The sequence below is a fragment of the Anaerococcus lactolyticus S7-1-13 genome (assembly GCF_000758765.1).
Taxonomy (GTDB): Bacteria; Bacillota; Clostridia; order Tissierellales; family Peptoniphilaceae; genus Anaerococcus; species Anaerococcus lactolyticus.
Map to the genome: position 1 here is coordinate 1 of NZ_JRMW01000032.1, position 55,979 is coordinate 55,979.

Annotated in this window: 62 protein-coding genes and 1 tRNA gene; 15 read left to right on the forward strand and 48 right to left on the reverse strand. The window is 34.3% G+C overall.

Features of this window, described 5'->3' with window-relative positions; genetic code table 11:
* Window positions 1-95 (reverse strand): GTP-binding protein (locus HMPREF1630_RS04270; protein WP_037327426.1); only part of this gene is annotated, 95 nt, incomplete at its 3' end.
* A gap of 127 nt (window positions 96-222) precedes the next feature.
* Here HMPREF1630_RS04270 and HMPREF1630_RS04275 point away from each other — a divergent pair.
* Window positions 223-298: transfer RNA gene (locus HMPREF1630_RS04275), tRNA-Thr, on the forward strand.
* A 71-nt stretch (window positions 299-369) separates the two neighbouring features.
* Here the strand turns inward: HMPREF1630_RS04275 and HMPREF1630_RS09710 are convergent.
* From HMPREF1630_RS09710 to glmM, 12 genes are all read right to left on the reverse strand, one after another.
* Window positions 370-627, reverse strand: coding sequence for a putative sulfate exporter family transporter (locus HMPREF1630_RS09710; RefSeq protein WP_407919090.1), 258 nt, complete (start codon window positions 625-627; stop codon window positions 370-372).
* Between the two features lie 5 nt (window positions 628-632).
* Window positions 633-1,001: a putative sulfate exporter family transporter gene (locus HMPREF1630_RS09715; protein ID WP_081931870.1), complete on the reverse strand. Its 369-nt coding sequence runs from the start codon at window positions 999-1,001 to the stop codon at window positions 633-635.
* 47 nt (window positions 1,002-1,048) lie between these two features.
* Complete coding sequence (locus tag HMPREF1630_RS04285) at window positions 1,049-1,492, reverse strand: Fur family transcriptional regulator (protein ID WP_037327430.1); 444 nt, start codon at window positions 1,490-1,492, stop codon at window positions 1,049-1,051.
* Between the two features lie 240 nt (window positions 1,493-1,732).
* Window positions 1,733-2,116, reverse strand: a complete 384-nt coding sequence (gene rplL, locus HMPREF1630_RS04290; protein WP_004828833.1) for a 50S ribosomal protein L7/L12 — start codon at window positions 2,114-2,116, stop codon at window positions 1,733-1,735.
* Between the two features lie 33 nt (window positions 2,117-2,149).
* Window positions 2,150-2,698, reverse strand: a complete 549-nt coding sequence (rplJ, locus tag HMPREF1630_RS04295) for a 50S ribosomal protein L10 (protein ID WP_004828832.1) — start codon at window positions 2,696-2,698, stop codon at window positions 2,150-2,152.
* 197 nt (window positions 2,699-2,895) lie between these two features.
* Window positions 2,896-3,609 (reverse strand): 50S ribosomal protein L1, encoded by a 714-nt coding sequence (rplA, locus tag HMPREF1630_RS04300; RefSeq protein ID WP_004828831.1) that lies wholly within the window; start codon window positions 3,607-3,609, stop codon window positions 2,896-2,898.
* A 36-nt stretch (window positions 3,610-3,645) separates the two neighbouring features.
* Window positions 3,646-4,074, reverse strand: a complete 429-nt coding sequence (gene rplK / locus HMPREF1630_RS04305) for a 50S ribosomal protein L11 (protein ID WP_004828830.1) — start codon at window positions 4,072-4,074, stop codon at window positions 3,646-3,648.
* A gap of 58 nt (window positions 4,075-4,132) precedes the next feature.
* Complete coding sequence (nusG, locus tag HMPREF1630_RS04310) at window positions 4,133-4,711, reverse strand: transcription termination/antitermination protein NusG (protein ID WP_004828829.1); 579 nt, start codon at window positions 4,709-4,711, stop codon at window positions 4,133-4,135.
* Between the two features lie 7 nt (window positions 4,712-4,718).
* Window positions 4,719-4,901, reverse strand: a complete 183-nt coding sequence (secE, locus tag HMPREF1630_RS04315) for a preprotein translocase subunit SecE (protein WP_004828828.1) — start codon at window positions 4,899-4,901, stop codon at window positions 4,719-4,721.
* 8 nt (window positions 4,902-4,909) lie between these two features.
* Window positions 4,910-5,059: a 50S ribosomal protein L33 gene (gene rpmG / locus HMPREF1630_RS04320; protein WP_004828827.1), complete on the reverse strand. Its 150-nt coding sequence runs from the start codon at window positions 5,057-5,059 to the stop codon at window positions 4,910-4,912.
* Window positions 5,060-5,145: 86 nt separating this feature from the next.
* Window positions 5,146-5,463 carry a hypothetical protein gene (locus HMPREF1630_RS04325; RefSeq protein ID WP_004828826.1) on the reverse strand — a complete coding sequence of 106 codons (318 nt, stop codon included), beginning with the start codon at window positions 5,461-5,463 and terminating at the stop codon, window positions 5,146-5,148.
* A complete protein-coding gene (glmM, locus tag HMPREF1630_RS04330; protein WP_037327434.1) occupies window positions 5,456-6,805 on the reverse strand; it encodes a phosphoglucosamine mutase in 1,350 nt (449 codons plus the stop codon). Before glmM ends, HMPREF1630_RS04325 begins: the two co-directional genes overlap by 8 nt.
* A gap of 118 nt (window positions 6,806-6,923) precedes the next feature.
* Between glmM and HMPREF1630_RS04335 the strand changes: the two genes are divergently transcribed.
* The 3 genes from HMPREF1630_RS04335 to HMPREF1630_RS04345 are packed head-to-tail and all read left to right on the forward strand — an operon-like array spanning window position 6,924 to window position 8,640.
* Complete coding sequence (locus HMPREF1630_RS04335; RefSeq protein ID WP_037327435.1) at window positions 6,924-7,634, forward strand: tRNA1(Val) (adenine(37)-N6)-methyltransferase; 711 nt, start codon at window positions 6,924-6,926, stop codon at window positions 7,632-7,634.
* The gene (rsmI, locus tag HMPREF1630_RS04340; protein WP_037327437.1) at window positions 7,634-8,452 is read left to right on the forward strand and encodes a 16S rRNA (cytidine(1402)-2'-O)-methyltransferase; all 819 of its coding nucleotides are present in this window, start codon (window positions 7,634-7,636) and stop codon (window positions 8,450-8,452) included. Before HMPREF1630_RS04335 ends, rsmI begins: the two co-directional genes overlap by 1 nt.
* A gap of 8 nt (window positions 8,453-8,460) precedes the next feature.
* The gene (locus tag HMPREF1630_RS04345) at window positions 8,461-8,640 is read left to right on the forward strand and encodes a hypothetical protein (protein ID WP_004828822.1); all 180 of its coding nucleotides are present in this window, start codon (window positions 8,461-8,463) and stop codon (window positions 8,638-8,640) included.
* Window positions 8,641-8,730: 90 nt separating this feature from the next.
* Here the strand turns inward: HMPREF1630_RS04345 and rpsU are convergent, their stop codons facing one another.
* The 10 genes from rpsU to HMPREF1630_RS09230 form a co-directional block, all read right to left on the reverse strand.
* A complete protein-coding gene (rpsU, locus tag HMPREF1630_RS04350; protein ID WP_004828821.1) occupies window positions 8,731-8,913 on the reverse strand; it encodes a 30S ribosomal protein S21 in 183 nt (60 codons plus the stop codon).
* Window positions 8,914-8,954: 41 nt separating this feature from the next.
* Window positions 8,955-9,296, reverse strand: coding sequence for a histidine triad nucleotide-binding protein (locus HMPREF1630_RS04355; protein WP_004828820.1), 342 nt, complete (start codon window positions 9,294-9,296; stop codon window positions 8,955-8,957).
* 57 nt (window positions 9,297-9,353) lie between these two features.
* Window positions 9,354-10,652, reverse strand: a complete 1,299-nt coding sequence (gene mtaB, locus HMPREF1630_RS04360; protein ID WP_037327438.1) for a tRNA (N(6)-L-threonylcarbamoyladenosine(37)-C(2))-methylthiotransferase MtaB — start codon at window positions 10,650-10,652, stop codon at window positions 9,354-9,356.
* Window positions 10,649-11,770 (reverse strand): molecular chaperone DnaJ, encoded by a 1,122-nt coding sequence (gene dnaJ, locus HMPREF1630_RS04365; protein WP_037327440.1) that lies wholly within the window; start codon window positions 11,768-11,770, stop codon window positions 10,649-10,651. Before dnaJ ends, mtaB begins: the two co-directional genes overlap by 4 nt.
* Window positions 11,771-11,866: 96 nt before the next feature.
* Entirely contained in the window at window positions 11,867-13,681 is a 1,815-nt protein-coding gene (dnaK, locus tag HMPREF1630_RS04370) for a molecular chaperone DnaK (RefSeq protein ID WP_037327441.1), read from the reverse strand.
* 11 nt (window positions 13,682-13,692) lie between these two features.
* Window positions 13,693-14,244 carry a nucleotide exchange factor GrpE gene (gene grpE, locus HMPREF1630_RS04375; protein ID WP_037327501.1) on the reverse strand — a complete coding sequence of 184 codons (552 nt, stop codon included), beginning with the start codon at window positions 14,242-14,244 and terminating at the stop codon, window positions 13,693-13,695.
* 16 nt (window positions 14,245-14,260) lie between these two features.
* Window positions 14,261-15,274, reverse strand: coding sequence for a heat-inducible transcriptional repressor HrcA (gene hrcA, locus HMPREF1630_RS04380; protein WP_037327444.1), 1,014 nt, complete (start codon window positions 15,272-15,274; stop codon window positions 14,261-14,263).
* A gap of 155 nt (window positions 15,275-15,429) precedes the next feature.
* Complete coding sequence (locus HMPREF1630_RS04385; protein WP_037327446.1) at window positions 15,430-16,383, reverse strand: 3-hydroxyacyl-CoA dehydrogenase; 954 nt, start codon at window positions 16,381-16,383, stop codon at window positions 15,430-15,432.
* Between the two features lie 60 nt (window positions 16,384-16,443).
* Window positions 16,444-17,565 (reverse strand): radical SAM family heme chaperone HemW, encoded by a 1,122-nt coding sequence (gene hemW / locus HMPREF1630_RS04390; RefSeq protein WP_037327447.1) that lies wholly within the window; start codon window positions 17,563-17,565, stop codon window positions 16,444-16,446.
* Entirely contained in the window at window positions 17,558-18,418 is an 861-nt protein-coding gene (locus HMPREF1630_RS09230; protein WP_052039367.1) for a GNAT family N-acetyltransferase, read from the reverse strand. The genes hemW and HMPREF1630_RS09230 overlap by 8 nt, the downstream gene beginning before the upstream one ends.
* A 105-nt stretch (window positions 18,419-18,523) precedes the next feature.
* Here HMPREF1630_RS09230 and HMPREF1630_RS04400 point away from each other — a divergent pair, with 105 nt between their 5' ends.
* A complete protein-coding gene (locus HMPREF1630_RS04400; protein ID WP_004828811.1) occupies window positions 18,524-19,006 on the forward strand; it encodes an RNA polymerase sigma factor in 483 nt (160 codons plus the stop codon).
* Window positions 18,999-19,844, forward strand: a complete 846-nt coding sequence (locus HMPREF1630_RS04405) for a zf-HC2 domain-containing protein (RefSeq protein ID WP_037327450.1) — start codon at window positions 18,999-19,001, stop codon at window positions 19,842-19,844. Before HMPREF1630_RS04400 ends, HMPREF1630_RS04405 begins: the two co-directional genes overlap by 8 nt.
* Before the next feature lie 15 nt (window positions 19,845-19,859).
* Here the strand turns inward: HMPREF1630_RS04405 and lepA are convergent, their stop codons facing one another.
* Together lepA and lepB are read right to left on the reverse strand one after the other, a co-directional pair.
* A complete protein-coding gene (gene lepA, locus HMPREF1630_RS04410; RefSeq protein ID WP_004828809.1) occupies window positions 19,860-21,671 on the reverse strand; it encodes a translation elongation factor 4 in 1,812 nt (603 codons plus the stop codon).
* 15 nt (window positions 21,672-21,686) lie between these two features.
* On the reverse strand, window positions 21,687-22,259 hold the full coding sequence (gene lepB / locus HMPREF1630_RS04415) for a signal peptidase I (protein WP_004828808.1): 573 nt from the start codon (window positions 22,257-22,259) through the stop codon (window positions 21,687-21,689).
* Window positions 22,260-22,405: 146 nt separating this feature from the next.
* On the opposite strand from lepB, the gene rpsT reads away from it, so the two are divergent.
* Complete coding sequence (gene rpsT, locus HMPREF1630_RS04420; protein ID WP_004828807.1) at window positions 22,406-22,663, forward strand: 30S ribosomal protein S20; 258 nt, start codon at window positions 22,406-22,408, stop codon at window positions 22,661-22,663.
* A gap of 330 nt (window positions 22,664-22,993) precedes the next feature.
* On the opposite strand, the gene holA is transcribed toward rpsT, so the two are convergent.
* Window positions 22,994-24,010, reverse strand: a complete 1,017-nt coding sequence (gene holA / locus HMPREF1630_RS04425) for a DNA polymerase III subunit delta (protein ID WP_052039368.1) — start codon at window positions 24,008-24,010, stop codon at window positions 22,994-22,996.
* Entirely contained in the window at window positions 24,007-26,196 is a 2,190-nt protein-coding gene (locus tag HMPREF1630_RS04430) for a DNA internalization-related competence protein ComEC/Rec2 (RefSeq protein ID WP_037327454.1), read from the reverse strand. Before HMPREF1630_RS04430 ends, holA begins: the two co-directional genes overlap by 4 nt.
* Before the next feature lie 52 nt (window positions 26,197-26,248).
* Here HMPREF1630_RS04430 and HMPREF1630_RS04435 point away from each other — a divergent pair, with 52 nt between their 5' ends.
* From HMPREF1630_RS04435 to HMPREF1630_RS04445, 3 genes are all read left to right on the forward strand, one after another.
* Entirely contained in the window at window positions 26,249-26,863 is a 615-nt protein-coding gene (locus HMPREF1630_RS04435; protein WP_037327456.1) for a hypothetical protein, read from the forward strand.
* A gap of 158 nt (window positions 26,864-27,021) precedes the next feature.
* Window positions 27,022-28,761, forward strand: a complete 1,740-nt coding sequence (locus HMPREF1630_RS04440) for an ABC transporter ATP-binding protein (protein ID WP_004828802.1) — start codon at window positions 27,022-27,024, stop codon at window positions 28,759-28,761.
* Entirely contained in the window at window positions 28,758-30,518 is a 1,761-nt protein-coding gene (locus HMPREF1630_RS04445) for an ABC transporter ATP-binding protein (RefSeq protein WP_037327459.1), read from the forward strand. Before HMPREF1630_RS04440 ends, HMPREF1630_RS04445 begins: the two co-directional genes overlap by 4 nt.
* A gap of 49 nt (window positions 30,519-30,567) precedes the next feature.
* On the opposite strand, the gene HMPREF1630_RS04450 is transcribed toward HMPREF1630_RS04445, so the two are convergent.
* On the reverse strand, window positions 30,568-30,915 hold the full coding sequence (locus HMPREF1630_RS04450; RefSeq protein WP_037327461.1) for a hypothetical protein: 348 nt from the start codon (window positions 30,913-30,915) through the stop codon (window positions 30,568-30,570).
* Between the two features lie 9 nt (window positions 30,916-30,924).
* Entirely contained in the window at window positions 30,925-31,329 is a 405-nt protein-coding gene (locus HMPREF1630_RS04455) for a helix-turn-helix domain-containing protein (protein WP_037327463.1), read from the reverse strand.
* Between the two features lie 169 nt (window positions 31,330-31,498).
* Between HMPREF1630_RS04455 and HMPREF1630_RS04460 the strand changes: the two genes are divergently transcribed.
* From HMPREF1630_RS04460 to HMPREF1630_RS04475, 4 genes are all read left to right on the forward strand, one after another.
* On the forward strand, window positions 31,499-31,819 hold the full coding sequence (locus tag HMPREF1630_RS04460) for a DUF4491 family protein (protein ID WP_050755271.1): 321 nt from the start codon (window positions 31,499-31,501) through the stop codon (window positions 31,817-31,819).
* Between the two features lie 49 nt (window positions 31,820-31,868).
* Window positions 31,869-32,417: a TetR/AcrR family transcriptional regulator gene (locus HMPREF1630_RS04465; protein ID WP_037327464.1), complete on the forward strand. Its 549-nt coding sequence runs from the start codon at window positions 31,869-31,871 to the stop codon at window positions 32,415-32,417.
* A 62-nt stretch (window positions 32,418-32,479) separates the two neighbouring features.
* The gene (locus HMPREF1630_RS04470; RefSeq protein WP_037327466.1) at window positions 32,480-33,160 is read left to right on the forward strand and encodes a hypothetical protein; all 681 of its coding nucleotides are present in this window, start codon (window positions 32,480-32,482) and stop codon (window positions 33,158-33,160) included.
* The gene (locus HMPREF1630_RS04475; RefSeq protein WP_004828795.1) at window positions 33,141-33,551 is read left to right on the forward strand and encodes a DUF2871 domain-containing protein; all 411 of its coding nucleotides are present in this window, start codon (window positions 33,141-33,143) and stop codon (window positions 33,549-33,551) included. Before HMPREF1630_RS04470 ends, HMPREF1630_RS04475 begins: the two co-directional genes overlap by 20 nt.
* A gap of 252 nt (window positions 33,552-33,803) precedes the next feature.
* Here HMPREF1630_RS04475 and HMPREF1630_RS04480 read toward each other — a convergent pair whose 3' ends face one another.
* The 18 genes from HMPREF1630_RS04480 to hflX all read right to left on the reverse strand — a co-directional run bounded on the left by HMPREF1630_RS04480 (window position 33,804) and on the right by hflX (window position 51,004).
* A complete protein-coding gene (locus tag HMPREF1630_RS04480; RefSeq protein WP_004828794.1) occupies window positions 33,804-34,142 on the reverse strand; it encodes an SdpI family protein in 339 nt (112 codons plus the stop codon).
* 8 nt (window positions 34,143-34,150) lie between these two features.
* Complete coding sequence (locus HMPREF1630_RS04485; protein ID WP_037327468.1) at window positions 34,151-34,744, reverse strand: TVP38/TMEM64 family protein; 594 nt, start codon at window positions 34,742-34,744, stop codon at window positions 34,151-34,153.
* 147 nt (window positions 34,745-34,891) lie between these two features.
* Window positions 34,892-37,294 (reverse strand): leucine--tRNA ligase, encoded by a 2,403-nt coding sequence (leuS, locus tag HMPREF1630_RS04490; RefSeq protein ID WP_037327470.1) that lies wholly within the window; start codon window positions 37,292-37,294, stop codon window positions 34,892-34,894.
* Between the two features lie 8 nt (window positions 37,295-37,302).
* Window positions 37,303-38,691 carry an asparagine--tRNA ligase gene (gene asnS / locus HMPREF1630_RS04495; RefSeq protein WP_037327472.1) on the reverse strand — a complete coding sequence of 463 codons (1,389 nt, stop codon included), beginning with the start codon at window positions 38,689-38,691 and terminating at the stop codon, window positions 37,303-37,305.
* On the reverse strand, window positions 38,681-40,000 hold the full coding sequence (locus tag HMPREF1630_RS04500; protein ID WP_037327474.1) for a replication-associated recombination protein A: 1,320 nt from the start codon (window positions 39,998-40,000) through the stop codon (window positions 38,681-38,683). Before HMPREF1630_RS04500 ends, asnS begins: the two co-directional genes overlap by 11 nt.
* A 25-nt stretch (window positions 40,001-40,025) precedes the next feature.
* Entirely contained in the window at window positions 40,026-40,493 is a 468-nt protein-coding gene (gene nrdR / locus HMPREF1630_RS04505; protein ID WP_037327477.1) for a transcriptional regulator NrdR, read from the reverse strand.
* A 1-nt stretch (window position 40,494) separates the two neighbouring features.
* The gene (gene ftsZ / locus HMPREF1630_RS04510; RefSeq protein ID WP_037327478.1) at window positions 40,495-41,589 is read right to left on the reverse strand and encodes a cell division protein FtsZ; all 1,095 of its coding nucleotides are present in this window, start codon (window positions 41,587-41,589) and stop codon (window positions 40,495-40,497) included.
* 51 nt (window positions 41,590-41,640) lie between these two features.
* Window positions 41,641-42,432, reverse strand: coding sequence for a cell division protein FtsQ/DivIB (locus tag HMPREF1630_RS04515; RefSeq protein ID WP_037327479.1), 792 nt, complete (start codon window positions 42,430-42,432; stop codon window positions 41,641-41,643).
* A complete protein-coding gene (gene murG, locus HMPREF1630_RS04520; RefSeq protein WP_037327482.1) occupies window positions 42,433-43,512 on the reverse strand; it encodes an undecaprenyldiphospho-muramoylpentapeptide beta-N-acetylglucosaminyltransferase in 1,080 nt (359 codons plus the stop codon). It abuts the gene before it with no gap.
* Complete coding sequence (gene murD, locus HMPREF1630_RS04525) at window positions 43,503-44,825, reverse strand: UDP-N-acetylmuramoyl-L-alanine--D-glutamate ligase (RefSeq protein WP_037327484.1); 1,323 nt, start codon at window positions 44,823-44,825, stop codon at window positions 43,503-43,505. Before murD ends, murG begins: the two co-directional genes overlap by 10 nt.
* The gene (gene mraY / locus HMPREF1630_RS04530) at window positions 44,822-45,772 is read right to left on the reverse strand and encodes a phospho-N-acetylmuramoyl-pentapeptide-transferase (protein WP_037327486.1); all 951 of its coding nucleotides are present in this window, start codon (window positions 45,770-45,772) and stop codon (window positions 44,822-44,824) included. Before mraY ends, murD begins: the two co-directional genes overlap by 4 nt.
* Before the next feature lie 18 nt (window positions 45,773-45,790).
* The gene (locus HMPREF1630_RS04535; RefSeq protein ID WP_004828783.1) at window positions 45,791-46,165 is read right to left on the reverse strand and encodes a hypothetical protein; all 375 of its coding nucleotides are present in this window, start codon (window positions 46,163-46,165) and stop codon (window positions 45,791-45,793) included.
* A gap of 1 nt (window position 46,166) precedes the next feature.
* Complete coding sequence (gene rsmH, locus HMPREF1630_RS04540) at window positions 46,167-47,087, reverse strand: 16S rRNA (cytosine(1402)-N(4))-methyltransferase RsmH (protein WP_037327489.1); 921 nt, start codon at window positions 47,085-47,087, stop codon at window positions 46,167-46,169.
* 1 nt (window position 47,088) lies between these two features.
* Window positions 47,089-47,502 (reverse strand): division/cell wall cluster transcriptional repressor MraZ, encoded by a 414-nt coding sequence (gene mraZ / locus HMPREF1630_RS04545; RefSeq protein WP_004828781.1) that lies wholly within the window; start codon window positions 47,500-47,502, stop codon window positions 47,089-47,091.
* A 108-nt stretch (window positions 47,503-47,610) separates the two neighbouring features.
* Window positions 47,611-48,411 carry a prolipoprotein diacylglyceryl transferase gene (gene lgt, locus HMPREF1630_RS04550; protein WP_004828780.1) on the reverse strand — a complete coding sequence of 267 codons (801 nt, stop codon included), beginning with the start codon at window positions 48,409-48,411 and terminating at the stop codon, window positions 47,611-47,613.
* Between the two features lies 1 nt (window position 48,412).
* A complete protein-coding gene (locus HMPREF1630_RS04555; protein WP_004828779.1) occupies window positions 48,413-49,144 on the reverse strand; it encodes a YebC/PmpR family DNA-binding transcriptional regulator in 732 nt (243 codons plus the stop codon).
* A gap of 2 nt (window positions 49,145-49,146) precedes the next feature.
* On the reverse strand, window positions 49,147-49,791 hold the full coding sequence (locus tag HMPREF1630_RS04560) for a YigZ family protein (RefSeq protein WP_037327491.1): 645 nt from the start codon (window positions 49,789-49,791) through the stop codon (window positions 49,147-49,149).
* Window positions 49,769-51,004 carry a GTPase HflX gene (hflX, locus tag HMPREF1630_RS04565; RefSeq protein ID WP_037327494.1) on the reverse strand — a complete coding sequence of 412 codons (1,236 nt, stop codon included), beginning with the start codon at window positions 51,002-51,004 and terminating at the stop codon, window positions 49,769-49,771. The genes HMPREF1630_RS04560 and hflX overlap by 23 nt, the downstream gene beginning before the upstream one ends.
* A 116-nt stretch (window positions 51,005-51,120) precedes the next feature.
* On the opposite strand from hflX, the gene HMPREF1630_RS04570 reads away from it, so the two are divergent.
* A complete protein-coding gene (locus tag HMPREF1630_RS04570; RefSeq protein WP_037327496.1) occupies window positions 51,121-54,048 on the forward strand; it encodes a transglycosylase domain-containing protein in 2,928 nt (975 codons plus the stop codon).
* A 271-nt stretch (window positions 54,049-54,319) separates the two neighbouring features.
* Here the strand turns inward: HMPREF1630_RS04570 and HMPREF1630_RS04575 are convergent, their stop codons facing one another.
* A complete protein-coding gene (locus HMPREF1630_RS04575; protein WP_037325895.1) occupies window positions 54,320-55,879 on the reverse strand; it encodes an IS1182 family transposase in 1,560 nt (519 codons plus the stop codon).
* Between the last annotated feature and the right edge of the window lie 100 nt (window positions 55,880-55,979).

Sequence of the window (55,979 nt, forward strand, 5' to 3'; positions counted from 1 at the left end):
ATTGCTGCTGTTGTTGTTGTTTTACCGTGGTCTACGTGGCCGATTGTACCAATGTTAATATGTGGTTTGCTTCTTTCAAATGTTTGTTTGCTCATTAATTCCTCCTAATGTACTCATATACATTATTCTACCATATATGATAAAAAAATTCTATTAATTTCTACAAATTTATTATATTTTTGAACTTGTATTTACAAAATTAGCTTGTATAATAATAAATGTGCCGCTTTAGCTCAGTAGGTAGAGCGCTTCCATGGTAAGGAAGAGGTCCTCGGTTCAATTCCGGGAAGCGGCTCCATTTTTTTTGTAAATTTTTAACTATAAATTAAAAACGTCCTTGCTAAGTTTAATCAAAGCAAAGACGTTTTTTTATACCATTCCCATGAAATAAATAACTAATATTGCTACCATAACTACAAGTAAGGATATTATAAATCCATGTAGCATAGGATTGATGCCAGCTTTTTTCATATCCCTATATTTGGTATTTAAACCAATAGCAGCAAGGGCTGCTACCATCAAAAATTTCGATATATCTTTTAGGTTGCTTGATAATTCTTCAGATTTAAAACCTAGGGAATTTAGCATTACCATAATTAAAAATACAATTATAAAAAATGGAACGATTTAGCTTAGCATAAATTTCTTTTCAACATATTCATGTCCCATTTTTTTACTTCAAGTCTATGATGGATGAGTCTAAAAATTAATACTACAGAAATGATTGAAAGGCTCCTTGTAAGTTTTACCATGGTTGCAAAATCACCAGCTGCATCTGAGTAGGAAAATCCTGCAGCTACTACACTTGAAGTGTCATTTACAGCAGTTCCTGTCCAAAGTCCGTATGCCATATCACTTTGTCCCATTGCCCTACCCATAATAGGTACGGCAATTATCATAAACATATCAAATAAAAATGTAGCACTCATAGCATAGGCTATATCAGTATACTCTGCTTCTATAACTGGTGCTATTGCTGCAATAGTAGATCCTCCACAAATACCGGTATTTAGTCAAATAAAAAAGCGTTTATAAAACGCTAAATCTATTATTTACAATCAGGGCAAATCCCCCTGTAGATTACTTCAGTAGTGTCAATCGTATAATCTTTTAGCCTAGCAGGTTTTGCAATATCAGTTATTTCTAAATCTTCTATTTTTCCACAAACTTCACAAATAAAGTGACCATGACTAGGTTTTTTGAATTCATATCTTTTTGAAGTCATATTAAAATCAAGTTCTTTGACCAACTTATGTTTCACAAAAAGGTTCAAGCTATTATAAACTGTTGCTTGACTGATAACAGGATCCTTGCTTTTAAGATCCTTAAAAATCTTTTCTGCTGTTGGATGGATTGGATGGGTAATCAAATAATCCAAAATTAATAGCCTTTGGTGAGATATCCTGATTTTTTTATCTTGAAGGATTTTTTTTAACTTATTAAGTCTTTTTTCGTAGTTTTCATCCCTTAAACTTTCTATTAACTCATGCATATTCTCCCACACCTTTCTACCAGATAATATACGATAAAATGTCTATTTGTCAATCATTTGCGAATGATTCTCTAAATCAATCTACTAGTAAAAATATAATATAATTGCATATAAAAACAAATTATGCCTATAAACAAAGGTGTCTATATAAAAACATTATCTATTATATTAATTAAAAACAAAACCTCCTAACAACTAGCTAGGAGGTTTTCTAGGCTAAACCTAGATAAATTAATTAAATTATGCTAATTCTACTTCAGCGCCTGCTTCTTCTAGAGCTGCTTTAACTTCTTCAGCCTTATCTTTAGCAACACCTTCAAGAACGTTAGCTGGAGCTCCATCAACTAGAGCCTTAGCTTCTTTTAGTCCAAGACCTGCAAGATCTTTAACTACTTTGATAACGTTGATTTTAGATTGACCAGCTGATTTAAGAACTACTGTGAATTCTGTTTTTTCTGCTGCGCCTGCTGCTTCAGCTCCACCTGCTGCTGGTGCTGCTACTGCAACTGCTGCTTGAGCTGATACTTCAAATTCTTCTTCGATTGCTTTAACTAGTTCTGAAAGTTCAAGAACTGTAAGATTTTTGATTTCTTCTAATAAGTTTGTTACTTTTTCTGATGCCATTTTATTTCTCCTTAAATTTTAATTATTATTTTATTATGCTGCTTCGTTTTGTTTCTTATTTGCCACTTCATTAAGGGCAATAGCAAGTTTAGAAATTGTGTTGTTAAGATCTCCGGCAAGAGTTCTAATAGGTGCTTGTAATACATTTGCAAGCATTGAGTGTAATACTTCTGTAGCTGGTAATGTAGCTATTGCCATCATTTGTTGGCCATTTTGGTAATTACCCTCAACTATACCTGATTTCAAAACTAATTTTTCTTCATTTGCTTCTTTTTCTTTTCTGTAGTCAACTGCTATCTTTGGTCCGTCTACTAAATCATGTTTAGAAAATACTAGGGCGTTTGCTCCTTTTAGGTCTTCGATTAATTCATCATAACCTAGTTCTTGGAAAGCAAATCTCATCATAGTATTTTTGTAAACTTTATATTCAGCGTCTTTTTCTCTGAACTTGTTACGTAATTCTGTGATTTCCTTAACGTCCATTCCGTTAAAACCTACAAGTGTCACAGATTGTGAACCTTCGATTTTAGCTTTGATTTCATCAACTACTAGCTGTTTAGCTGCTATAGCTTTTTCGCTCACTTTTTCACCTCCTAAGGCTAATGGTAGGCATATAAAAACCCCACTTTATATAGACACCTTAATAGCGCCTACATCGGTGGGGATGTAGTTAATTTCTCCCACCTATACGCAATTATTAAACATTGCTGTCTGCGTAGTCTTTGGTAGCCTGTTTATTTGACTTATATATTATATCACCAATCTAATAATATTGCAAATTATTTTGTTTCTACTAATTCGCTTGCCCTGCTTGCTTGTAATTTTACACCAGGACCCATTGTAGATGCAACTGTGATTGATTTGATATATTTACCCTTTGCTGCTGCTGGTCTTGCCTTAACAACTTCTGTTATTAGAGCTTTTATGTTTTCAGCTAGTTTGTTTGCTCCAAATGATACCTTACCAGCTGGTACGTGGATTAAGTTAGCCTTGTCTGTTCTATACTCAACCTTACCTGCTTTGATATCTTCGACAGCTTGTTTAACGTCATTTGTAACTGTACCAGTTTTTGGGTTTGGCATTAAGCCTTGAGGACCAAGTACCCTACCAAGTCTACCTACTGTAGCCATCATATCTGGTGTAGCAATTACTACGTCAAAATCTAACCAACCATCTTTTTGGATTTTTTCAGCATATTCTTCGTTACCTGCATAGTCAGCACCTGCTGCTAGTGCTTCATCTATTCTATCGTCTTTTACGAAGGCAAGTACTTTTTGTACCTTACCAGTACCGTGTGGCAAAATAACTGTGCCTCTAACTTGTTGGTCAGCATGTCTGCTGTCAACACCTAAGCTAAAGTGTAGTTCTACAGTTTCATCAAATTTCGCCTTTGCAGTTTTTTCAACAATTTCAAGTGCTTCGTTTAATTCATATTCTTTAGTAGAATCATATAAAGCTTTTGATTCTATATATTTTTTTCCTCTTTTAGCCATTTAATACCTCCTGTGGTCAACGAGTAAACTCTCCCACTAATCTTCTACAGTGACTCCCATACTTCTTGCTGTTCCTGCTATCATGCTTACTGCAGCTTCTAAGCTTGCAGCATTAAGATCTTCCATCTTAGTTTTAGCAATTTCTTCAAGTTGGCTTCTCTTGATTGAGCCAACTTTATTTTTGTTTGGTTCACCTGAACCCTTTGCTAGGTTGATAGCTTTTTTGATTAATACTGGTGCTGGTGGTGTTTTAGTTATAAATTTGAATGTTCTATCCGTAAAAATAGTCATTTCAACCGGTATAATCATTCCAGCTTGGTCAGCTGTCTTAGCATTAAATGCTTGAACAAATTCCATTATGTTGATTCCATGAGGACCTAATGCGGTTCCTACTGGTGGTGCTGGTGATGCAGCTCCTGCTGGTACTTGTAGTTTTACTATCGCTTGTATATCTTTTTCTGCCATAATTTACCTCCTTGTGGTGATTCGGGTTACCCCTCCCACTATTTAGACAGTACTAAATTTATTCAATATCACTATATTCTAGGTCTATGAGTGTATCACGACCGAACATATCTACGTATGCTTTTATAATGCCCTTTTCATTATCAATTTCATCAATCTTTGCAACAAAGTCTTTGAATGGGCCAGCAATGATATTTACGTCATCTCCTGGTTTTACTTTGATATTTAATACAGGTTCTTTTTCCTTTACGCCGAATTTTCTCACTTCAGCCTTTGTTAATGGTACTGGATCCCCATCTGGACCAACAAAACCTGTAACACCTTGGGTGTTTCTAATTATATACCAAGATTTACTTGTAACGTTCATTTTGACCATTACATAGCCAGGGAATAACTTTCTTGTCTTTACTTTCTTGTCGTTATTCTTAACCTCAACATACTCTTCAGTTGGCACAGTCACATCTACTATATCTGGGTTTTGCTCATTGTCGATCATCATTTGAATCTTATCAGCAACCCTATTTTCATAGCCAGTATAGGTGTGAACTACATACCACCTTGCTTTTTTTTCTATTTCGGTTAATAAAGCTTCTTTTTCTTCTTCCTTATTGGTTTCAAAGTTTAAAGAATCAGTCATTGTCCACCTACAATATTGTTGATAGTAGGAAATGGAAAATCTTATCAAGAACCCAGATAGCAACACCTGTTGTTGCACTGATGGCGATTACTATTAAAGTATACTCTAATGTAGTCTTCTTGACAGGCCATTGGATCTTTTTGTATTCTTTACTTACTCCAGCGAAGAAAGAATCTTGTTTCTTAGCCATTTAATCTCCTACCTTGTTTCTTTATGAACTGTGTGTTTTTTGCAGAATGGGCAGTATTTTTTAAGCTCAATTCTCTCACTATGATGGGTTTTGTTTTTTGTTGTATCATAGTTTCTGTTTTTGCATTCTGTGCATTCTAATTTAACTTTAACTCTCATAAAACACCTCCTATTTGTTTATACGGATACTTCCATACAATCATATATATTACCTGTTAAGTCAACTCTTGTCAACACCTTGAGATTTAATTTAAGAGTTTTCTTACGAATTCTTCTCTTTTTTTGACAAGTAGTTGTCTAAGGTCATCTAAATCATGGTTCGAAAAGCAGCAATCACTATAAGAAAGAAGAATATCTTCAATGTCATCAAATTCATAGAGACCTTCTTCTTCAAACCTTCCTAAGTATTCATCTTCCCTGTCATAATACACAAGAGGTGGATAGGCCTTAATTTTTGATGTATCAAAGACAACATAGGATTCTTTTGCGTAAACCCTACCCCTCACAATTAAAAAACTCTCTCTTATATCAATTTCTCTTCCACTCTTACAATCCTTAATCAAGGCTTAGGCCATTTTCCTTAATGGTATTGACTATTTCCATAGCAGAATCATTTGCAATTTTTTCTGTCTCAGCTTCTACCATTACCCTTATAAGCGGTTCTGTTCCTGATTTACGAACTAAAACCCTTCCTGAATTTTCAAGTTCTTTTTCTATTTTTTCAACACTCGCGCTTACTTTTTCGTTGTCCAAAACAGTGTTTTTATCCTTTACTCTCACGTTTATTAAAACTTGAGGGTAGATTTTAAGGTCACGAACTAGGCTCTTTAAATCATTTTTTGATTCAATCATAGCTTCCATTATTTTTAAAGAAGTTAAAATGCCGTCGCCTGTATTGGCAAACTTCTTTATTATAATATGACCTGACTGCTCCCCACCTAATTCTATATCTTTTTCGTACATACGGTCGTGGACATTTTTATCGCCCACATCTGTTTTTTCGTAATTAATTCCAAGTTTATCAAAGGCCTTATAAAGACCAATATTTGACATTACTGTTGTAACAACAGTATTAGAATCAAGAGCTCCGTCCTTTTTCATATAATTTGCTAATATATAAAGGATGGAATCTCCATCAATCACATTTCCTTCATTATCAACAGCTATACACCTATCACAGTCTCCGTCAAAGGCAAAACCAAGGTCTAATTTATTTTCAACTACATATTTTCTAAGTCCATCTATGTGAGTTGAACCTGCATCCTTGTTAATGTTAAAGCCATTTGGCTCTGCATTTATCAAAAATGTATCCGCACCTAGGGCATCATAAACTGGTTTAGCTATAGTAAAGGCAGCTCCATTTGCGCAATCAAGTCCGACCCTAATTCCCTCAAAGGACTTAGTAACTGTCTGGATTAGATAAGCAATGTACCTATTACGACCCCCGATATAGTCAACTGTCCTTCCAATTTCTTCGCCGACAGCTAGGTCAATATCTTTAATATCAGAATCTATATACTCTTCGAGTTTGTAGAGAAAATCATCTTGCATTTTCTCCCCGTATTTATTTATAATTTTAATTCCATTGTCATAATATGGATTGTGGCTTGCTGTAATCATAATTCCACAATCAAAATCCTCTGTTCTTGTTATATATGAAACTGAAGGAGTAGGTGTGACGTGTAAAAGATGGGCATTTGATCCTGATGAGGTTATACCAGCTGATAGGGCATCTTCGAACATATATGAAGATCTTCTTGTATCCTTACCAATTAGAATTTTACCAGAGCCATTATTCTTTTTAGAAAAATAATCCCCAATAAACCTACCAATTTTAAAAGCATGGTAAACATTAAGATTTTTATTTGCCTCGCCTCTAAAACCATCTGTACCAAAATATTTCATAATCTCTCCTTTCAAGATTAATTTACTCTTATATTATACTTCCAAGATAGGATTTTTAGAAATAAGTCACCGAGATTTTAACGATTTTAAATTTATAAATATCTGATATAATATAAGTATGATAAAGTTAGATTATATTCCAAGAACAAATTTTAAAATGATTCACATAGACGGCGCCTATTCCTTTGGCATCGACTCAATTCTGCTAGCTGATTTTGCTAAGATGAAAAAGAACACTATTCTTCTAGATATAGGTTCTGGCAATGGGATTTTAGCCATGATGGCCAAGGGTCTGTATGACTTAAAAAAAGTCTATGCTGTCGAAATCCAAAAATCCAAGGCGAAAATTCTAAAAGAAAATTTAGACCTAAATGCCATAAAAAATATAGAAATAATAAATGAAGACTTAAACAAAATTAATTTTAAGGAAAATAGCCTTGATTACCTTATAACAAATCCTCCCTACTATAAAATCAACCAAAACATCAAAAATAAGGACAAAGAATTCCTCATATCTAGGCAAGAACTATACCTAAACTTAGATAATATATTTTCTTTCGCAAACAAGACCCTAAAGGATAAGGGCAAACTTTTTATGATTCACAAACCAGAAAGAATGGTAGAAATTTTTAATGAGTCGGGAAATTTGAAACCAAAAAGAATCCGTTTTGTATCATCTACCTACGATACCAAGCCACAATTTATCCTAATAGAATTTGTAAAAAATGCTAAAGATGGCCTTAAAATCGAAAATCCGATCATAATCTATAAAGATGGCACCTATACCGACCAAGTAAAAAAAATAAACGGAACTTATAAGGAGAACTAATGGACTACCAAATATACTTTGTGCCAACACCGATTGGCAACCTCGAAGACATGACCCTAAGGGCAATAAATACATTAAAGAAAGTCGACCTCATTGCATGCGAAGACACCAGAGAATCTAAAAAACTCTTAGACTTTTACGAAATTAACAAACCCTTAACTTCCTACCACAAATTTAATGAGCAAGCCAAAAGCAAAGAACTAATTAAAAAGGCTAACGAAGGAGTAACAATAGGAGTAATTAGCGATCAGGGTATGCCTGGTATGTCTGACCCTGGCGAAATCTTAATAAAAAAATGTATAGACAATAATATCTCATATACAATCCTACCTGGCCCAAGTTCAATACTTACAGCCCTAATAGGCTCAGGTCAAGACATGTCAGCCTTCACCTTTTATGGATTTATCGGCAAAAAATCTAAAGAGAAAAATGAACTTTACGAGAAATTAAAAAACGAAGATAAAACTTCGATAATATTTGACTCGGTCCACAACCTACCAAAAACAATCGAGGACTTCAAGAAAATTTTCCCAGAAAGAAAATTAACCATAGCAAGGGAATTAACAAAAAAATTCGAAGAATATAAGACCTATACAATTATAGATATAAATCCAGAAGAAATTACCCTTAAGGGCGAATTTGTCCTAATTTTGGAAGGCAAAAAAGAAGAAGAGTCTGATGATATTTCTTATTTTGACGGCAAAATAAAAGAAATGATTAGAGATGGCAAATCGACCAAAGAAATCGTCAAAGAAATTAAGAAAGAAAGTTCTTTTTCTAAAAACGAAATTTATGAATATGTAATTAATTTTGAATAGGAGATTTTATGCTGAAAAGTAAAAAGTATTTAAAAATAGGATTGGCAATGATTCTAATAGCAGTATTATTCGTATACTATGCCTTACATCATCCAGAAGCGTCCTTTCCATGGCCTAATAGTATAACATATACCATTTACATGACCTATCTTGCCCTAACTATTTATTTTATAATTAAAAAAGATTGAAGTATAAACCAAGAGTCCTAGATAGAATAAAAGTCTGGGACTTTTAATTTTGCCATAAAAAAACCACCCACATCGTGGATGGTTAAATTATTATTTTCTTTTTCTGTTTTTTCTTTTAGCAGCGTCGTTTTTCTTTTTCTTAATAACGCTTGGTTTTTCGTAGTGTTCTCTTCTTCTGTATTCAGAAAGTACACCGGATCTTGCGCATTGTCTTTTGAATCTCTTAATCGCACTGTCGATTGATTCGTTTTCTCCAACTCTGATTTCTGTCATCTCTATCCCCCCTCTCGTATATGCACTAGTTTAAACTTAAATCAGCCTGGTGGCCATTGTAGGCTTCTATCGCCAAGAACATGGAAATGCATGTGAGGTACAGTTTGTCCTCCATCTTCTCCTATGTTATTGACAATCCTATATCCGTTATCAGCTATGCCCTTTTCGCGAGCAATTTTTCTGATTGCCAAAAATATCTTGCCTATCAAATCACTATCAGACTCATCGAGAGTTTCTAAACTTTGTATGTGCTTTTTTGGTATAACAAGAAAATGGATAGGTGCTTGTGGATCTAAGTCGTCAAATGCAATTAACTCATCATCTTCGTAGATTATCTTAGAAGGAATTTCTCCATCTACAATCTTACAAAATACACAATCCATACTTCACCCCCATTAATATATATGTTACCACAATTATTTTTAAGAGTAAAGTTTTTATTAACTTATTTCACCGATTAATTCATCATTTATAAGTCCAGTGATTTTTACATCGTAAATTTCATTTGTTGGAAGGCTTGGATTTTCCACATTTACCCTTAAATAATTGGTTGAATATCCTGATTTAAAGCCAGCCATGTCAGATTTTTCTTCAAATAGAACTGATAGGGTCCTACCCACTTGATTTTCCAAAAATTTTTCCCTATTTATTTTTTCAATTGCTTCTAAATCTTTTAGACGCTCTTTTTTAACATTTCCATTAACCTGGCCCTTCATTGTTGCTGCTCTTGTCCCATCTCTTTTTGAATATTTGAATAAATGGGTTTTGGCAAATTTAATATCCTTTACAAAAGCCATGGTTTCTTGGTGGTTAGCTTCTGTTTCTCCAGGAAAACCAACAATTATATCTGTGGTTAATCCAGCGTTTGGGAATACTTCCCTAATTAAATCCGTTTTTTCCTTAAATATTTTTGTATCATACTTCCTGTTCATAGCTCTTAGGACATCATCTGACCCTGATTGTAATGATAAGTGAAAGTGGTCACAGGCCTTTTTTGTCGCCTTCATTCTTTCAAGGAAGTCTCTGGTAATGTGCCTTGGTTCCATTGATGAAAGGCGAATCCTTTTAATACCATCAACTTTTGCTACATTTTCAATTACATCTATTAAGCTAATTCCGTCTTTGAAGTCCTTGCCGTAGCTTGCAACGTGGATACCTGTTAGGACAATTTCCTTAAAACCATTTTCTGCTAGTCTCTCAGCTTCTTTGACAATAGAATCCATTGGACGACTTACGACATTGCCCCTAGCATAAGGAATCAAACAATATGAGCAATACATATTGCATCCGTCTTGGATTTTCATATAGGCCCTGGTCATTTCTGTTTGGTTTGAAATTTCTAAATCTTCAAATGATTTTTCTTCCGAAACAGATATTACTTGATCAATAGCTTCCTTATTTTGGAGCATGTCTTCGCAAAGGTCAACGACTTCTTCCTTATTTCTTGAGCCTAGGATTATATCAACGCCTTCGATATTCGCCACATCTTCTGGTTTAACCTGAGAGTAACATCCCATTACAGCTATAATGGCATCAGGATTATCTTTCCTAGCCCTAGATATCATCTGACGACTCTTTCTATCTGACATATTGGTAACTGTGCAAGTATTTATGACATAGACATCTGCATTATTTTCTTTTCTTTCAAAACCTCTTGCCTTAAAAATTTCCTCAACAGCTTCTGATTCGTATTGGTTAACCTTACAGCCAAGAGTTATGATATTGTACGTGTTTTTCATTCAAAAAAGTCCTTTACTTTGTCAAAAAACGACTTTTCTTCCCTAACTTCACTTCCACTTGCTTCTGCGTAGGCTTTTAGGGCTTCTTTTTGCTCTTTAGAAAGCTTGGTAGGTGTTACGACCTTGACGTAAAAGTATAAGTTACCTGTCCTACCTGTCCTCTTATCTTCGATTCCTTCATTCTTTAGGGTAAATCTCTCACCAGTTTGAGTTCCTGCTGGGATTTCAAATTCGACAGATTTTCTAAGGGTTGCTACATCAATTTTTCCACCAAGAGCTGCTGTTGGAAAGCTAATTGGCATTTCATAATAAATATCAAGGCCATCTCTCTTAAATATTTCATGGTTGGCTACCCTAAGAATCACATAAAGGTCACCATTTGGACCACCATTTTCTCCAACATGTCCCTTACCTGATAGCCTAATCACATTATTATCTTCAACACCTGATGGAATATCAATTTTGATTTTTTCTGACTTATATTCCTTGCCTGTACCCTTGCAATTTTTGCATGGTTTATCTATTGTTTCACCTGTACCATGACATTTAGAGCAGGTTACAGTCCTTGACATAGTCCCAAAAGGTGTTCTTGATACTTCATTAACTACGCCTTGACCATGACAAGTTGAACAGGTATGAGTTTCTGATCCTTCGTCAGCTTTTGATCCGTGGCAAACATGACACTCTTCCTCACGTCTTATTTGTATCTCCTTGCTTGTACCAAAGGCTGCCTCTTGAAAAGTAAGATTTACTACCTGTTGGATATCAGCTCCCTTACTAGGCCTTTTCCTGTTTGCTCCATAGCCTTGGCTAAAGACATCTCCAAATAAATCTCCAAATATATCGCCAAAACCACCAAAGCCTCCACCAAATCCACCATTAAAGCCAGCTCCTCCATTTTCAAAGGCAGCTGCTCCGTAGGTATCGTATTTTTGTTTTTTATCTGGATCTGAAAGTATTTCGTAAGCAAGGTTTGCTTCCTTAAACTTTTGTTCAGCTTCTTCATTATCTGGATTTAAGTCTGGGTGGTATTTTTTCGCAAGTTTCCTATATTCTCTTTTTATTTCAACACTTGTCGCAGTTCTTTCTACTCCAAGCACTTCATATGGGTCTCTCATATATCCTCCAATCACTAAAAAAAGCTATTTCACTAGGAAATAGCCCCTTTTATCAATTGTTTTTATTATACTAGCTATAGTAAAACTTTCAAAAGATTATTCTTCATCTTCGTCGATTACTTCATAGTCAGCATCAACAACATCTTCATTGCTTGCGCCGTTAGTTCCTGCGTTTGCTTCGTTTGCCTTATACATTTTTTCGCTTACCTTGTAGATTTCGTTGGTCAACTCTTCTGATAGGCTCTTAATCTTGTCTATATCGTTAGCTCCGATTGCTTCTTCAAGTTTTTTAGCCTTAGCTTCGATATTTTCTTTATCAGCGCCTTCAAGCTTAGCGTCTTCTACAGTTTTTCTAGCTTGGTAAACTAGGTTTTCAGCATTGTTTTTAGCGTCTATGTCATCTTTTTTCTTCTTATCTTCTTCAGCAAATTTCTCTGCTTCCTTAATTTTCTTATCAATTTCTTCTTCTGATAAGTTAGATGAAGATGTAATTGTTATTTTTTGTTCCTTGCCAGAACCTTGATCTTTTGCTGTTACATTTACAATACCGTTAGCATCTATATCAAAAGTTACTTCGATTTGTGGCACACCACGTCTTGCTGCAGGGATACCTGTTAATTGGAACCTACCAAGGGTAGTGTTGTCTGCTGCCATTTCACGTTCACCTTGAACTACGTGGATGTCTACTTCTGTTTGACCATCTGCTGCAGTTGTAAAGATTTGTGATTTCTTTGTTGGGATAGTTGTATTTCTTTCGATTAGTTTTGTAGCAACTCCACCAAGGGTTTCAATACCAAGAGAAAGAGGTGTTACATCTAGAAGTAATAGGTCTTTAACTTCACCAGTTAATACACCACCTTGGATAGCTGCGCCGATTGCAACTGATTCATCTGGGTTGATATCTTTTTGTGGTTCTTTGCCGATTATTTTCTTTACTAATTCTTGAACAGCTGGCACCCTTGTAGAACCACCAACTAATAGAACCTTGTCAATATCAGATGCTGATAAACCTGCGTCATGAAGAGCATCTTCTACTGGTTTTCTAGTTTTTTCTACTAAGTCGTGAGTTAATTCATCAAATTTAGCCCTTGATAGGTTGATGTCTAAGTGGACTGGTTGACCATCAACAGCTGTGATAAATGGTAGATTTACATTTGTTGTAAGGGTTGAAGATAATTCCTTCTTAGCCTTTTCAGCTGCATCTTTAAGTCTTTGCATAGCTGTTAAATCTTTTGTTAGATCAACTCCAGATTCTTTCTTAAATTCACTTGCAAGATAATCTACAACCGCATTATCAAAGTCATCTCCACCTAATTTGTTGTTACCTCTTGTAGCTAATACTTCAAATACTCCATCACCTACTTCTAGGATTGAAACATCGAAGGTACCACCACCAAGGTCATAAACCATAATCTTAGATTGGTCAGTTTCCTTGTCCATACCATAAGCAAGTGCTGCTGCAGTAGGTTCGTTTATAATTCTGTCTACTTTAAGACCTGCGATTTGTCCAGCATCTTTTGTTGCTTGTCTTTGAGCATCTGTAAAGTAAGCAGGTACTGTAATTACAGCGTTTGTTACCTTATCATTCAAATAAGCCTCAGCGTCTGCCTTTAATTTTTGAAGAATCATTGCTGAGATTTCTTCTGGTGTATATTGTTTGCCATCAATTTCAGGGCTTTTCCAATCATGACCCATCTCTCTTTTAACTGATGATATTGTTCTGTGTGGGTTGGTGATTGCTTGTCTTTTAGCTGTTTCACCTACCAATCTCTCTCCATCTTTTGAGAAAGCTACAACTGATGGAGTAGTTCTATTACCTTCGCTATTTGGAATAATGGTTGGTGTACCACCTTCCATAACAGCTACTGCTGAGTTTGTTGTACCTAAGTCAATTCCTATAATTTTTGCCATAATTTTTCCTCCTACTTGCTTACCTTAACCATAGCTGGTCTAAGGACTCTGCCGTTTAATGTGTATCCTTTTTGGAATGTCTCAATAATATAATCTTCTTCAACTGTGTCATTTGCTTCTGTCATGACTGCATGATGAAGATTGTGATCAAATTTTTCGCCATCTGAAGCAATTTCTTCTAGCCCTTCATTTTTAAGGGTCTTGAGAAGTTCATCTCTTGTCATAATAACTCCCTTAACAAATGGGTCTTCTGGGTCCTTATCCTTAAGAGCCCTATCAAAATTGTCTAAAACTGGCAATAATTTTTCTACCAAAGAACTTGATGCAAACTTCTTAAAGTCTGCCTTGGCCTTTTCTTCTCTTTGCTTGTAATTTGCAAAATCAGCCATTAGTCTTTGATATTTTTCTATATATTCGTTATTTGCTGAAGAGTCTTTTTCGTCATCAACTATTTCTGCATCGACAACTTCTTCATCAACTTCTTCTGCGATTTCATCTTCTATATCTTTAATATCTTCGACTTCTTCGTCGATATTTTCATCTTTTTTAATATCGTCTGCCAATTCATCCACCTTCCTCTTATTGGTTTAATAAATCTGAAACTAGCTTGATACTTTCGATAACTTCCTTATAATTTATCCTAGTTAAACCTACAACACCGATTGTACCAATAGTGTTTTCATCTACCTTAAAATATGAAGTTATGATTGTATTTTCTTTTAACTGGTCGATCTCGTTTTCTTCGCCGATAGTAATGACAAGATTCTTATCATTATTATCAGCTAGAAAATCTGTAATAATGTCTGGGCTTTCAAAGAGATTGATAAATTCCTTAGCCTTAACTATATCATCAAATTCCTTGAAGTTGAAAATATTACCCAAACCCTCTATCTTGATTTCCTTACTAGAATCTTTATTAGATTCATTTTCCATCTTAGTTTGGATTACATCGAGTAAATACTTATAATTTAGATTTAACTTTTCTTCAATTTTTCTTATCTTATCAGGCAAGTGCAAAATATTTGAACCTATAAGTTCTCTTTGCAAGAGATTGTTTAAAAATTCAAGATCACAAGCTTCTATACCATAATTTAAGTGGATAATGTCATTTACTATCAAGCCATTGTCATAAACTACTATCAAAAGCAAGGAGTAATCATTTACCCTAAGCATTTCAATATTAGAAATTGATTTGATTTGATTTTTGTAAGTGACTGATACTGCTGTAAGATTAGTTATTCCAGCCAAAATTTTTGTCGCTGAATTAACTATATCACTAGCATTATTGTATCTTTTATCCAAAGTCTTTTTTAATTTGGTAAGGTCAGGTCTTGATTTTTTCTCAATCAAACCATTTTCTAATAGGTAGTTTACAAAAAACCTATAACCCTTGTCTGATGGGAGCCTACCGCTTGAAGTATGAGCCTTTTTTAAGAGACCTTTTTTCTCAAGGTCACTCATGTCGTTTCTGATAGTGGCAGCTGATACATCAAAAGAATATTCATCAGCCAAGGACTTCGAACCGACCGGCTCTCCTCCCAAGATATAAGAATTTATGATAGTGAAAAGTATCTGCATTCTTCTATCTTTCAAAGTCTTTCACTCCTTTTAGCACTCTTTACTTCCGACTGCTAATAATAATATACTAAGTTAGTAATAAATGTCAAGTTAATTTAATATCAAAACTTAAATTATTATATGACGCAATTTTTTTCAAAGAAAAAGTGGCATATAAGCCACACTTATCCTTATTTATACTTATAAAATCCTTCTCCAGTTTCAACTCCCTTAAGTCCCTTATCTAGCATTTCTTTTAGCTTGATATAAGCCTTGCCTATTGGGCTTGATGGATCATTTGCAGCTGGATTTGCACTTAATACATTAACCACAGTTGTAATACCAACTATATCCATTATTTCAAATGGGCCTTTTGGTGAACCAGTACCTATTTTCCAGTCCATATCAATGTCAACTGGATCTGCTACACCCTTACCATAAAGGACTAGGCCAGCATTTATAACAGGAACTAAGATTGAATTTAGGATATAGCCTGGTTGTTCTTTTTTGATTGCAGCTGGATACATCCCAATTGTTTTGGCAAATTCGATAACTTCCTTGAAAACTTCATCGTCTGTCCTATCGTGTTTCATAACCTCTGCGAGGTTTTGCCTGTGGATATTATTTGCAAAGTGAAGGCTTAAGAACCTTTCTTCCCTGCCAGTGTATTCCCTAAACATAGATGGAAGAAGGGTTGAAGAATTTGTCACAAGGATTGCATCTTCTTTTAGGTATGGGGCAATTTTTTCATAAAAAGCTTTCTTTTGATCAACAACTTCTGCAATTGCCTCTATGACTAAATCTGCGTCTCCAAAAGCTTCTTTAAGATCTGTTGTATAGGTAAGACCCTTGTAGGCTTCTTCATTTGCTTCTTTTAATTCTTTTATTTTTTCTTCTGTAATTTCTTCTTTTGATGCAAAAAATGATCTTGGGAAATTTGGATTTTTTTCTCCAATATAAGTTGGGGCAAGGTCTAATTCTTGCTTATAAATTTCATGAAGACGGTCAATCCTTGGTTTAATTCTTTCGATTGAATCATCTTTCCTTCCCCAAATAGTTACATTATATCCGTGAAAAGCTACGGCATAGGCAATTTGAGCGCCTAGTACACCGCCACCTGCTATGGTTACTTTTTGTATATTCATAATTAACTCCTTAATTTTTTATATTTTTTATATACCCAAAAATATAAAAAATAATAAGTTTTAAATTATTTCAACAAAAAATTCATTAGAAAGACTCATACCTTTTTTTGTAAACCTAATAGCTGAGTCTATTTCAAAGAATCCATCATCTCTAAATTTACTTATTTGCCTTGCATATTTTTTTAGGAAGTCTACCCCATACCTATTCTTAAATTCCGATAAATCAATACCTTCACTTTCCCTTAGCTTAAAGATTATATATTCCTTTTCATTTTCATTTTTATCAATAAAATCCTTATTAATGATAGGAAGCTTATTTGCTTTGAGCATCTTATCGTAAATGGCTAGGTTTGGTGTATTGTTGTACCTAAGGTTAGAAAGATAACCTGCCGCGGCAATTCCCAAACCCAGGTAACCTTCCTGGTTCCAATATTTTTTGTTGTGAAAGGACTCAAAACCCTTTTTAGCAAAATTTGATACCTCATAACGGTGAAGACCAACTTTTTCAAGTTCATCTATTAAATATGAAAAAATATCAACTTCTAAATCATCGTCCATCAAGGAAAGCTTGCCTTGTTTATCAAGGGCATAAAATTTAGAACCCTTATCCAAAATTAAGGAATACCAAGAAATATGGTTGGGTTTTAATTTTTTAACCATATCTAAATCTCTTTTAACACTAGAAAAGTCTTGGCCCGGCAAATTTAGCATAAGGTCAAAGGAAAGATTTGTAAAACCAGCCTCCCTAATCATTTCTATATCTCTGATGGCTATTTGGCTAGTATGGTTTCTGCCAATATTTTTTAAAACCTCATCATCAAAGGACTGAACTCCCAGGGAAATCCTGTTAATTCCTAAGTCCCTATAAATTTTTAATTTCTCCATATCAAATGATTTAGGGTTTGCTTCTATGGTAAACTCCTTGATATCGTGCTTAAACTTATAGACTTCTCCGATAATTTTTTCAATCAACCTTGGATTTATATAGGAAGGAGTTCCCCCACCTATGTAAATCGAATCAATTATCACATCCATCCTTTCCCTATAGAGTCTTATCTCTTTTATTAAATTTTCTACATAGGGTTCAATCCACTTTTCAAGGTTTGGAAAGGCAGCAAAATCGCAATAGTAGCACTTTTTTTCGCAAAAGGGAATATGGATATAAGCTCCGACCCTATTCATCTTTACCAGTCACTTCTATCAATAAGACCCTAGCAGCTGACCTTGCTATAATCTTAAAACCCTTGCCTTTTTTTATCCTTAGAGCATCAGCTGGGAAATATGTGTATTCCTTCTTATCAGAAATCACCCTGACCCTACCCTCAATCACAACTATATAATGGGAATGTTCAGAGTTTTGAGGCACAAATTCATTTTCCTTCTCAAAATATAATCTCTTAATTATCTCGCTAGAAGATTTTAAAACCAATTCCTCTCTAGCTTTTAAAGGTTTCTTCTCCTCCACTTGCCCAGTTTTGTTATTTATATAATCTTCTTTTGTGAAAATTGTTTGGTGAACTGGTGCTAAAATTCCCATAGGAACTTTTACAACATGGCTGCCATAATAAGTAAAGCCAAGCTTCTTTTGAAAATCCCTAGACTTAAAATTATTCCTAAAATAACCTGCTGAAATATAATCAAGGTCCAAATCTTCAAAGGCATATTTCATAAGAGCTTTAGCAGCTTCTGTCATTAGCCCCTGCCTGTGAAAATCTTCGCTTAAGACAAAACCAATTTCCTTGCCCTTTTTATCCTTAAATTCTTGATAAAATTCAGCATCTACTGGGTGCAGGCCAATAGAGCCTATGACTTTTCCATCTTTTTCTATGGCAAGAACGTCCTTGTTTTTCTTAAATCTTTCTAAAACTTTTCTGGTATCATCTAAACTTTCATGGTGAGGCCAACCAGCCATTTCTCCAAGACCAGGGGTCTTAGCATATTGGTAAAAATCTTCTAAATCACTATCTCTAAAGGTCCTCAAAAGGAGCCTGTCAGTTTTAATTACTAAGTCAGTAAAATCAACTTTAATATCCATATATCCTCCTTTACTCTGCTAGGAATACTATACAACAATGGAATTTTTTTTAAAAATTTTGTAAGATATGATTAAGTTATTTGTCTACTATATGAAGGAGGAACCATGGATATAGAAAAAATATATAGGATATATTTTGATGATTTATATAGGTTTTTGCTATATCTATGCAAAAACAAGGAAGTCGCCCAAGATATATGTTCGGGATCTTTTATAAAGGCAATGAAAAATATAGAAAGAATAGATGATGATAAAGTGAAATCCTACTTATTTCAAATAGGCAAAAACACCTATTACAACTATTATAAGAAAAACAAGAGGATTTTACTCACAGAAAATATCGAAGATTTCGACTTAGCTTTAGGATCTTTTGAGAAAGATATTTTAGAAAAAGAAAGTCTATCTATTTTGGAAAAAGCGATAGATAAGCTTGAAAATCCTTATAAGGATGTCGTAAGGCTCAGGCTTAACGACTTATCTTTTAAGGAAATTGGAGAGATTTATAAGAAAAATCAAAACTGGGCCTGTGTTATCTACCACAGGGCCAAGGAGCAATTAAAAAAATTAATGGAGGAAAATAATGAATAATTGCCAACTTATAAAAGATTTACTTCCCTTATATAAGGAAAATCTTTTAAGCGAAGAATCAGTTAAATTTGTAGCAGACCATTTAAAGTCTTGCCCTAAGTGCAAGAAGATATTGACAGATGAAATCGAAATTAAAAATGAAAATACAAAGCCCCTAGATTTTGTAGAAAAAAGGATAAAAAAAGAGACTAGATTTTTCACCCTAGCAGTGGTCTCGCTTATCGGATCAATACTCATTTTTATCATATCTTATCTAAACATGCCTAGGCATATTGAATATGAAAAAGACTTGTACAAAGTTTACAGGGGCGATGACATTTACACAGTAGAATTTTCTGATAAGGTCAGCGGGATAGATTACACTGATACAGAAGATACCATCTACCTAGACGCCTACACTACAAAGTATGATGAATTTTTCAATAAAGAAAGACCTAAAAAATCACTAACTTTTCACAAAGATGAGATAAAAACTGTTCTCTACCAAAACCACGAATCCATGCCAAAAATGGTTATAGGATCTGGAGAAGTTCGACAGACTCTCCTTCCAAGATTAATCTATGGATTTTATGCAAGAATTTCAATTATAGGATTTGTATTTCTTAGCCTGCTAATAGCCCCAATAGAAAAATTTAAGAAAAAATCTATAAGTTTACCAATAAAAACAATATTCTTAGGATTTCCTCTTGCACTTTTCCTTGGTATCCTTGCAGTAAAAGGAATAAATACAGCTAGCTTTTATCCAACAAGCGATTTTAAATACATTTTATTATTAAGTCTAGGGATTTATCTATTTTTCATATTTTTAAGTATATTCAAAGAGCAAAAAAGGATGTAAGTTCACATCCTTTTTTTATTCATCATCTAATTTTAATACTGATAGGAAGGCATCTTGTGGCACTTCAACGCTACCAAGTTGACGCATCCTCTTCTTACCTTCTTTTTGCTTTTCAAGAAGTTTTTTCTTTCTTGAAATATCGCCACCGTAACACTTCGCAATTACGTCTTTTCTAAGAGCTTTTACAGTCTCTCTTGCAATAATTTTTCCACCTATAGCAGCTTGGATTGGTACTGCAAATTGTTGTCTTGGAATTTCATCCTTTAATTTTTCAACAATACCACGTCCCCTAGCATAGGCATTATCCCTATGAACAATAAGTGATAGGGCATCGACATTTTGTTCATTGATGAGGATATCAAGTTTAACAAGGTCTGAAACTTGATAATCTTTTACTTCATAATCCAAAGAGGCATAACCCTTGGTTCTAGATTTCAAAGAGTCAAAGAAGTTATAAATAACCTCACTTAGTGGAATTTTATACTTAATTGACACCCTATTTTCATCTATATAAGTCATATTTATTAAAACACCACGTCTTGATTGAGCAAGATCCATAACTTGACCAATGTAGTCTTTTGGTGTGATTATTTCAGAAATGGTTACAGGTTCTCTGATATATTGGATTTCTGTAGGGTCAGGAAAATCATTAGGGTTTTGTAATTCCTTTTCATCATCCACACCCTTTAGCTTTATTTTATAAATTACAGACGGAGCTGTTGCTATGATATCAAGGTCATATTCTCTTTCTAGTCTTTGAGTAATAATATCCATGTGTAAAAGTCCAAGGAAACCTGCTCTTAAACCAACACCTAGGGCCTGAGAATTTTCTTGCTCAAATACTAAGGCCGCATCATTAACCTGGAGTTTTTCCAAAGAATCTCTTAATTTATCAAAAGACTCTCCCTCAGCTGGGTAAATACCTGAATAAACCATAGGTAAGACTTCCTTATAACCTGTAAGTGGTTTATCAGTCGGATTATCTACAGTTGTGATTGTATCTCCTACCCTCGCATCCTTAACTTGCTTGATAGACGCTTCGATAAAGCCAACGTCGCCACTTCTTAATTCTTTTGTTGCAACTCTTCCCTTTGATGTGTAGCCAACTTGGTTTACTTCAAAAACCTTGCCAGTATTCATCATCTTAATCTCATCACCAGGACGAACCACACCTTCAAAGACCCTTATATAGCAAATCACCCCTACATACGAATCATAGTAAGAGTCAAATATAAGAGCCTTAAGAGGCTTATCATCATGATCTTCAGGAGCAGGAATATTATTAACAATATCCTCAAGCACGTCATCAATATTTAGACCAGTTTTGGCAGAAACTAAAGGTGCCTTATCCGTATCAAGACCGATTTCATTTTCAATTTCAAGCTTAACTTCATCAACCCTCGCACTTGGTAGGTCAATTTTATTTAAAACTGGAAGGATTTCTAAATTTTGTTCCAAAGCAAGATAGGTATTAGCTAAGGTCTGTGCTTCTACACCTTGACTAGCATCAACAACAAGAATAGCTCCTTCACAAGCCTTAAGAGATCTTGAAACTTCATAATTAAAGTCTACGTGGCCTGGAGTATCTATTAAATTTAGGTCATATACCTTTCCATCATCAGCCTTGTAATGAATTTTAATCGACTTTAATTTAATAGTAATCCCACGTTCTTGCTCAAGTTCCATATCATCAAGCATTTGCTCTTTTATATCTCTCTGACTGATATTTTCGCTCTTTTCAATGAGCCTATCAGCAAGGGTCGACTTGCCATGGTCAATATGAGCAATAATAGAAAAATTTCTAATATTATCTTTTCTCTTTGTCATATAACTCCTACTAATTTAATTATCATAAGGATGGTTATCAATCAAACCAGCATCAGCAAATGGATAAATCCTGAAAAATGCGTGGCCCACAATTTCTTCCTTGTAAATCTTACCAAAATCTCTAGAATCATTTGAATTGACCCTATTGTCACCAAAAACCAAGTATTCCCTGTCACCTAAAATCCAACTAGTCTGATCAGTCTTGGCTGGAGTTTCATCAACTGGGACATACTTCTCTTCAAGTTTTTGGTCATTTACATAAACAGCCCCATCCCTTAGTTCAACAAGGTCCCCTGGGGTGCCTATTACTCTTTTTACATAAAGTCTATTAGGAAAATCAGGCGCATGTAAAATAACAATCTCTCCCCTGTGGAAATCTCTAAAATGCTTGCCTATTTTATTAACCATAAGCCAATCACCACTATGAAGAGTATTTAACATTGATTTACCAGAAACTATTGTAGCATCGATAATAAATTGCTTTACAAAAATTGTAATAGCAAGGGCTATAAGGATAGTTTTAACCCAATCCCACACGATATCTAAAAGCGAATCTTCTTTTTTATTTTTTATATTTTCTTCTTTCATTTCTAACCTCTCATTTCTTATTAATTATATACTAGTTGACCCTAATTCTCAAAAAAATTTGCTTAATCTAAATAAAAACTTGAGCTTTTAATCAATATATGGTAGAATACATAAGTCAAGCAAAAAAAGAAGAGAGGTGAAAACAGATGGCAAATATTAAATCAAGCCAAAAAAGAATTGAAGTTGCTAAGAGAAACAACCTTAGAAACAAGGCTAGAAAATCAGAAATCAAAACTTACATCAAAAAGTTTGAAGCTTTAGTAGAAGCTGGCAACCTTGATGAAGCAAGAGAAATCTTTAAAGTTGTTGATAAGAAATTAAAACAAGCTGAAAGCAAAAATGTTATTCACAAAAACAGAGTAGCAGCAACAGCATCAAAGTTAGCTAAAAAACTAAACGCATAAGAAAAATGAGTGATAATCAGTAATGGATCCCGACATATGACTACTGATAATCACTCATTTTAAATGTAGTAAAAAATTTTGCAAACAAAATTTTTTACGGTTTTCACAATTTATCAAGCAACGAGGTTGTGAAGAGAAATTGATGAAAAACATTATGCAGCGGAGAAAAAAGGACGCGATGAATTTTATCCCGAGCGAGGTCGAGGGAAGAAGCGTTCTTTTTTCGTAGTCGCAAAATGTTAAAATTTTTTTACTAAAGTATCAGACCTTCCAGCAATTTTTTCAATCAATAAGTTATAGTTATATATAAAAAAGAGTGGTCTCCCACTCTTATTTTGTCCCCACAAAGGCAACAAGCTTCATTAGTTCGCCTTTCATTTCAAAACTCTCTGACTTGGACCTAAGTTCCATATCCATTAACCTATCATTGATATCTATCAGACTATCCATGCTATAATTTTTTATATTAGCCTTTGCCTTTCTCAATTCAAAAGATCCAATTTTACTAGCTTTCATTATAAAACTGTCGTTGAAATTTTGATTGCTCAAACTTTTTACTGTTGTTAGTATCCTAAATTGCCTAATTAGCATGTGGTAAATCATAAATAAATCTTCGCCTGATTTTTCCATCAAAAGCAAGGTTTTAAAGGCTCCTTTTATATTTTTACTTGCTATCGCATCTGTTAAGTTAAATATGTTAAGATTTAATACCTGATCTAATTGATCTTCTATATCTTCTTTTTTAATAATTTCATCAGTAGAATTTGAAATAATCTTATCAACAGAGTTTACAATCTCAAACAAATCAATTTCGCTATTATAAGCCAGATATGAAAACCTATTGATAATCTCATCTATATAAATATTTGAAATTTTTTTCTTATTTTTTATAAATCTCCTGCCAATAAATGACCTGAGTTCATTGTTATTTAACCTGTCAATTACAACTATTGTCCCATTTTTAGAAATCTCCTTATAAAATTTCCCTTTAAAAGGAGTTGTATCTGAAAAAATCAAAAGTGTCGCATAGGATGGAAATTTTTTTGCATCTTCTGCTAGCTTTTCTAAAATGATATTATAATTTTTAACCCCATCCTTGGATAAATCAATATTTTGCCAAATTATTATTTTTTTATCTTCCATAACAGGATAAGTTTCATAAGAATTTTTCATGGTTTCAAAGTCTGTCTCACCTTTTATTTTTATGAGGTTAAAGTCCTTTATATTAATAAGTCTTTCCGCTTCTTCGATTATTGTTGTATTTAAATATTCTTCTTTTGAGTCAAATAAATATATGCCTGCCGTTTTAAAATTTACAAAATTTTTGAAAAACTCTATATATTTCACCTAAAAAATCCTCCTTTCAAGTATTTTTCCACCTTCACTCTCCCCTTATAAAAATTAATTTTTACAAGTCCATCTGTTTGAGTGTTATACTTTTTTATTTTTCCTACGTTATTAAGAGCTTCCTTGCTTGGATGACCATAAGAATTGTCCCTGCCAGCTGAAATTAAAACCATTTTAGGGTCTACTTCTTTTATAAATTTCTTAGAAGACGAATGAGCTGAACCATGATGGGATAATTTTAGAATATCTGCCTTAACCCTTAATTTATCCTCATAAGTCGAAGACAAATCACCCATAGTCAATATCTTATTGCCCCTAATATCAATTACCAAGCCAAGTGACTGATCATTTTTCTCAATGACCCCATCCGTCCCATCATAAACGCAATGGATGTTTCCTTCTGATAGTTTGAAATCATCGCCTTTTTTCATAAATACAGGCTTGTACTTATGCTTAAATTCTTTTGATACCTTATCATCAGTAATAATATTTTTAACCGTAAAGTTTTTTCTTAAAATATCAAGATTGCCTGCATGGTCAGAATCTTCGTGGCTAATAAAAGCTGCTTCAATTTCTTTGATGCCAATGCTTTTTAAATATGGGACCAAAATCCTCTCGCCTGAATCATAATCCTTATACTTAGGACCCCCAACATCTACCATATAATATTTTCCCTTATCATTTAATAAAAAGGCGTCGCCCTGGCCGATGTCAATCATTTGATATTCTATAGGTCTATCAAGATTTCTTACTACAATTGAGATAAGGACAATGGCAAGGGCCATTTTCAAAAATCTTCCTAAGTTTTTCTTAGTTTTAATATTTGTAAGTACAAAAATTAAGACAAAAAGAAAAAGACTAACAAATATACTTTCCGCCATAAATTCCAAGGTAAAAATTCTAACCTTGCTGAGAACTACTGTCATATTTATTATTGATCTTATTATCATATCTAGGATTATGAAACCTGGCTTTAATAAACTTCTTAGGACAGGATATAAAAATATCAGACAAAAAATAATATACATGGCAATCTCAAACACCGGCACAACTAAGAAGTTTGCAACTATACTTAGGAAATTAAAATACCTAAAATAATATACACTAAAAGGCAAAACAGCAAATTGAATACTAGTTGTAAAGGCGATATTATTTCTTAAAAAACCTTCTTTGAAATATACCTTAAGTCGTGGATATATCTTGTAAATTGCAAGCATGGTCATGAATGACAGGATGTAGCCTGTATTTAAAATAGCAAAGGGATTTATAAATAAAATCAAAATTGCCGCTACCATCAAGGCCTTGACCCTATCAACACCCCTCCTTAACAAAAATCCCAAAAAGATGATTGTACTTACTATCAAAACCCTGAGAATTGAATAAGCAAAGCCAATTATATAGGCATAAATTAGAGCAAGGCTTAAGGTGAATACCATGGATTTTTTATAGGAAAAACCAATTATCGATAAAATCGAAACCATAAAGGTCATTAACAAGTCAAAATGAAAACCAGAAATGGCGAGGATATGTGCAAGACCCAACTTGTTTATATCTTCCCTATCAAAAAGATTGTCAGCCAAGGTTATTGAAATAACAAAATCAGCTGAATCTTTTGATAAATTCTTCCTGAAAATCCTATTTATATAGGCTGTAAATCTCCTCCTAAGTCCAAGGAAAATATCACTAGACTTTAACCTACTTACCTCAGGATTTAATTTTCTCGGCTTAAATTCAAGTCCTACCCCCTTAGAGATGGCATAGAGCCTGTAGGAAAATAAATTTGGATTAGTGTTTGTATTTACTAATTTCAAATCCCCCTGGCATTCCAATTTATCTCCAATGTCAAAGTCAGCTTCATTAAACATAAAGGCTTTTTGCTTGCTTTTGTCGATTTTTATTGTATATCTAAAGGAATTTTTGCTCTTCTTCTTATCAATAATAGTAAAACCTATGTTTACGTTAGATTTCTCCCTAGGATTAATACTGGAAAATTTAAAGCTCGCCAAAGAAAATCCAAGTAGGACTGCAAGAAAAAATATGGCATAGTCCTTGCTTTTGGCATATGTAAAAAGGCAAAGTGCACCTAGAGTTCCTGCTAGATAAAGGATATTTATATTTTCAAAATTAACAAAGCCCAATATTCCAAGGATTAGACCCAGAAGAATAAAGGCGATTCTTTTTTTCATAAAAACCTCTATTTCATTATATCATATGATATAATAGATTAGAGGTGGAAAAATGAAAATTTACGAAAATTATCCTGAAATTCTTAAGTTTAATACAAAAATAGAAGATAAAAGATTTAAAAATAATATCAGCCAGTTGTTAGTAGAAAAAACTATATTTATGCCTACTGATGATTTCTTAATAAATGATTACGAGTCTGCTGGTGGGCTTGAAGTTGTGGAAGTTAAGGAAAACAAGGGCAAGGACCTCGTTTCTGTCAAGGGCAAATACACAGAAGATACTATCGAATTAGTTGTTGATAAAAAACTCAGATATAGGAATCTTTCCTACAACACCGCCTACATCCTCTTTCAAATTTTTTTAGAAGGCTTTTATGGCAATGTTAAAACCAATCTATTTTTAAGCGAAGATAAGGCCTATATTACCCTACTTAATTACACATCAGACATCGACCCAGAGCTTTTTGACGAAATGATTAATTATTCCATTGAATCAAATTTACCTATTACAAATAAGGCTGGAATCACTGAAGTCACAGGCCTTGGAACTGTGATTAACTCTTATATAAATTTTGACAATACTTATAAAATTAGACGTTTTAAAGTTCTAGATACAAGAAAATATGGAAAAAATACCATCATTTCATTCGCAGCTGGCAATAATTGACAAAAAACTTTTACCATGGTAAACTATTATAAATTTAAAGAAAGGAGAATAGAAAAATGACAATAATAAAAATAGGAAAGAAAACCCGTAACTAGTAAGTAAGGATAGCTCCTTGACTTACATAAGAAAAACAAGGAGGATGCCGAGATTTCGGCACTATGAAAGAATTTAAATTTTTAATTAAAAAGATGGCTAATTTAGAGCCAATCATGTTTTTACTAATCGCACTTTACGGTCTATTTGTAGGGATTAAACCCTTCTTATGGATTATTTCACCTGCCTATATTTTAGAAAACTACCAGACTAATCCTAAGGTTTTCCCAATATTTTTTATAGGCTTATTTTTTATTTCTTCACTAATTAGCTTTTTTGATGCCTTTGTTATGGGCAATTATAGAATGAGGATGAACCACGTCCGATATAAGCTTATGAATATGATTACAGAGTACTCACTCTATCTCCCCTATGCCAAGAAAAAAGAAAAGAAAGAATCTGAAAAAATAAGTGATGCCATGAAGGCTGTAGAATCGCCTTGGCACGGTGTTGGTGGCATAATGATGGATTTGCCAAATGTCTTTGCCCTTCTTATTTCGATTGGAGGATTTTTGTGGATTTTTGCATCTATGGACCTTTGGATTCTAGCCACAACAATAATTCTAACCATTATTTCCTGGTCACTTTTAAACCAAGTTCCTAAGTCTTATGACAAGTACTGGGAAGAAATGAGTCCAAATTGGGATAAGTTTTCTAAGCTTAATAACGAAATGAAATCTCCCCTATCAAAGCAAGATATTTTGATTTTTGATACCATAAGGATTTTCAAATCCTATTACGGCAAAACCAATAGGGATAGGATAAAGCGTCTTGGAGATGTCAACACAAAGACTCTAAGAATTTTCACTCTGGCAAATGTATTTAACCTTATAAGGGACGGCCTTATAATATTTTGGCTAATGACAGGTCTTATTTCAGGGAGGATTTCTATAGCGAATTTCTATGTATATTTTACAGCGATATTTGCCTTTATTGCCTTTAACCACCAGACTATGTGGGTTTTTTCTGATATCAGAAAAAACTTCACTGCATTTAAACCATTTTTTAGGATAAAAGACGTCTATAAAGAGGATAAACAAGAAATTTATCCAGACCAAATGGAAATAGTCCTTGATAATGTTTCTTTCAAATATCCGGGTACAGATACTTATGTATTAGAAAATATTAATCTAAAGATAAAAGACTCAGAAACAATCGCCCTTGTTGGAGAAAATGGTGCTGGCAAGTCTACACTCGCCCTTATCCTCGCAGGTCTATATAAGCCAACTAAGGGCAATATTTTAATAAATGGAGAAGATATAAAGGAATCTAAGATAGATTATAAAAAGCTAGTTTCAGCTGTATTTCAAGATTCAAATCTCTTGCCATTTTCCTTTAAGGAAAATATCCTAATGTCAACTGAGGATAGGAAGATAGATGATATTTACAAAATGACCCACCTAGATGAAATCATAAATAAATATGAAAAAAAGGATGACCAAACTCTTTTGAGGATTCTCGACAATGACGGGGTAGATTTATCCGGTGGCCAAAAGCAAAGGCTATTTTTAGCCAGAGCTATAGCAAAATCCAAGGCAAAACTTTTAATCTTAGATGAGCCAACAGCCCAGCTAGACGCCCTAAACGAAAGAGAACTTTATATGCTCTATGATGATTTGACCCACGATAAATCTTCGATTTTTATCTCCCACAGGCTGGCGTCTACCAAGTTTTGTGACAGAATAATTTATCTTAAAGATGGAAAGATTATAGCAAATGGAGCTCACGAAGAACTCATGGAATCTTGCGAAGATTACAAAGACCTCTATAATCTTCAGGCAAAAAATTACAAGGAGGTCCTATGAAAAATATAAGAAAACTTTTTAAATTAATTGACACCTACAGACCAGGTTTTACTCTTAGGGTAATAGTAACAAACCTAATTTTGGGATTTTTGCCACTAATAAACATTTTCGCTCCAAAGCTAATAATAGATGAGCTTATGGGACAAAAAAGAATTTCCTACTGCCTAGGTCTTGGTCTTTTGGTTATAGTCCTAGGTTTTATAAAGGAAGTAACCTATAGGGGCTTAAACAATTACCTGACCCTTGTTTTTGAGGATATGTCTGATAAACTGACCTTTAAGATAGCAAAAAAATCATTAAGGCTTCCCATAGAAAAATCTGACTCAAAAGATATCCAAGACATGATGGAACAAGCCCATTACGCAGTTTGGGAAATGTACACCCTCTATGACATAATAGTTTTAGTTGTATCGGCTGTGATTACAGGAATCTTATCTTTGGGAATACTTGTAAGGCTAAATCCTGCCATAATCATCTTGCTAATTTTATTAGTTTTGATAAATAAAAAAATAGTGAAATTAATTAAAGAAAATGAACTAAAATACCATGGTGAAAGTGTTACTGAAATCAGGTCGTACAGGTTTTTCGCCGATTTTGCGGCAGATTTGAGATACTTTAAAGATGTAGAAATTTATGACGGACAAGACTTAGTACTTGAAAAAGCTGACATTTACCATCAAAATGTAATAAGATCTTCAACCGAATACTTCAACAAAAATGGAATCTACACTGGAATAATGAATGTAAGTGCCAATGGCTCAATCATTTTTACGTTAATTTACCTAACCTATAAATTAATCGATAAGACCATTAGCCTTGCAAATTTTACCATGTACTTCAACTCCCTAATCCAGGTAATAAACGCAACTAACCTCATCCAACAAAACTATGCCAAGGTTATTTCAGTAAATGCCCAACTAGAAGTATTTTTTAACTTCCTAGAAATGGAAGAAGGCCTACTTGATAAGGGAGAAATCACTGATATTGACACAAGTAAGATTAATATTAGATTTGACAATGTCTCTTTTAAATATCCAGCAAGTGAATCTTATGTCCTAAAAGATGCTACATTTAAAATAAAAAATGGAGAAACCCTTGCCCTTGTAGGTAAAAACGGGGCTGGTAAATCTACTATTGTAAAACTTTTATGCAAGTTTTACGAACCAAGTGAAGGCACTATCTACCTAAATGATATAGATATAGCAAAGATTTCAACCAAAAAATATTACGAAATCCTATCCCCTACCTTCCAAGATTTCAGGCTCTTTCCTTTTAGGATTAGCGAAAATATTACAAGTAAACTAAAGGAAGAAATTACAGATTATGAATATAAAAATATGGCAAAGGCATTTGACTTATTAAATTTGTCGACTTGGATTGATAAGCAAGTAGAAAAAGAAAATACTTTTCTAACCTATCTTTTCTCAGACAAATCTGTTGAGCCATCTGGAGGAATTGGTCAAAAGCTAGCTCTCGCTCGTTCTATCTTTCATGAAGGGAAATTTTTCATCATGGATGAGCCAACCAGCGCCCTAGACCCAAGGAGCGAGCAGGAAATCTTTGATAATATGCTCAAAATTTCTAAGGGTCAAACATCCCTATTCATCTCCCATAGGCTATCGTCTACCAAATATGCTGATAGGATAATAGTGTGTGATGATGGAAAAATCACAGAAAACGGAACCCACGATAAGTTAATGAAAGAAGATGGCCTTTACAAGGAAATGTTCACCACCCAGGCAGACTTATATGTATAGAAAAAAGCTTAGGCGATAATTAGCCTAAGCTTTTTTAGAGCTTTGAATGTTAAAATGTCATACCCTTATAGTATATAAAGGCTATTACAAAAACCAAGGATGCCATAAGGTTAATTGCTAAGGCTAGGAGGGACTTTTTCTTATAGGATTCAAGCTCTGCCAAATCCTTGCTAGAAATATTTTGTATAGGATATTTTTTCCTTCCTATTAAATATGCCAGCAAGAATGCATTGCCGTTGTTACCAGAAATATTTAAAACACCCAATAATTTAGGATGCTTAAGTCCTCTCGCTTTTGCATCAATCTGGGTCATTTGGTAGATGTTATATTGGAGGATAAAACCACCAACTACAAAGACCGCTCCGCTAATTATCATTATTATTAATTTTATATCCATTTCATTCTCCTAAAATCTTTTAATAATCTCACTATAAACTAAGCCTGTAACTATTACTGCAAGGCTAAATATAGAAATCAATAATACTTTTTCCGGCAAAAATTCTGTAAAAAGTGCCATTATAATCATTGCTATTAAGGCAATCACTATTATAAATATTAGTTTCTTGTTTGATTTTACAATGTCTGTTGATTCTTCTAAATGTTTCATAAAATTATCACTCCCTTTTAAGAGCTCATCAAGACTTATTTGGTATAGGTCTGACAAGGCGATTACATTTCCTATGTCAGGATATGTTTTATTATTTTCCCAGTTTGATATTGATTGTCTGGAAACAAAAAGTTTTTCTGCAGCTTCTTCTTGGGTCAATTTTTTATGAAGCCTGGCATTTTTTAATTTATCTCCGATTTTCATTTTTACCTCCTAAGTCTATATTAAAAAATTTATCTCATTTAGTCTATCTATATCACTTTACACTCAAGTTTTTTTATGTAAAAACCCTTTTACATTCTTTAATTTTAAGGGTTTTCTTAAATATTTGACCAATTTTTTAATATATATGATAATTATAGAAGGAGGAGTTATGGAAGGAATTATTATTGGAGTCGTAACATTTTTTCTTATAGGAATTTTTCATCCCCTTGTGATTAAGGGCGAGTATTATTTTGGGAGGAAGGTTAACAAGTTTTTTATTTTGTGTGGCATAATTTTTGTTGCCCTTTCCATTTATATTAAGTCCCTTATCCCTAGTGTCTTTGCTGGAGTTATTGCCTGTTGCTGTTTTTGGTCAATCGGTGAGGTTATCGAACAGGAGCAAAGAGTCCTTAAGGGTTGGTTTAAGGAAAATCCAAAAAGAAAAGCCTACTACGATGAGTTAAGAGAGAAAAAAAATCTTGACAAGTAAAATTTTCGCCTTATAATGATAATGAACAATGTTCATCGAGGAGTCATATATGATTATTTCCAAAGCCTATATCCTAAAAGAATCAAGGGATATAGTTGCAAAAGAAGGCTTGAATGCCTTGAGTATAAGAAAACTTGCACAAAATTGCAATGTCGCTGTGGGATCAATCTACAATTACTTTTCATCTAAGGATGAACTCATGATTAGCACAATCGAGAGTGTTTGGGAAGATATTTTTAGGATTGATGATTCGAGCGTTTCTTGCGATGACTTTTTAAAGTATCTTTCGGAAATTTTTACCCACCTAGGCAGTGGAATTAGAAAGTACCCAAACTTTTTTACCATCCACTCCCTCAGTTTCAAGTCGCAAAATCTTGGCAGGGCCAAAGATTCGATGGATACCTACATTGAAGGGCTCAGAGAAAATTTGCTTCAAATCCTAAATAAGGATTCAAACATAAAAAAAGATGCTTTTGATGATGACTTTACTAAGGATGATTTAGTTGATTTTATCCTGTCGACTAGTCTTTGTTTTATAGTTGAAAAAAATTATGATAAGGACTTGCTTTTAAAAATTGTAAAAAAAACCTTATACTGAGACCCGTTTGTTGACGGGTTTTATGAAAACTTTAAATGAACAATGTTCACTAAGGAGGTCTTATGCAAGCAATATTTGAAACCCTCTTTGATATTTTTTACCTAGGAATAGTAATCTTTCTTGGCACAAAAATGCTAAAAGAAGGCAAGAACGAAAAACAATATTTTTTATTTGGAATCATGGCTCTTGTTTTAGGTTTTGGGGATGCCTTCCACCTAGTACCAAGAGCAATCGCCCTTAATACCACAGGGCTAGAAAGTTTTACCATGTCGCTTGGCTTTGGCAAACTAATTACTTCCATTACCATGACCATCTTCTACCTCATCCTTTATTACATCTGGCGAGTGCGTTATGGAGTTATAGGTAAAAAAAGACTTAGTGGAAGCATCTGGACTCTGGCTATTCTTAGAATTTTGCTAGTCCTTTGTCCAGAAAATAAGTTTCTAGCAAGTTCATCACCCTTTGCTTGGGCGATATATAGAAATATTCCTTTCACAATCCTAGGACTTATTATAATTATAATATTTTACCAAAAATCAAGAGAAACTAAGGACATCGCCTTTAGAAACTTGTGGCTTACCATTGTTTTAAGTTTTGGTTTTTATTTACCAGTAGTCCTTTTGGAAAATACCATTCCAGCAATTGGTGCCCTCATGGTACCAAAGACTTGTGCCTATATCTGGACAATCTTAATCGGATATTGGGCAATGAAGGGAGAAAAAAATGACAAAAAAATACTTTAAGACAGCATTTATCTACGCCCTATTCGGCTTATTTATAGGTGCTTTCTATAGAGAATACACAAGAATTATTGGTTTTAAGGGTATTACAACCTTAGGTCTTGCCCACACCCACAGCTTGGTTTTGGGATTTTTCCTATTTATAATCCTTGCCTTGACTGCAAAAAGTTTGGATCTAAAAGAAGATAAAAAAGAAAAAAGATTTTATACCACCTATAACTTTGCCTTGGTCTTGGTTATAGGAACCTTAATAGCCAGAGGTTTTTATCAAATCTATGGCCTTAACAATTCTGCTATAAGTGCTGCCATATCCGGCATTGCTGGTCTTGGTCATATAGCAATTTCATTTGCCTTTTACTTTTTATACTCCTATCTTAAAGACTATATAGGATAGGAATAAAAAGTTAAGGATATTACTCTCTAAAAAAGCTCTCTAGCTTGGATTTTCCAAGTTTGAGAGCTTTTTATTATATAAACTGACCTATTACTAAGATAAATAGAGATGGAATCATAATTCCTAGACCTATTAATTCTAACAAGTCTAGCCTATCTCAACTTTCCTTATACTTTTTATAATAACTTGGAATTAGTTGTATAATCCCAAGTGCCATTAGGATGTAGGCAATTAATCTTAACATGTCTCCTCCTATTTTTTATGGGCTGTTTTTAGTCTCATTTCAAGACTTATGCCAAGAACAATAAAGGACATAAATTCTATTACTACAAATATTATCCTTCTTAGCCTTGTCATATCCACATAGTGATTTATAAGTAGGCCAATTATTATAAATGCAAAGGCTAAAGCAAAGGATCCCTTTGCCATATAGGAATTTGCAAAGTACCAATTGTGTTTGTTTTTAGTTGACAGGGGCGTTCTATAGCCATATTTTTTATCTATTGGCTTATCCTTTATCATATTTGATGTAAAGCCTACAAAGACAAAATAGGCTGGGAATAAAAATATTACCAAGTCTTCAAATTTCATTTTTCCTCCTATAGGTATCTTTTGATTAAAAAGTCAAAACCAAGGGCCCAGGCCATTGAGTAGGCGAAGATGCTGAGGGGTTTGCAGATTAAAATTATAGCTACAAATTTTTTGACAGACATTTCAGTAAGGCCTGTTAGGTAGCAAAGAAAATCATCTGGAGCCACTGGCAAGAAAATTGCTAGGGCAAAAAACTTGTCGTACTTATCTTCGTTGAGCTTTCCCTTGTATTTATCGTAGAGTTCTTCACCAAAAATCCTTAAGACTATTGACCTGCCAAAGGTCCTTGAGATGAAAAACACAAGGATGGATCCAAGGCAAATTGATATGTAGTTATAGATAAATCCCCAAAAAGCACCAAAGATAACGACTCCTGCTACGCAAGTTAGGCCTCCAGGTATGACTGGAACAACAATTTGTACAACCTGCAAGACCATAAAAACTAAGGGTCCCCAGGCTCCTTTTTCTAAAATTAATCTCCTAAAGGTATCTAAAGAATCAAAATATCCCATATGATAACCGATAAAGGCAAGTATTACTCCCACAATTAGGAGAATCGCCCCTATTATATTAAAAATTTGATTTTTTATGAATTTTTCCATAAAGTCTCCGTTGTATGATGTATGTAGTGTTATCATACACTTATATTTTTTATATGTCAATCACAAGTCTATCATAACAAATCTTTATGAAGATTTAGTAAAGATAAAAAATCCAAAGACCAAGGCTGGTCAATGGATTTTATTTTTTTATACAACTATATTTAAAATCTTACCTGGAACGTATATTACCTTCCTAAGTTCTTTATCTTTGATATAGGTATTTACGTTGTTATCAAGGTTTGCCAGAGCAAGGGCTTCGATTTGTGTTGCAGTTTTTGAAATCTTAATCTTGCCACGCATCTTACCATTAACTTGAACTGGTAGGTCTACTATATCAAGACTTAGCTTGTTTTCATCATAAGTTGGCCAGCTTGTGTCTGTTAGCCTTCCTTCAAAACCAGCCATTTCCCAAAGCTCTTCTGTAAGGTGAGGAGCAACTGGATTTAATAAAGTAATGTAGGTCTTGAAATCTTTTTTAGTAATTTTTCCAAGTGATCTCATCTCATTTGATAAAGTCATTAATTGAGCTATAGCTGTATTAAACTTGAGGTTTTCGTAATCTTCGCTTACCTTTTTAATGGTTTGGTTGGTTAGGATTTCTAATTCTTTAGAATAATCATCCCCATCTTCAACTAGGTCTAGAAGGTTATAAACTCTTTCAAGATATTTTCTACAGCCCTTGACTCCCTCATCTGACCATTTGGCAACTGATGAGAAATCTCCCATGAACATTTCGTATGTTCTAAGGGTGTCTGCACCAAAATCTCTTATGATATCGTCTGGATTTATTACATTGCCACGAGATTTACTCATCTTTTGCCCATCTGGACCTAGGATCATGCCATGGCTAGTCCTTTTCATGTATGGCTCTTTGGTTGGAACTACTCCTATATCATATAAAACCTTGTGCCAAAATCTTGAATAAAGAAGGTGGAGGGTGGTGTGTTCCATTCCCCCGTTGTACCAATCAACTGGTGTGTAATAATCTAGGGCTTCCTTGCTCGCAAGGGCGTCTTTATTGTGTGGGTCTGCATATCTTAGGTAATACCAAGATGATCCTGCCCATTGTGGCATGGTGTCTGTCTCTCTTTTGGCTGGTTTGCCACAGTGAGGACAGGTTGTATTTACAAACTCGTCAATCTTTGCAAGTGGAGATTCACCTGTAGCTGTTGGTGTATAAGATTCTATTTCAGGCAATTTTATTGGCAAATCTTTTTCATCTACTGGCACCCAACCACAGTCTTCACAATAAACCATTGGAATTGGTTCGCCCCAGTATCTTTGTCTAGAAAATACCCAGTCACGAAGTTTGAAGTTGGTCTTTGCCTTGCCAAGTCCTTTTTCTTCAATATAGGCTATGGCTTTTTTCTTAGCTTCACTTGCAGAAAGACCGTTTAAGAAATCAGAATTAATTGAAATTCCTTTTTCAATATCTGTCACAGGAAGGTCTTCTTCTGAGTCATAGACACGAACTATTGGCATATCAAATTTCTTAGCAAATTCAAAGTCACGTTCGTCGTGGGCAGGAACTGCCATGATTGCCCCTGTACCATAACCCATTAATACATAGTCAGAAACCCAAATTGGAATTTCTTTATCATTTAATGGATTAATGGCTGATAGACCATCTATCATAACCCCTGTCTTATCTTTATTTAGCTCTGACCTTTCAAAATCAGATTTTAGGCTGGCTTTATGTTGGTAATCAACAATTGCCTCATAGTTTTTTATTTCGTCCTTGAATTTTTTAAGGATTGGATGTTCTGGTGATACAACCATGTAGGATACACCAAAAATGGTATCAGGTCTGGTTGTATAAACTGTAAGTTTTTCATCCTTGCCCTTGATTTGGAAATTAACATCTGCTCCATGGCTCCTGCCAATCCAATTTATCTGGCTAGTCTTAATCCTATCTTCAAAGTCAACGCCAGCAAGGTCATCGATTAGCCTGTCTGCATAGGCTGTTATCTTTAGCATCCATTGGTTTTTAAGCTTATGCTCAACATCTGACCCACATCTCTCGCACTTGCCGTCAACTACTTCTTCGTTAGCAAGACCTACAAGACAAGATGGGCACCAGTTTACTGATGTTTCTGACTTATAGGCAAGACCCATCTTATACATTTGTAGGAAAATCCATTGGGTCCACTTATAGTATTCTGGATCTGTTGTATTTATTTCCCTATCCCAATCAAAGGAAAAACCAATTGATTCCATTTGTCCCCTAAAGTGGTCAATATTTTTTTCTGTAATGATAGCTGGGTGGATTTTATTTGCTATAGCATAATTTTCTGCTGGAAGACCAAAGGCATCCCAACCCATTGTGTACATTACATTTTCACCCTCAAGTCTCCTCTTACGAGCTACAACGTCTATAGCTGTGTATGGGCGAGGGTGACCAACGTGAAGGCCTTGACCTGATGGATAAGGAAATTCTACAAGTGGGTAAAATTTCTTTTTATTAGGGTCTAATTCAGATTTAAAAATTTTTTCATCTCTCCATATTTTTTGCCATTTCTTCTCAATGGCATTTGGATTATATTCTTTCATCCTTCCTCCTATTTTGGGTTAGCAAAGGCGTTTACATACCTAGGATAAGCTATTACGTCTCTGATATTTTTCATACCTGTCACATACATCATAGCTCTTTCAAAACCAAGACCAAATCCTGAGTGGACAACTGTACCAAACCTTCTTAAGTCTAGGTAGTTTTGATATTCTTCTGGTTTTAGACCATTGTCAATCATAGATTTAACGAGTTCATCATATCTTTCTTCTCTTTGGGAACCTCCGATTAACTCGCCAACACCTGGCACAAGCATATCAAAGGCTGCAACAGTCTTACCATCGTCGTTTCTCTTCATATAGAAAGCCTTGATATCCTTTGGATAATCTGTAACGAAAACTGGTCCATCTACGATTTTTTCTGAGAGGTACCTCTCGTGTTCAGTTTGTAGGTCCATACCCCATTCAACTGGGAACTCAAATTTTTCACCAGATTCTTTTAATAATTCAATTGCCTTAGTATAGGTAATTCTCGCAAACTCTGAATTGCGTAGTTTAGTTAGTCTTTCTATGAGGCCCTTGTCAATCCATTGGTTGAAAAATTCCATTTCATCTTTGGCATTTTCAAGAATATAGTCAATAGCATATTTAATCATATCTTCTGCTGTATCCATGCAAACATTATAATCAGCGAAGGCCATTTCTGGCTCTAACATCCAGAATTCTGCAGCATGCCTTGGAGTGTTTGAAACTTCTGCCCTGAAGGTAGGACCAAAAGTATAAACATTACCAAATGCAAGAGCATAGTCTTCTGCTTCTAGTTGGCCAGATACAGTCATATAAGATTTTTTGCTAAAGAAATCTTTGTTGTAATCAACCTTGCCATCTTCTCTTCTTGGTGGCTCATTAGGGTCGATTGTAGTTACGTTAAACATCTCGCCAGCACCTTCAGCATCACTTGCTGTAATGATTGGTGGATTTACATAAACAAAGTCTCTTTCTTGGAAAAACTTGTGAAGACCAAAGGCTAGGATTGAACGAAGTCTAAATACTGCCCTATAAGTATTTGTTCTAGGTCTTAAGTGAGGAATAGTTCTCATAAATTCAAAGGTTTGTCTTTGTTTTTGAATTGGAAATTTTTCTGATGATTCACCTAAAACGATGACCTTAGTCGCTTGGATTTCGTAAGGATTTTTGTTATTACCTGTTGCTACAAATTTTCCTTCTACACATAAAGATGCAGATAGGTTTTGCTTATCAAGTTCATCATAATTTTCAATTTCTTTTCCCACTACTACTTGGAGGTTCTTAAAGGTAGAACCATCGTTTAATTCAATAAAACCTACGTTTTTACTAAATCTAGAGTTTCTTATCCAGCCTTCAATTGTTACTTCCTTGTCAACAAAGCTATCAGCTTCTCTCATCAATTGTCTAATCTTCATTTTTGCCTTCCTTTATTTTTTCTAATCTTTCAATCATTTCTTTTTCATAACCTAAATATTTTGCCTGGTAGAATTTTTCATCCTTAAAAGCATCTGGCAAATAATTTGTCTTAACATAACCACCATGGTCGTGAGGATAGAGGTATTCTTCATTGATTAAATTTTTACTTCCCTCATAGTGGCTATCCTTAAGTTTATTTGGTACCGTCCTATCCTTGTTTGTCCTTACAAAATTAAGGGCCTTATCTATAGCAAGGTAGGTGGTATTACACTTAATAGCTGCTGCTAGGTAGGTAACAGTTTGAGCAAGGATAATCCTAGCTTCAGGCATACCGATTTTATCAACCGCCTCGAAGGTGGCATTTGCCAGCACTAGCGCAAAGGGATCAGCATTTGAAATATCCTCTGCTGCAAAAATTATCATCCTTCTTGCAATGAATTTGATATCCTCACCGGAAGTTAGCATCTTTGCTAGATAATACAAACTTGCATCTATGTCAGAACCTCTCATCGACTTGATGAAGGCAGATATAGTGTCATAATGCCTGTCACCATTTTTATCATAAACAGCAATTTTTTGGGTGGTAGAATTTTCTATAGTTTCAGAATCTATCTCTATTCTACCGTCTTTTTCATTTTCAGAAAATATGGCGATTTCCAAAGCATTTAAAAGTGCCCTAGAATCCCCATTTGAATATTTAATTAACTTATCCCTTGCCTTTTCATCTAAAAAAATTTTTTTATTTTTCAAAACCTCATCTGTCCTTAAGGCAAGGTCTATAAGGTCACTAAGGTTTTTGTCAGTCAGCTCTTTGAGTTCAAAGACATACATCCTTGAAATCAAAGCCTTGTTTACTTCAAAGTAGGGGTTTTCTGTAGTTGCGCCTATAAGAATAATAGTAGCATCTTCTACAAAAGGCAAAAGATAGTCTTGCTGACTTTTATTAAACCTATGAATTTCATCAATGAATAAAATAGTTTTTTTATTTTCGTAGGCAAGGTTGTCCTTAGCGATTTGAATTTTTTCCTTAAGGTCGCCTATCCCACTTGCCACAGCAGAGACTTCTTCAAAAGCCATATGGGTAGAATTTGAAATTATCTTTGCAAGAGTAGTTTTGCCTACTCCTGGTGGCCCATAAAAAATCATTGAATAAATCCTGTCGGCCTTGATCATCCTTCTAATAATCTTACCCTCACCTACCAAGTGGTCTTGACCTATGTAAGCATCTATGGTTTTGGGCCTTAACCTGTCGGCCAACGGAGCAGATTTTTCCATTTCAATTTTCCTATTTAGTTCAAATAAATCCATACTACTTCCTTAAAGAAAAAAGATGCTAAGAGTTAGCATCTTTATCATCTTTTAAATTTATAATCTCCTCATAGAAGGACTCTAAATCCTTAAATTCCCTATATACAGAAGCAAATCTGACATAGGCAACTGAGTCAAGGTCTTTTAGCTCGTCCATGACAAGCTCGCCTATATATGTTGAAGTCACTTCTTTTTTGCCAGTGTGGTTGACTTTTGTTTCGATGTTTTTAGCTACTTCTTCTATCTGATCCATTGATACAGGACGTTTTTGGCAAGATTTCACAATACCTGATATGACCTTCCTTGGGTCAAAGGCCTCTCTTGTATCATCTTTTTTTATAATCATAACTGTAGAATCTTCGTACCTCTCATAGGTAGAAAATCTTTTATCACAATCTTCGCAGAGTCTTCTCCTACGGATAGCTCTGTCATCATCGGTAGACCTTGAGTCAACTACTCTGGTATTAGTCGAATTGCAATAGGGACATCTCATATTATTTTAAGAAATCTGGAAGATCTATATCATCAAAAGGATTTGATGATCTTCTTTGTTGGCTTGCTTGGTTATTTCTTTGTGGAGCTCTAAGTTCATCTGCCCTATTTGAAGGTCTATCTGATCTTCTAACCTTACCATTATTATCAAAACCAGTTGCAATAACAGTAATTTTTATTTCATCACCGAGGGATTCATCTTGGCCTACACCAAAGATGATATTAGCATCTGAGTCTATAGATTCTCTAATTAATTCTGCTGCTTCATTTGCTTCCATTAAGCCGACTTCTGCAGCTGTAACATTAAGAAGAACAGCATTTGCACCATCAATGCTTGTTTCAAGTAGAGGAGAATTAACTGCAGCCTTAGCAGCATCAACAGCTCTATTTTCACCGCTTGCCCTGCCTATACCCATGTGAGCCATACCTTGGTCGCTCATAATTGATTCAACGTCAGCAAAGTCAAGGTTAATTACATTAGGTACTGCGATTAATTCTGAAATACCACTTACAGCATCCATAAGAACTTGGTCAGCCATTTGGAAAGCCTCTACCATAGATGTTCTTTTTTCAACTATTTGTAGGAGTCTATCATTTGGAATTGTAATAAGAGTATCTACATTTTCCTTAAGTTTTTCTATACCAGCTTCTGCTTGAGTAGCTCTTTTTCTACCTTCAAAAGTGAATGGTTTTGTAACAACGCCTACAGTAAGAATGCCCATTTCTTTAGCAACTTGAGCTACGATTGGAGCAGCACCTGTACCTGTACCACCGCCCATGCCGGCAGTGATAAATACCATATCAGCTCCCTTAATAGCTTCTTCAATCTCACTCTTAGATTCCTCTGCTGCCTTTTCACCAACAAGTGGATTTGCACCAGCACCAAGACCTCTAGTTAGTTTTTCACCAATTTGAAGTCTAATATCTGCGTTTGATTCTTGAAGAGTTTGTAAGTCTGTATTTAGTGCTAAAAACTCTACACCTGATAGTCCGTTGTCTCTCATTCTGCTGATAGCGTTATTGCCACCACCACCAACTCCTATAACTTTAATCTTAGCTAAAGAGTTGCTGTCCATATCAATGTTAATATTTGCCATAAAATCCCCCATTGTTCATTCTACTTATTAAGATTTTTTACTAAAAGACTTTTATTTAACAACCACAAGAGGATTGTCTCCGTTGTTTAAGTTAATGCTTACTGCATCTAGTCCCTTGTTTCTAATGTCTTGTAAGACTTTTTCTAGCAATTTAATTTTATAAGAAATATTATTTAAATCGCCAAACTTAACCTCAATATCTTGTATCATTATACCAATATCAAGCTTATTTTCCAAATTTAATTGGCTTATGTTGCCTATAAGAGAAGATGCCTGTAATTCGTTTATAAATTCCAATATAGCTTTTGAAGATGTAAAGCTCTTTCCTATCGTTGTCTCAAGTCCAGTTACCTTTATATTAATAAACTTTGCATCTTTACTAAAAGGCTTTTTATCAGTTATAATCCCATTATTAGTAATCAAGATTTCCTTGCCATATTTTTTAACTGCAAACATCGGAAAATCTTCTTCTATCTTCACTGATAAAATTTTAGGAAACACCTTCCTTACCTTAGCACCCTTCACATATTCAAGACTTTCTATATCCTTTTCGTATTTAGTTGGATTATATAATAAAATATTTTTTCCAAGAGGCGACTTCAATTTTTTTATAATCTCAGTATCCTCTGTCACCCTATTACCATTTATATAAATGTCTTGAATTTTCATAAACGGATGAGTGAAAACATTATAAAAAATCCCTAAGAAAAAAGCCAAAACCAACAGAAAAACAAAAAGCTTCGAACCAGTTTCTTCTTCCTTATTGTGTCTTTTGGCTATATATTTTTTACTAAATACTCTAGATCCTTTTTTTATTAACCTATCGTCATTTTTATTATTCATCTATATTAGCTCTTCAATCTGCTGGTAAATCTTATCTAAGGCATTATTATCAGCAAGTTCGCAAGCTTTCTCCCCCATACTTTTAATTTTTTCCTCATCTTTTATTATACTCATTATCTGTGTCTTTAGGTAGGCACCAGTCAAATCTTTTTCCAAAATCATTTGACTTGCACCATGATCAACATAGGTACGAGCGTTATACTCTTGATGGTTTTCAGTAGTGTAGGCCTTTGGTATTAAAATTGAAGGCTTGCCAACTGATGAAATTTCTGCAAGACTCATAGCCCCACTTGAAGCTATAACTAGGTCTGAAACAGCATAAAAAAGATCAATGTTATCAATGTATTTAAATGCCTTGATGTATTTAGATGTATGACATTTGTCTAAAAAGTCATCGAAATACCTTGATCCTGTTTGGTGAAGGAGATAAAATTCTCCATTTAAATCCTTACTCATCTCTATTACTGCTTTATTTAAAGCAAAAGACCCATTTGACCCACCAAAGGAAAATACAACCGGTATATTCTTATCAATTCCAAGTTTGTTTAAATCATCGTCAGTATATGACAAAGAAAAATTATTCCTAACAGGGTTACCTGTTACTACAATATTTGCTTGGTTTTTAAAATGCTTAGCAGCTTCTTTGTATGAAATCAAAACCTTATCTACTTTCCCAGACAAAAACTTAGATGCCATTCCCGGATAAGAATTAGATTCATGGACAATAGAAGGTATTTTTGCCTTACTTGCTTGGTATAAAATCGGTGCACAAACATAGCCACCTGTGCCTATTACAAGATCTGGTTTAAATTCCTTAATTATGCTTTTAGCTTCCCTAAAACCTTTTATATTTTTAACAATGGCCTTAAATAATTTTTTATTTATTTTTCTAGGAAGGCCCATAGCGTCAATAGCTTTAAATTCGTAGCCGTTTTTTGTTGCAATTTTTTCTTCTGGGCCACCCTTGATACCTACATAAATTATTTCAGCATCAGGATTTTCTTCCCTAATTTTTTGGCCAATAGCAATGGCTGGATAAATATGACCACCTGTGCCGCCACCTGATAAAATTACTCGCATTTTTCTTCCAATCTATTTACAAGGTCCTTAAACTCATCTCCCCTAACTTCGAAGGACTTATACATATCCCAAGAAGCACTAGCAGGAGAAAGTAAAACTACATCGCCATTTTCGCCCTTAGAATAGGCAGTATTTATGGCTTCATTCATATCTTTTACTAAAATATATTTTATATCATATTTTTCACACAAGGCTTTTAATTTTTCCTTAGTAGCTCCCATTATAACCATAAGCTTGCCATTTTTCCTAAAGGTCTTCACAAAATCTGTGTAATCAATATGCTTATCATAGCCACCTGCTATAATAAGTATAGGTCTATCAAAGCTTTCAATCGCCTTTACAGAGCTATCTACATTGGTTCCCTTAGAATCATTATAAAAATCAATTCCAGAAAGAGTCCTCACGTACTCAAGCCTGTGAGCAATCGACTTAAAAGTCTTTATAGCCTTTATAATTTCTGATAAATTCAAGCCATACAAATAAGTAAGGAGAATAGCTGCCATAACATTTTCATAATTGTGGCGACCTATAACAGATAAGTCCCTAACATCGAGAATTTCTTCAATTACACAGCCACCGTTCCTAAGACAAATTTTATTGCCTTCAAGAAAAAGTCCCCTGTCAACTATATTTTGACTTGAAAACTCATAAATTTGAGCTTTAAAATCCTTAATATGTTTTTGACTTATTTCATCTTCGTGGTTTATAACCAGATAATCTCCTTGATCTTGGTTTGCTGCAAGCTTTAACTTGCTATTGATATAATCATCAAAGGAGCCATGCCAATCTATGTGATCTTCTTTGATGTTTAAAATGGCTCCTATATGAGGTTTATATGCCTGTGTATCGTGGAGTTGGAATGAAGAAAGTTCTTCTACAAAAACACCTTTTTTCTCATACATCTGCCACAATACTCCCTCGCCAATATTTCCAACAGCGTAAGCAGGCTTGCCACACTCATTTAAAATATGGGCAACCATAGAAGTTGTTGATGTCTTTCCATTTGTGCCAGTAATAGCAATTTTTTCCCTATCTGGAAATAATCTTTGACTTACTTCTATATCTGAAATTATTTCATTATCTTTTTCTAGAATTTGTACAATATAATCTGTTGGCTTAATGCCAGGAGACTTTAAAACAAAGTCATATTTTCCAAATTTTCCATCAGAAATAGGGCTATACTTATAGCCCTCAAGTTCATCAATATTCTTTTTATTTTTATCATAGGTGTAAACCTCATAGCCTAGCTTATCCAAAGCTTTGACTGAAGATATACCTGTTACACCGAGTCCATAAACTAAAACTTTTTTCATAGTATTGCCACCAAACTTATTAGACATAGGATTGTGGATAAAACCATAAATCCTACTACAATTTTTTGCTCCTTATAACCTTTTAATTCGAAATGATGATGGATAGGAGTCATAAGAAATACTCTTTTCTTATTCCTATACCTATATGAAATTACCTGAATAATTACAGATAAGGTCTCCATCACATAAACTCCACCAAATATCACAAGATATATTGGTATTTTTAGGTTAATGGCAAGGGCTACTACAGCTCCACCAATCGCCATTGATCCAGTATCTCCCATAAATACGCTGGCCGGATTAGAATTGTAAATTAAAAATCCAAGTATCGCACCTAGCATAATCACAGAAAATAATTGATTTGTACCTGTCTTTGCTATTATAGCAAGACTTACAAAAACTGGAATAGATACGCTAACCAATAGTCCGTCAAGACCATCAGTTAAGTTTGTAGCGTTTGTTGTTCCTACGATTATAAAAATCATTATAGGAAGACCAAGCACTGAGACTGGTAGGTAATAATCCGTAAAAGGTATTAAAAGTCTAGTTATAGAGTCTTTGTCATTAAAGTAAGCAAGGATTGTAATGACCCCTGCTAAAATAAATTGTAAAACTAATTTTTGTCTTGGGTTCAGCCCCTCTGACTGGTGGAGGACAAGTTTTCTAAAGTCATCAATAAAACCAATCGCTCCAAATCCAACCATAGACACTATTAAAATTAAAGTTTCTAAGTTTCTTGGTAGCATAAGCACACTCATCACTAAGGCAACTATAATAAATATCACCCCACCCATGGTAGGCGTGCCTTCTTTTGCCATATGACTTTGTGGTCCTACTTTTCTAATATTCTGTCCGATTTTTTTCCTTTTAAGTATGGGAATTATGACTTTCCCAAGTCCCATACTCAAAAAAATGCCAATTATTGTTATTAAATAAATGTTATCCATAATAAATCCTAACGGCAGTTAATTATTATTTTTCTTATAAACCATTCCTAAATCTTCGATAGCATATCTTTGAATACTGTTAAGATCAATAGCTTCATCAAGATTATTTTGCAACCTATCTCTTTGAAGTTCATAGCTTACAATTTCTGCCTGTAGTCTATTATACTCAAATCTGTCATTTGACAAGTTAATTCTTTTAATAATTAAGAAAGTTGCCATAGTAGCAATAAAAGCAAAAGCAATAAAAGAAATAGCATATTTTACATTCCTATCCCTTTTCCTAGTTTTTTCAATCTGGTTAGCCCTAGTTAATTTTGGTCTTTCTTTAACTTTAAGTCTAACACGATTCCTATTTTTATTTTTTACTAGTCTTTTTTCAAAACGCTCAGCCATATCATATCCTTTGACATACTCTTAATTTCGCAGGTTTAGACCTGGAATTTTCCCTTAATTCATCAGCCTTTGCAGTAATAGGCTTTTTGGTAATAATTTTTACCTTAGCCACATGGTTACATACACATACTGGAATTTCTGGTGGACATATACATCCTGTCGCCAGGTCCTTAAATTTATTTTTAACTATCCTATCTTCTAAAGAATGGAAAGTAATTATAGCTAATCTGCCATCTTTATCAATAAAATCTATTATTGTGTCGATTGCTTTTGTTAGGACGTCAAGCTCCCTATTTACTTCAATACGAAGAGCTTGAAATACTCTTTTTTCAGGATGGACTTCCGTAAATCTCGCAGATTTCATAACAATATTTCGGAGTTTGAAAGTGGTATTAATTCTTTCGTTTGCGCGAGCTTTTACAATATTTTTTGCTATAGCCTTGGAGAATCTTTCTTCCCCATAATCAAAAAATATCCTTGTGAGCTCATCCTGAGAGTATTCATTGACAATTTTTTCCGCTGTTAACTCATTTTGCCTATTCATTCTCATATCGAGAGGTCCATCATGGATATATGAAAAACCACGTTCTGGATTATCTATTTGATATGAGCTGACGCCTATGTCCATTAGAGCACCATCAATTTTATTAAAACCAGCTTCAGTTAGAACCTTGCCTATGTTTTCAAAGTTAGTGTTAAAAAAAACCTTGTTGTCATAGTCCTTAAGATTTTCTGATGCAGCTTCAATGGCAGCTTTGTCTTGGTCTATGCCTATTAATAATCCCTTGGCAGAAAGTTTTTCTAATATCAACTTAGAATGTCCTCCCTTACCCAAGGTTAGGTCTGCATAAATGCCGTCAGGTTTAATATTTAAATTTTCTATACATTCCCTATAGAGAACAGGTGTATGTTCAAATTTCATATTATTCATCCATAATGTCGGATAAATTCACCTCGACTTCATTAATGTAATCATCCCAAATTTTCTTATCCCATATTTCTATAGTGGTATTATTGCCTATTAATATGGCTTCATCTGAGATACCGGCATAGTCCTTTAACGATTTGTTAATCAAAATCCTGCCTTGTTTATCAAGGGCGACTTTGACAGTGGATGAGAAAAATAGTCTTTTTATAGCACGATTTTTCTTATTTTCATAAACAAGTTGGTCAAGAGCCTCTGATCTTTTTTGAAATTCATCTTCGGTATAGACTACCAAGGATTTTTCCGGTCCCTTTGTAAGATAAAAATATCCTTCAAGATCTTCCCTAAAGTCGCTAGGTATCATAATTCTGTTTTTATTATCCAATTTATGAACATATTCACCTAGGAACATTCTCTACCACCTTTTACCACATTCTTCCACTTCATCTTTATTTTATCCTATTTATTAAAAAAAAGCAAACAAAAAGACCAGTTTTTAAAACTGGTCAGATTCTTTATATCATTTAAATCTTATAATTCTGTCTTCTTTCTGCTTTTTATTTTCTTTATAAAAATATGGTGGGAGATTTTTTTGCTTAGCAAAAATTAATAAAGCTATGCCCACTATTATAAATACTATCGAAACTAGTTGGGCTGTTCTTAAACCAAATACATAAAGTGAATCAGTTCTTAAACCTTCCACAAAAAATCTCACTATACCGTAGGCTAAAAAATACATCCCTGCTTGAAAACCCTTGGCAGGATTTTTCTTCCTATAAAAATATAAGAATAAAAATATCAAAAAGTCGCCAAGAGATTCGTAAAAAAATGTTGGGTGGACCTTAACTCCATCTATAATTATCCCCCATGGAAGATCTGTTGGATAGCCATGAGCTTCAGCATTGGTAAAATTTCCCCAACGGCCAACAGCCTGGGCAAATACAAGAGATGGGGCTAGAATATCAGTAAGGTCTATCATAGGTATATCCCTAACCTTGCTAAAAATATACAAGGCAATTAGACCAAAAATAATTCCACCTTGGATGGCAAGTCCTCCACCCCTGATGTCAATTATCTCTTTTGGATGGGCTCCATAATAGTCCCATTCAAAAATGACATACCAAAGTCTCGCACCGATTACTCCTATTGGCAAGATGGTAAAGAGGATATCATCGACTATATCTGCCTTAAATCCTCTTCTTTCAAATTCTTTTTTTGCAAAAATACTTGAAATCAATATCCCACTTACAATAATTATCCCATACCAATAGACATCTAGGCCAAAGATTGAAAAGGCAACCCTATCAATATTAAATTCCATCCTATTCCTCGCTTGGGCTAGCCCAGTTGTAATAAACCTCTTGGATATCGTCGTTGTCTTCAAGGGCATCTATTAATTTGAAAAGTTTTTCGTGGTGAGAAGGATCTACTTCGATATCATTTGCTAGGTAAGAAACGTTAGCTTTTTCTATTTTATATCCCATTTCTCTAAGCTTTTCTACAGTATCATTAAAGTCATTTACTTCTGTAAGGACTTGAAAATATCCTTCTTCAATGTCATCTACATCACTTGCACCTGCTTCTAGGGCATCCATCATAAATTCATCAAAGTCCTTGCCTTCACCATTTACAACAATTTCTCCCTTTTTCTCAAAGAGGAACATTACAGATCCGTCTGTACCAAGATTTCCGCCAAACTTATCGAATATATGCCTTACATCTGGTGCAGTCCTATTTTTATTATCTGTTAAGCAGTCAACTATAAAGGCAACTCCACCTGGACCATAACCTTCATAGATTATCCTCTCGAAATTATCTCCACCTGCTTCGCCGCTCGCTTTTTTAATGGCTCTATCTATATTATCGTTTGGCATATTATCTGCTTTAGCCATTTCTATTGCAGTCTTAAGGCTTGCATTGTACTCAGGATCAAGTCCACCTTCCCTAGCAGCTACTGTTATATTCCTAGCATGCTTAGTGAAAATTTTTCCTTTTTTGGCATCTTCACTACCTTTTTTATTCTTAATCTTACTCCACTTATTATGTCCAGACATTATTAACTCCTCACTTCATAGAGCATAAGCTCTTCTTTTTTATTTATTTTGATATTCGCGCTTGTCATATTTATTAGGTCTTCAGAAAACTTATTATACCTATCAGTCCTCACATAAAGTTCGATTTTCACTTCATCGGTGTAGAACTTATCAATCACTTGGTATTTTCCTTCATTCAAATAATTTTCGATTTGACCTAGGATATTATAAGACAAAATTAATTCTACTCTCAAATAGTCTCTCTTGTAAAGGGCATTTGGTCCAACTGTATCAGCAACCCCCTTGGTATAGGCACGAATTAATCCACCCTTGCCAAGAAGTTTTCCTCCAAAATACCTTGTTACAACCACCGCCACATTTGTGACTTCCTCTTTTTCAAGGACAGATAACATAGGAAGTCCTGCCGAACCTTGGGGCTCACCATCATCATTATATCTTTTTATAACTGGTGTTTGGTTGATAATATAGGCTGTGCAATTGTGGGTTGCATCTTTGTATTTTTCTCTAACTTCATCAATAAAACTAAGAGCTTCTTCTTCGATTTCAACGTGCTTGGCAGTTGTGATAAATACTGACTTTTCTACTTCAAATTCAGAAACTACCGTTCCTTTTATTGTCTTATAGTCATTTGTTGATATAGGATTCATACTTGCCATAGTCTCCCTTATTTATCTCAAGCTTAATTATAGTACCAGTATTATCATAATCTGTTTTTATGATATCGTAATTGGTCATAAAATAATCTAAGACCTTGCCATCAGAAAAAGGAATGTGCATGGTTACTTCTCTATATTCTTCTTTAATGACTTTTACTATTTCATTTTTTAAATTATGAAGGTCCTCGTCATTTTTAGCAGAAATAAATATTCTCTCGTACTCCCTTTTGTATAAGCTTGTTGCAGTCGCATCTTCTACCTTATCCATTTTATTGAAAACATAAATTATTTGCTTACCATCCAATTCAATTTCATCTAAGGACTTATCAATTGTTGCAAGTTGTCCGTCAATATTGTGACTAGCATCAATTACGATAAGAAGCATATCAGCAAACTTAATCTCTTCTAAGGTTGTCAAAAAAGAATCATTTAATTCCTTGGAGAGGTTGTCTATAAAACCTACTGTATCAGTTAGGGTAACCTTAGTGTTTGAAAAATCTAGGCGTCTTGTTGATGTATCAAGTGTTGCAAAGAGAAGGTCATCAGAATAAACATATTTTTCTGACCCAAAAAGTCTCATCATACCATTTAAAATTGTAGACTTGCCTGCATTTGTATAGCCAACCAAGGAAATATTAAAAATATTATCTCTTGATTTCCTATTTATACGCTTAGTTTTTTCTATATCCTTAAGGGCTTTCTCTAAGGACCTAATATCCCTTTCAATAGCTCTCCTATCGGTCTCAAGCATGGTCTCACCCGGACCCCTAGTACCAATACCACCTGCCTGACGTGACAAATAAGCGAACCACTTATTAATCCTTGGTAGTTGGTATTTTAGTTGGGCGAGTTTTATCTTAAGCCTCGCCTCCTTAGTGTGAGCCCTTTGAGCAAAAATATCTAAAATTAAAGATGTCCAGTCAACAACTTTAAGTTTTAACTCTTCCTCTAGGTTGTATAATTGACTGGCCGATAGTTCTACATCAAATATTATTGTTTTTACTTCTAATTTATCTGCCAAATCCCTAATTTCTTCAAGCTTACCCTTGCCAATATAAAATCTCGGATTGACCTTATTTACAACTTGACTTACAAAGGCAACTGACTTGCCTCCTGCAGTATTAATCAGGGATTCTAATTCATATATTTTTATTTCTTCGTCATCATCCTTCGCAAGGACGTTGACTTGTATTACTTCTTGCATAAAAATCCTTTCTAAGATATTATACTTTTATCTAAAATTTAATAAAGGATGGAACTTATTGATTAAAAATGATAAAATAGAAGTAAGTATAAAAATTAGAATTAAACGGAGGCCACATGACTAAAAAAATATCCTCTATCATAATAAAAATCTTGCTTATAGTAATACTTTTTTTAGGATCAATTATGATAGTTTTTGCAGGCATAACAGGAGGAGCTATCCTTGAAGTTATGAAGACTGCACCAAAAATAGATGCAGATGCAATTAAATACGAAATGAGTCAAAACTCGACTGTCGTTGATGAAGATGGCAATGAGGTTGATGCAATTGCAACTAGTCAGTTTAGGGAAATAGTACCCTATGACCAAATACCAGATAATTTGAAAAATGCCTTTGTAGCTGTAGAAGACGAAAGATTTTATGACCACAAGGGTATAGACGTAATTTCTATAATCGGCTCTATGTTTGAAAACCTAAGAGCAGGTGGCATTGTAAGGGGTGGATCAACCATTACCCAACAGCTTGCAAGAAATACCTACCTTACAAATGATCAAACCTATCAAAGAAAAATAAAGGAAATCTACCTCGCTCTTGAAATTGAGGACCACCTTTCAAAAGAGGAAATCCTAGGTGCCTACCTTAACAGAGTCTTTATGGGACAAAATTCCTACGGAGTCCAAGCGGCAGCCAATACTTATTTTAACAAGGACGTTAAAGACTTAAACCTTGCCCAATGCGCAGCCCTTGCAGGTATTGTCCAATCTCCATCTGAATATTCTCTTTATAAGTCAATTAAAACTAGTGAAATAACTGACGAAAAAGTTTTAGGAGAATTTTCCATAGATGGCACAAAGTATTCGGCAGTTTTTAACGAAGCGCCTCTTAAAAGGGAATCTTATGTCCTTGATAAGATGTACGAGCTCGGCTATATAGGTAAAGCTGAAATGGAAGAAGCCAAGAGCTTTAATATTGCTAAATCAATAGAACCAGCAGAAAGAGCCAATACAGAAATCACTTCTTATTTCAATTCCCTTCTTGAAAAACAAGTAGTAGCCAAACTTATGGAAACACAAGATATGAGCGAAAACCAAGCCTGGGATAGGCTCTACTATGGAGGACTTAAGATAACAACCACCCTAGACCAGCGAATGCAAAAGAATCTTGAAGATATCTATGCAAACTTTTCATCCTACCTTATGGGCAATACTTCTGGTTGGAACACTCCTCCCCTTCTTAATATGAAATATGATAAATGGGGAAACATTGTAAATTCTTCAGGCAAATTACTCTACTATGCTAAGAGCAATTTCCTTAATGAAAATAATGACATTAGATTATCAGCTGAAGATGCCCACAAAGATGATCAGGGAAATATAGTCCTTACATCTAAGAAGGCCTTCCTTGATCAGACCAAACTCGTTTTTAGAAACTACTATTCTCTAGATGATGAAAATAGGAACCTAAGAACTCACAGGTCAGGTTTTGTTGACCTCGGGTCAAATAAAAATATCTATCTAGACAAGGAAGATAATATTGTAATAGCCAAACAATACTTAGATGAAAATGAAAAATTCATAAAGTCTTACGATGACGGAACTTTTTCAATCAGCAAAGACTATTATGATATGGACCTAGAAGGTGTCATCCAACCCCAATCATCCAGCGTTATTATCGACCAAAAGACTGGTCATATAAAGGCAATAATGGGTGGTCGTGATCAAAAAGGACAAAGAATTTTAGACAGGGCCTCATCCGTACCTCGCCAACCAGGTTCATCTATGAAACCTCTTGCAACTTATACACCTGCTTTGGACAATGGTTTTAACCTTGCAACAGGAATTGACGATGTACCATTTATGATGGATGAAAATAATAAGCCATGGCCAAACAACGTTTATGGCTACTACATGGGCGTTAAGCCTCTTAGAGAAGCTCTCAAATTATCTATAAATACAATCGCTGTTAGGACCCTTGACAAGGTTGGCATTGATACATCCTTAAAATATCTTAAAAACTTTGGCATAATCAAAGAAGACGGCAAAGATAATTTTGTAACTAGCGAGGAAAATAAAAATACTAACGACGAAAACCTCGCAGCTATGGGACTTGGAGCCATGACAAATGGAATGACAGCCCTAGATATGACAGGAGCCTACGCCGCCCTTGCTAACGGTGGTAAATATATAGAACCACTTACATTTTCAAAAATAGTTGACTCAACAGGCAAGGTCTTATTTGAAGATAAGGATAAGATTACCCACGATGTAACAAGCCCAGAGACAGCTTACCAAATCACATCTGCCCTTCAAGATGCCGGTAAGTTTTATGGAAATATCTTCCTAAATGGAACTGACTTTGCTACTAAGACAGGTACTACAGACGACTACAACGACTTCTGGTGCCTAGGCTACACCCCATACTACACAGTTGGTATATGGATGGGCTGTGATGATCAAAACATATCACTTACAGGTTCCTCTGCTGAAAGAGCTGCCCTTATGTGGAATGTAATCAACAACAAAATCCTAGAAGGTCGTGAGGCTTTAAAATTTGAACAACCAAAAGGAATTGTGTCCATGAAAGTTGATACCATGAGTGGTATGCTTCCAACCGAAATCTCCTACGCTGACCCAAGAGGTACAGTCAGGACAGAAATATTCGGACCAAAGAATAAACCAACAGAACAAGACGATGTTCACGAATGGGCAACAGTCGACTCTAGAAACAACCTCCTAGTAAGTGATAAGACCCCAGAAGAGTTTGTAACAACCAGATCCTTCATCAATCCAAAGAGCAACTACAATCCAGCAAACTTTGGCAATATCATCCCAAGAGATTGGCAACACAGAGTTCCAAAGACCTATTCAGACCTTGGTGAAGAAGAGGATGAAGAGGATGATGAAGAAAAAGATAAGGAAAAAGACAAAGACAAAGACAAAGATAAGGACAAGGATAAAAAAGACAAAGATAAGTCTGATAAGCCAGATGCTCAAAGTCAAGAACCAAAAGCAGAAGGAGAAAAACCAGAAAATCCTGAACCATAAACCAAAAGGGACTGCACAAGCAGCCCCTTTTATATTACAAATTTTTCATTATTTCATTTAATCCTACCATAACTCTTTAATATTTTTTAAATTTGCAATTTAAAGGTGATGTTGCAGAATAGTTAAAACTATTCTGCTCATCACTTTTTTCTTGGATATTTGTATCAAGCTATTTAATTATATAGAAATTTTAAAGGTAAAGATAAATTTTTCCACAATTTTCCTAAAAATAGGCTCAAGTAATAGAGCTCCTCATTTTAACATTTTTTTCTTAGGCAGCTTTGTATTTTATGATTTCTAAGTTCCTATTTTTAATTTTTGAAGCTAATTTATTTAAGTTTAGTGCCATTGATAGAAGGCATATTTCACTTATTATATTTGCTTTTCCTCTGTGATGAAATCTATTGTAGTTTAAGCCTGACTTTATTTTAGAAAAAGCTCCTTCAGCTTGGATTGATCTATTTAATCTTTCTTCTATTCCTTGGTCAGATTTTATATTTTCTAAGGATTCTTTTCTGTATTTTTGGAATGTTTCTGCTATGTAGATTCCTTTGGTTTTTTGGCCACCTTTGTTCCGGTCAAAGCATCTGTAGACTTTACTTATACTTACATAACCACTTTTCTTTTTATCGTACTTGTCTTTACATCTAACAAAGATTTTTCCTTCTGGTGATATGTATTTGTCTTGAATGTCATCATAGACTAAGCTTTCCCTAAATTCTTGCTCTTTTTTATATTTTCTTGTTTTGGATTGTTCGTAGTTTGATGGTTTTATGTAGGATTTTAGATTGTTTTCTTCTAAGTATACATAGTTTTCTTCACTTTCATACCCTGCGTCTGCTACTATCCTATCTAAACTATTTGGATATTTTTCTATTAGTTTTTTTAAGAATGGTTTTAGGGTATACATATCATTTGGGTGATGAGATACATTTTCTCCTATGATGAAGCCTGAGGCACTTGCTAGTTGAATATTGTAGGCTGGTTTTAACTGACCATTTCTCATGTGGTCTTCTTTCATTCTCATGAATGTTGCATCATGGTCTGTTTTTGAGTAGGAGTTTCTGTAATCTCCCATTATTTCTAAATGCTCTTGATAAGTTTCTAGCTTGGTTTTCCAATCTTTTAGCTGTTCATAGTTTCGTTGAAGTTGATGTTTTCTTTTGCCCTGCCCATATACGAAGTTTATTTTCTTTTCTGTACATTCTTTACTTACTTGATTAAAGGCTATTTTTACTACTTCTAGTACTTGAGATGGACTTAAGTCTTTATTTAAATCAAAGTGTTTTATTATTTTTACTCTTAATTTTTCTTGCCATTTTTCTATGCTTCCTCGCCATACAAAGCTGTATCTATTGGCATAGGCTTCTATTTTTGTTCCATCTATGTAGATGCTTGATAGGTCTATTTGTTTTTCTTCTATTAGTATTTGGACCATTTGATTTAATAGATTAGGAGCTAGTTTTACTATTTTCTGTCTAAATCTATTTATTGTGGAGTGATCTGGTGGAGTTTGTCCATCTAGGAGATATTTTATTCTTAGATCATATTTGCATGATTTTTCTATTTCCCTTGATGAGAATATTCCTTCTGAATAGCAGAATACTATTATTTGAAGCATGGTTACTGGATTTACAGTAGGTTTTCTTCCAAATGATGAGTAGACTTTATTTAGTTCTGTTAGTTCTATCCTTTCAATTATATTTTTTACAAGCCTTAGTTTTATATCATCTTGGACGTATATTTCTGTGTTAAAGTTTAATTTTAATTGAATTGTATCATTAACTAGTGTAAAATTGGTTAGTGATGATGTATTACTATTTTGTTTCATAAATACATTGTATCAGAAAAAGACGAGGATGTTTAGTTTCCTCGTCTTTTTTCTATGTTGGGACTTATGCAACAGCCCCTTTTTGTGGAGTAATTTTGTA

Coding starts and splice junctions, on each gene's coding strand:
- HMPREF1630_RS04285 (WP_037327430.1), bottom strand. CDS start 1,492: ATGCATGAGTTAATAGAAAGTTTAAGGGATGAAAACTACGAAAAAAGA.
- rplL (WP_004828833.1), bottom strand. CDS start 2,116: ATGGCATCAGAAAAAGTAACAAACTTATTAGAAGAAATCAAAAATCTT.
- rplA (WP_004828831.1), bottom strand. CDS start 3,609: ATGGCTAAAAGAGGAAAAAAATATATAGAATCAAAAGCTTTATATGAT.
- rplK (WP_004828830.1), bottom strand. CDS start 4,074: ATGGCAGAAAAAGATATACAAGCGATAGTAAAACTACAAGTACCAGCA.
- nusG (WP_004828829.1), bottom strand. CDS start 4,711: ATGACTGATTCTTTAAACTTTGAAACCAATAAGGAAGAAGAAAAAGAA.
- secE (WP_004828828.1), bottom strand. CDS start 4,901: ATGGCTAAGAAACAAGATTCTTTCTTCGCTGGAGTAAGTAAAGAATAC.
- rpmG (WP_004828827.1), bottom strand. CDS start 5,059: ATGAGAGTTAAAGTTAAATTAGAATGCACAGAATGCAAAAACAGAAAC.
- glmM (WP_037327434.1), bottom strand. CDS start 6,805: ATGAAATATTTTGGTACAGATGGTTTTAGAGGCGAGGCAAATAAAAAT.
- HMPREF1630_RS04335 (WP_037327435.1), top strand. CDS start 6,924: ATGATAAAGTTAGATTATATTCCAAGAACAAATTTTAAAATGATTCAC.
- rsmI (WP_037327437.1), top strand. CDS start 7,634: ATGGACTACCAAATATACTTTGTGCCAACACCGATTGGCAACCTCGAA.
- HMPREF1630_RS04345 (WP_004828822.1), top strand. CDS start 8,461: ATGCTGAAAAGTAAAAAGTATTTAAAAATAGGATTGGCAATGATTCTA.
- rpsU (WP_004828821.1), bottom strand. CDS start 8,913: ATGACAGAAATCAGAGTTGGAGAAAACGAATCAATCGACAGTGCGATT.
- HMPREF1630_RS04355 (WP_004828820.1), bottom strand. CDS start 9,296: ATGGATTGTGTATTTTGTAAGATTGTAGATGGAGAAATTCCTTCTAAG.
- mtaB (WP_037327438.1), bottom strand. CDS start 10,652: ATGAAAAACACGTACAATATCATAACTCTTGGCTGTAAGGTTAACCAA.
- dnaJ (WP_037327440.1), bottom strand. CDS start 11,770: ATGAGAGACCCATATGAAGTGCTTGGAGTAGAAAGAACTGCGACAAGT.
- dnaK (WP_037327441.1), bottom strand. CDS start 13,681: ATGGCAAAAATTATAGGAATTGACTTAGGTACAACAAACTCAGCAGTA.
- HMPREF1630_RS04385 (WP_037327446.1), bottom strand. CDS start 16,383: ATGAATATACAAAAAGTAACCATAGCAGGTGGCGGTGTACTAGGCGCT.
- hemW (WP_037327447.1), bottom strand. CDS start 17,565: ATGAATAGGGTCGGAGCTTATATCCATATTCCCTTTTGCGAAAAAAAG.
- HMPREF1630_RS09230 (WP_052039367.1), bottom strand. CDS start 18,418: ATGGATATTAAAGTTGATTTTACTGACTTAGTAATTAAAACTGACAGG.
- HMPREF1630_RS04400 (WP_004828811.1), top strand. CDS start 18,524: ATGGATATAGAAAAAATATATAGGATATATTTTGATGATTTATATAGG.
- HMPREF1630_RS04405 (WP_037327450.1), top strand. CDS start 18,999: ATGAATAATTGCCAACTTATAAAAGATTTACTTCCCTTATATAAGGAA.
- lepA (WP_004828809.1), bottom strand. CDS start 21,671: ATGACAAAGAGAAAAGATAATATTAGAAATTTTTCTATTATTGCTCAT.
- lepB (WP_004828808.1), bottom strand. CDS start 22,259: ATGAAAGAAGAAAATATAAAAAATAAAAAAGAAGATTCGCTTTTAGAT.
- rpsT (WP_004828807.1), top strand. CDS start 22,406: ATGGCAAATATTAAATCAAGCCAAAAAAGAATTGAAGTTGCTAAGAGA.
- HMPREF1630_RS04430 (WP_037327454.1), bottom strand. CDS start 26,196: ATGAAAAAAAGAATCGCCTTTATTCTTCTGGGTCTAATCCTTGGAATA.
- HMPREF1630_RS04435 (WP_037327456.1), top strand. CDS start 26,249: ATGAAAATTTACGAAAATTATCCTGAAATTCTTAAGTTTAATACAAAA.
- HMPREF1630_RS04440 (WP_004828802.1), top strand. CDS start 27,022: ATGAAAGAATTTAAATTTTTAATTAAAAAGATGGCTAATTTAGAGCCA.
- HMPREF1630_RS04445 (WP_037327459.1), top strand. CDS start 28,758: ATGAAAAATATAAGAAAACTTTTTAAATTAATTGACACCTACAGACCA.
- HMPREF1630_RS04450 (WP_037327461.1), bottom strand. CDS start 30,915: ATGGATATAAAATTAATAATAATGATAATTAGCGGAGCGGTCTTTGTA.
- HMPREF1630_RS04455 (WP_037327463.1), bottom strand. CDS start 31,329: ATGAAAATCGGAGATAAATTAAAAAATGCCAGGCTTCATAAAAAATTG.
- HMPREF1630_RS04460 (WP_050755271.1), top strand. CDS start 31,499: ATGGAAGGAATTATTATTGGAGTCGTAACATTTTTTCTTATAGGAATT.
- HMPREF1630_RS04465 (WP_037327464.1), top strand. CDS start 31,869: ATGATTATTTCCAAAGCCTATATCCTAAAAGAATCAAGGGATATAGTT.
- HMPREF1630_RS04470 (WP_037327466.1), top strand. CDS start 32,480: ATGCAAGCAATATTTGAAACCCTCTTTGATATTTTTTACCTAGGAATA.
- HMPREF1630_RS04475 (WP_004828795.1), top strand. CDS start 33,141: ATGACAAAAAAATACTTTAAGACAGCATTTATCTACGCCCTATTCGGC.
- HMPREF1630_RS04480 (WP_004828794.1), bottom strand. CDS start 34,142: ATGAAATTTGAAGACTTGGTAATATTTTTATTCCCAGCCTATTTTGTC.
- HMPREF1630_RS04485 (WP_037327468.1), bottom strand. CDS start 34,744: ATGGAAAAATTCATAAAAAATCAAATTTTTAATATAATAGGGGCGATT.
- leuS (WP_037327470.1), bottom strand. CDS start 37,294: ATGAAAGAATATAATCCAAATGCCATTGAGAAGAAATGGCAAAAAATA.
- asnS (WP_037327472.1), bottom strand. CDS start 38,691: ATGAAGATTAGACAATTGATGAGAGAAGCTGATAGCTTTGTTGACAAG.
- HMPREF1630_RS04500 (WP_037327474.1), bottom strand. CDS start 40,000: ATGGATTTATTTGAACTAAATAGGAAAATTGAAATGGAAAAATCTGCT.
- nrdR (WP_037327477.1), bottom strand. CDS start 40,493: ATGAGATGTCCCTATTGCAATTCGACTAATACCAGAGTAGTTGACTCA.
- ftsZ (WP_037327478.1), bottom strand. CDS start 41,589: ATGGCAAATATTAACATTGATATGGACAGCAACTCTTTAGCTAAGATT.
- HMPREF1630_RS04515 (WP_037327479.1), bottom strand. CDS start 42,432: ATGAATAATAAAAATGACGATAGGTTAATAAAAAAAGGATCTAGAGTA.
- murG (WP_037327482.1), bottom strand. CDS start 43,512: ATGCGAGTAATTTTATCAGGTGGCGGCACAGGTGGTCATATTTATCCA.
- murD (WP_037327484.1), bottom strand. CDS start 44,825: ATGAAAAAAGTTTTAGTTTATGGACTCGGTGTAACAGGTATATCTTCA.
- mraY (WP_037327486.1), bottom strand. CDS start 45,772: ATGGATAACATTTATTTAATAACAATAATTGGCATTTTTTTGAGTATG.
- HMPREF1630_RS04535 (WP_004828783.1), bottom strand. CDS start 46,165: ATGGCTGAGCGTTTTGAAAAAAGACTAGTAAAAAATAAAAATAGGAAT.
- rsmH (WP_037327489.1), bottom strand. CDS start 47,087: ATGAAATTTGAACATACACCTGTTCTCTATAGGGAATGTATAGAAAAT.
- mraZ (WP_004828781.1), bottom strand. CDS start 47,502: ATGTTCCTAGGTGAATATGTTCATAAATTGGATAATAAAAACAGAATT.
- lgt (WP_004828780.1), bottom strand. CDS start 48,411: ATGGAATTTAATATTGATAGGGTTGCCTTTTCAATCTTTGGCCTAGAT.
- HMPREF1630_RS04555 (WP_004828779.1), bottom strand. CDS start 49,144: ATGTCTGGACATAATAAGTGGAGTAAGATTAAGAATAAAAAAGGTAGT.
- HMPREF1630_RS04560 (WP_037327491.1), bottom strand. CDS start 49,791: ATGAATCCTATATCAACAAATGACTATAAGACAATAAAAGGAACGGTA.
- hflX (WP_037327494.1), bottom strand. CDS start 51,004: ATGCAAGAAGTAATACAAGTCAACGTCCTTGCGAAGGATGATGACGAA.
- HMPREF1630_RS04570 (WP_037327496.1), top strand. CDS start 51,121: ATGACTAAAAAAATATCCTCTATCATAATAAAAATCTTGCTTATAGTA.
- HMPREF1630_RS04575 (WP_037325895.1), bottom strand. CDS start 55,879: ATGAAACAAAATAGTAATACATCATCACTAACCAATTTTACACTAGTT.